The following is a 57,671-nucleotide window of genomic DNA, read 5'->3' on the forward strand; positions in this document are numbered from 1 at the left end:
AATAGCTATAGAAATATTTTTTAAAGAATCGATACTTTTATATTCCCAAGTGCTATCTTTTTTTACATAAAAACACATTTGCTGATAAGCCACAGGTTCTTTCGGAAAAATAAAGTCGGGAGCTTCAAGTTTAGCAGGAGCAAGTAAACCATTAATTTTTCCATCACGAACTTCTGACACCGCTAAAGCCCAATTATATTTTTGAAATTGCACATCAATTTCTTGACTTTTAAATGCATTTTCCACTATCTCAACTGATAGTCCAGGTTTTTCATCTGAGTCACACATCCAAGGGCACCATGGATTCCATGCGACATTAATAGATTCCGCTTTTAATTTATTGCTACAAAATAAAGTGATTATGAATAATGATAAATACAACTTAATCCGCATAAAATCCCCTATATATCTATTTAAGAAATCACTTTTAAAAATCAATATCAGTTAGATCGTATTTTTTCATTAATTTTTTTATATATGATGTCTTTTTTAATTTAATCATATTTTTATCAAATGTTTCTGAAATAAATTTACTTTTATTTTTATATTTTGGAGAAAAAGCAATATAAATTTTTTCTTTTTCCAAACAACCAACTTGTTTAAATTTATCTTTTTGCTTATTTTTATTTATATAATATATTGCTGATGTTCGATTAATTAATAGAGCTTCGAATTCATTTTTAGAAAGTTTTTCAAATCCTGTTAAATAAATATCTTCTGAGCTTATTACATTAATTTTTTTTGGATTATCAATATTATTATGAATATATTCCATTAATCCATTATAATTCGCCCATTGAGAAATACCCAAATGAATAGATTCTATAGAACTTTTGTCTTTATAACTCCATATTGAGTTTTTATTTACATAAAAACACATTTGCTGAAATCCTAAAGATTCATTAGGAAAGTAAAAACCTTCCGCTTCATCTTTTGATGGACTAAGTAAACCTAATGCATTTCCTTCTTTAACTTCGTGAATTGCTACTGGCCAAGAATAACGTTGAAATTCAATATTTAAATTTGATAATCGAAAAATTTCAGAAACTAATTCTGATAAAAATCCAGGTTTTTTAGATGTATTACACATCCATGGACAATTATAATCCCAAGCTATTTGAATAGGAGATGCATTAGCAAAAACATTTATTATAAGTAATATATATAAAATAAAAAAATAACGTATTCTCATAAAATTCCTAAACATAGAAATTCATTTATTTTGGATAAACTTATAATATGATATTTTATATTTATATTTAATTATTGTCAGGTTAGAAAAAATTTTTTTGACTATAAAATAAGTGACATCAATAAATTTTAATGTTTAAAATGACGGTTACCCGTGAACATCATAGAAATTCCATATTTGTCACATGCTTTTATAACTTCAGCATCTTGAACACTACCTCCTGGCTGAACAATATGCTTAATCCCACTTTGATTTATAAGTTCAATGCTATCTGGAAAAGGAAAAAACGCGTCACTCGCTAAAATAGCATTTGTTAAAGGAAGTCGAATCTTTTTTAAACACTGCTCTACGGCATCGACACGGTTTGTAAATCCACCCGCAATAGATAGAGACTGATATTCATTTGCTAAAACAATGGCGTTCGATCGAACATGTTTTACAACTGTCATTCCTAAAGTTAATGCTTTTATAATATCAGGCGAAGGTTTAACAGTTGTTGGAAATGTTACTTTGTTAAAATCTAAAACAATGTCATTTGAACTTTGCGCTAAAAAACCACCTTGGACATGAGTAAAAATGATTTTATTAGCTAAAGGCAATTCAGGATTAAAAGTAACTAAACGTAAATTTTTCTTTTTTTGAAGAATTTCGAGAGCTTTGGAATCGAAATTTGGTGCAATAACAACTTCTAAAAAAGTTTCTGATAATTTATTTGCCAACTCTTCCGTTACATTTTTTGTGACACAAACAATGCCGCCAAAAGGACTTACCGGATCAGACTCAAATGCTTTGACATATGCTTGAAATAGAGAATCTTTTGAAACGCCTACACCACAAGGTGTGTTGTGTTTTAAAATAACAGCAGCATAATCTTCTTTAAATTCAGTAGCCAAGCGAATTGCATGCTCAATATCTAAAACATTATTGTAACTTAATTCTTTGCCATGAAAACACTTCATATTTGCAATAGAGCATACTTTATTCTCTTTTTGTAAATCAGAAATACGGTAAAATGCTGCATTTTGATGAGGATTTTCACCATATCTTAACGATTGTTGTTTTGTTAAAGAAAGAGTTACGTTATCAGGAAGGGTTAAAATGGAATTTACGTTTTCCGTTCTAACGGGTCCAATTTTTGAAGATAATTCGTTTTCTAATTCAAATTTGTTTTCTAGCGTTGCAGAAATGATTTCGTCGTAAGAAGCCGTTTCTCTAAAAGCCTTAACTGCCAATTGTTTTCTTAGACTTAATGTCGTATTTCCCTGATTTTCAGAGACTACTTTCATAAAATATTCGTAATCAGCAGAGTCACATAAAACAGAAACAGAAGCATGATTTTTGGCAGCCGCCCTTAGTAAGCTAACACCACCTATATCAATATTTTCAACTAATTCTGTTGTTGTTGCCCCTTTTGCCAACGTCTTTTGAAATGGGTACAAATTACAGATAACAATATCAAAGGGTTTAATGTCATGATCTTTCATGTCTTTTGCATCAGAATCCAAAAGTTCTCTTCCCAAAATGCCACCAAAGACTTTTGGGTGTAATGTTTTCACACGGCCACCTAATATTTCAGGAAAATTTGTAATGGAATCAATGGTAGAACAGGAAAAACCTAAATTTATGATGGCATTGTATGTCGAAGACGTTCCTACAAGCTCACAATCCCATTTTGTTAAAAGCTCACAAAGTTCTTTTAACCCCGATTTATCAGACAAAGATAAAAGAGCTCTGCGTACCGGAATCAAATTTTTAACTTCAATAGAGGGGATATTTTGATGGCTCACGTGCGTCTCCAAAATAAGGGATTATTAATACTCTGAAATCACTATATTATTTTTAAATAAATCCTATTTCATGCCCTTTATAATAAAATGACATAAACAAGCAAATTGTTGATAACACTGGCCATACAAAAAATAAATATCTAAAATTAAGAATAGCTATTCCGATGTAAAAAGAGAATAAAATATTTATCAAGGGTAATTATATGAAGATAACGTTTTTAAAAAAATTTAATTTTAAAATTATACTCATTACTGTTTTCTTACTTAGTTTTACAAAAACAGCTGATGCTAATTCATGTAAAAGTTTAATTGATAATAAAATATTTATCTTTAACCTTAATCATTAAATTAATTTTCTAAATTAGATAAGATTTCGGAGTAAAGATGATTGAATCATTTAAAGATATATCTCTATTCAAAGATTTAAATGACAATCAATTAGAACGTCTTCAAGAAATTTGTTATGAATTAAAACTAAATATTGGAGAAATATTTATTCATGAAGGAAGACTAGAACAAAGATTTTTTATTATTATTGATGGCAGTGTAGAAATTATCAAAAAAAATGGAGATAGATTTTACCCTTTAGCAAAACTAAGTAAAGGTGAAATTGTTGGTGAAATGGTACTTTTTGAAAATGCGGCTCGCTCTGCAAGCGCAAAAGCAATAGAACCTTCAACCGTTTTATGTTTTGATCTTGAAAAAATTAAGAATGATCCAAACTACCTAGATATTTATGCTAAATTTACATCTTTTTTTGGTGAAAAAATCTCAAAAAGACTACGCTACACCAATGAAGTCACAGTTGAGGTTTTAAAAGAGCGTCTTGCTATTGGCAATTTTGCGGTTAATATTATAGCAATTACAACATTATATGCACTTAGTTTACAAATGCTTCAAAAGCTAAAAAGTTATATGTCTAATTCAACTTTAGTTACAATTATAGTTTTAATTATGTTTTGTTACTTTATAATTTCAATGATGCTTAAAAGTGGTTACCCATTAAAAACTTTTGGTATTACAATTGAAAACTGGAGAAAATTAGTCATTGAATCTATTTTATATACGATTCCTTTATTAGTGATTATAATGCTTCTTAAATATATTGTAATTACTTTTAATCCCAAACTTCATCACCTTCCTTTATTTGACCCCATGTCTATTTTTAAAACTTCTGCAGATATCAGCTTAAAAGTATATTTTGCGGCCTTGTTTGGATATATTATTTTTGTTCCCATTCAAGAACTTATTGTAAGAAGTGGCATTCAGTCTGCACTCCAAAAATTTCTAACAGGCTCTAAAACAAAAACTATGTGGTCTTCTATTATTCTCTCTAATATTCTTTTTGCTGGTGGACATTCACATATTAGTGCAGGATTTGCTTTGTCTGTTTTTATCCCTGGTATTTTTTGGGGATGGCTGTTTGCAAAACAAAATTCTCTTATTGGAGTCAGTGTTTCTCATATTTTAATTGGTGTTTGGGGAGCTTTTATAATCGGGTTCGAAAACATTTTTTAGTTATAAAAAATAAATTATTTTTTTTCTTTTCTATTTCTAATTACTTTAATAGGATTACCAGCACAAATAGTCCATTCCATAATATTTTTTGTTACGACAGATCCCATACCAATTACAGAATGATTTCCTATTTTAACATTATCAGCAATACAAACATTTGCACCAATCCAAACATCTTCACCAATTTCTATTCCATGAGATGTGACTGGCTGATCTTTTATGTTACGATTTGGATTCATACCATGATTAAATGCATAAATTTTTGTTCCACTCGCAATTCTTGAGTGCGATGAAATAGAAACACCTTTTACACCACCATCAATAGAAACTCCTGCATTAATACTTACACCATCTGCAATTGTTATTGGTCCATGCAAAAAAACATCCGAAGCAATTGTTACGTTATTTCCAATAATAATATCTCTTCCAGGCTCTGCAAAAATATTTGCGTTTGGGGAAATAAAACAATTGCTCCCAATTTTAACCGTTTCTAGCTCTTGTAAAGCAGATTGAATTTCATCTTGCCAAGCCTTTGCCCAAATTAAATGTTTTGGTTTTAATGAGTAATAAAGCCATGGCATATAACAAAGTCGCTTTTTATGTTGTTCAATAAACTTTTCCACTCATTTTACCTATAATGTTTTTAATTCTATTTTTTTATAACTGATCATGGTTCTGCGAGCATCAAATAAACTTTTATAACTTTCATATCGGATTCGAAGTTTTTCGGTTTCTGCTCGAGAATTTACAATTTTTTCTAGCAATTCGATATATTCCATATCTGCTTCTGCCAACCGCTTTAATCGTGCCTCGGGAATTTTTTCGCCTGTTAACTCAATACGATTCATGATTTTTGCACGAATAGATGTACGAAGAAGTTCTAGGCGCTCTGCCTCTTTTCTTTTTTCTACATATTCAAGGCCAATTTTATTTGCGAGTTGTATAATTTCTTCTAAGCCCATTTCTTTTATGGGAGTCACAGGCTGATTTGAAGAAAAGTTTTTTTGTATATTTTCGTCTGACAAAAGACCACCTTTAATAAAAAGCTTATTTTGATAACGTAACACTCATTTCTAACATACGAGCCAAAGCTTGTTTTGCAAGAGTACGATCAGGCTCCTGAACTGTAATTACATTTTTTGGCGTACCTGCTTTAATTTGCTCTAAAGCCCAAGTTAAATGAGGAAGATCAATACGATTCATTGTTCCACAAAGACACATAAAAGGATTTATACTTACTATGGTTTTATCTGGGTTTTCTTTGGCAATTCGATTTACTAAATTTAATTCGGTACCAACAGCCCACTTACTTCCAGCTGGACTCGCTGCAATTGTTTTTACAATAAAATCGGTAGAACCAGCACAATCGGATTTATCCACGACTTCCATGGAACATTCAGGATGCGAAATAATTTTAAATTCAGGATCTTTTGCACGAATGGTATCAATTTGTTTTGAACTAAACATCATGTGAACAGGACAGCACCCCTGCCATAACATGACTTTTGTATTTAAAATATTTTCTTTTTCCAAACCGCCATAAGGTTTTTTAGGGTTCCATAAATTCATAGATTCCAATGGAATTCCAAGCTTTTTCGCCGTATTTCTTCCTAAATGTTGATCTGGATAGAAAAAAAGTATTTTTCTTTCTTTCAAAGCCCAATCCACAATTTTTCCAGCATTCGAACTGGTGCAAATCACACCACCTTTTTTAGCAACAAAAGCTTTTAGTGCTGCAGTAGAATTTACATAAGTAACAGGCATAATACTTTCATGACCAACAACTTCAACCAGTTGTTCCCATGCCTCAATGACATCATCTGCATCAGCCATGTCAGCCATGTCGCAACCAGCACCTAAGTCCGGAAGTACAACAACTTGATTTCCTGTTTTTAATATATCTGCACCTTCAGCCATAAAATGAACGCCGCAAAAAACAATATAATCGGCTTCTGTTTGCTGCGCAGCGTATTGAGCTAATTGAAGTGAATCACCACGTACATCACTCAATTCCACAATTTCAGGGCGTTGATAATGATGTGCAAGCACAACAAGTTTTTTTCCAAAAAAACTTCTTACAGATTGAATACGTTCGCGCAATTCTTGCTCTGTTAATGATGGATAGGGAGCAGGAAGTGGTGTTTGGTAAGCAATAGCCATGGTTCAGAATCCTTAAAAAATAATCCTGCACAAATACAGGTCAACTCTTATGACTTGAGCATAACTTCTTCAACATCTCAAGTATTCTTTTTTTCTTTCCGTTTCCTTGATTGATAAAAATAAGGAAATATAGTTCACATACCTGCTAACGCATGAACGCTCAAATTACGAATGAAATTTTAGGAGGATCGCATGGCTCTTACTTCACAAATTAAAACAATTGCCGTCATAGGTGCGGGACAAATGGGAAGTGGCATTGCTCAAGTAGCTGCACAAGCTGGTTTTCAAGTAATAATATGTGACAACCGCAGTGAAGGGTTAAATAAAGCTGTCCAAGGAATTGAAAAAAGCCTCGCAAAATTATTTGAAAAGGGAAAAATAGACGAACATCCTCCAGCTATTTTAGGTAGAATTAAAAAGACAACTCAGTTATCTGACCTTGTTTCTGCTGATTTTATTATAGAAGCCATTCATGAAAATGAAGCTTTAAAAAAAGAAATATTTTCTCAACTTGATAAAATAATGCCCGCTCATGTTACCTTTGCAAGTAACACAAGCAGTTTACCAATTACACGACTTGCTTCTGCCACATTAAGACCTCAGCAATTTATTGGAATGCATTTTATGAATCCTGTTCCTATCATGGGACTTGTTGAAATCATTCGAGGCCATTCGACATCAAATGAAACATATGAAATTACAAAATTACTCTCTGAAAAAATGGGCAAAGTAACAGTTTGTTCTCAAGATTATCCTGGTTTTATTGTAAATCGTATTTTAATGCCTATGATTAATGAAGCGTTTTATACTCTCATGGAAGGCATTGCAAACGCAGAAGATATTGATGCTGGAATGAAACTTGGGACAAATCAACCTATGGGTCCACTTACTTTAGCCGATTTTATAGGCTTAGATACTTGTTACGCTATTATGAAAGTATTACACGATGGTTTGGGTGATAGTAAATACAGACCTTGTCCGTTACTTAAAAAATATGTAGACGCAGGACATTTTGGAAAAAAAACGGGGCAGGGTGTTTATAAGTATTAATGAATAAAGATATAAGAAAATAAAGTTAGCAAAAGATCTTTGGTAAAATATGATTCATTTAACAGAAAAAATAATGTATGATTTAATTCATAAATTTCAAAAAAATATAGCCTTTTTAATTTTTGAAAATACAGTTTATTATTCTGTAAATCATTTTATTCCAAAAACACCAATATCGGCAATTACCACTTTAATTCAAGGAATTCATCATTTTTATCCAGAAAAATCTTTTTTTATACTTCGAAAAAAAATTTATGCATCATATACTGCGACAGAAATGTGTCATGGTATGGTTAAAGTTACTGCCAAAAGATTTTTCACTCCACTCATTCCTAAAGATCATGACATCTCAATTTCTTTTAATTTTCAAGAAATCATTTATCCTATATCCGAAAATACGAAAATGAAATGGCCACAAATACCAGAGCATAAAAATTTAAAAAATATTGAATTTTTAAAATTAACAGAAACAATAGCAAATGATATTTCTTTGCAATCAGAACTCTATCTTTCCGATAGAAAAATTGCTGCTATTTTAGTTTCTAAAGATAATGAAATATTATCAATTGGAATAAATGAAAGCTCTAAAAACAAAGCGAAACACGCAGAAGTAAACTTAATTCAAAATTATTATACTAAATTTAATCAGCCGTTACCTGAGAACTGTCGGATCTTTACAACTTTAAAACCTTGCAAAATGTGTGCAGGAATGATTTGGCATTGCTCAAAAGATATTTCAACAGTAAAAGTATATTATTTAAATGATGATTTAGGTCCTTTTTCTAAAAATACAGTCTTAAATTGTGGTACCTTAGAGCGGCAAAGAGCTGCTCAAAATAGCATAGAATTATCTATGGTGATTGAAGAAAAATTATTTTAAATTCATATATTTAAATATTGTAATAAATAATCTAACTTGCATAAAATTTAAATAACTTATAAAAGAGTTTTTTATTTGAGTATTCTTCTTGCGCAACTGTAATTTTACGGAAACGGATTTTTATTTTGAATGATAGTAACTTGCAACAAATTATTCATCCCTCTTTATTAAAAAGAAAAATCATTCATTTTGATCTTGATGCTTTTTTTGCTGCTGTTGAAATAAGAGATAACCCTCGTTTAAAAGGACAACCTCTTATTATTGGTGGCATGCCCAATGAAAGAGGAGTTGTTGCCACAGCTTCTTATGAAGCACGAAAGTTTGGCATTCATTCTGCCATGTCTTCCGCTCAAGCAAAAAAACTTTGCCCTCAAGCTATTTTTTTAAAACCAAGATTCGATGCTTATTCTAGTGCATCTGCCGAAGTTTTTAAAATATTAACAAATTATTGCTCCATAATAGAGCCTATGTCTTTAGATGAAGCCTACTTAGACGTAACAAACATCTCTCACCAAACTTCGGCTACTAAAATTGCTGAAAATATAAGACACGAAATATTTCTTAAAACAAAATTAACCGCTTCAGCAGGAATTGCTCCTAATAAAATGATTGCAAAAATTGCTTCCGATCTAAATAAACCGAATGGATTTGCTGTTATTAAACCCCAATTTTGTTTTCCCTTTATGCAAACTCTTCCCCTAAAAAAAGTTCCCTTTATTGGTCCTGTTACTTCAAGAAAATTTGCAAGTCATAATTTGTTTACTTGTTCTGATGTATTTCGTATTGGTAAAAATTATATTATTGAAAATTTTGGTCCAAATGCCGAATGGGTTTATGACAAAGCTTGTGGCATTGATGAATCGGAAGTCATTACAACCCATGTAAGAAAATCATACGGTGAAGAAGAAACATTTATCAAAGACATTATAAATTATTCTGATAAAATAAATATGCTTAAAAAAATGGTTGCAAGTTTAAGCGAATATTTATTAAAGAAAAATATCTCATTTAAAACTGTAACAATTAAAATTAAATATTCAAATTTTACAGTGAAAACAAAATCAAAAAGTTTTCCCTTATATTTTTTTGAAAAAAATATTCTTGAGAAAATATCTTTACAATTATTAGAAGAAATGAATTGTGAAAAAGTACCATTGCGATTAATGGGTGTTTCGGTTTCAAATGTAATTAATAAAAAAGATTTGCAGCAAGAAACTTTGTTTGGGGATTATATTTAATTACCTTTTTAACTCTTCCATCCATTTATCTGACTCAATATAATATTGAACCGCCTTCGCATATCCACCTGATTTTTTCCAATCTGCAAAAAAAGAATTAAACTCTTTAAGGAGATCTTCATCTTGTTTCCTTATTCCAACAGCAAGATCTTCATAATTTAATTTTTCAGGAATAATATATAATTTTCCTTTATTTTCATTAGACGCCATAAAGGCATAAATCGTATCTTGAACAAAAGCATCGGCTCTTCCTTTTAAAACAGCCGTGAGCATATCGGCATTGGTATCAAATCTTAAAATTTTTGCATTTTTAAGAGATTTTTGTAATACAAAATCACCCGTATTCCCAGTTTTAACCGCTATTTTAACATTTTTTTGATCGAGGTCTGTTAGATTCTTATATTTTTTTTCATCTTTACTTAAAATAACAATTGAATTCCCACTTTTATAAATTATATCGCTAAAATGAATTACTTTTTTTCTTTCTTCTGTAATGGACATTCCACCAGTTATAAATTCACATTTTTTGGATAATAAAGCAGGAAAAACTCCTTCCCATCTCATATCAATCATAGACAATTGAACACCAAGTTTTTTTGAAAACTCTTCAAACATTTTAATATCAAAACCAACCCATTTTCCTTTTGAAGTTTTTACTTCAAAAGGGGCATAGCCTGCAGTTGTACAAACTCTAAGTTCACCATTTTCTTTAATTTCACTTAAAATATTTTTTTCTAATGCATTCAAATTAAACGATAACATCATAAAAATATAAAATATTATTTTTTTTATCATTATTTATTTTCACCTTTAACAATTGAAAAACAATTCTGATTTTCTTTTATTTAAAAATATCCTACATTGATTGAAAAATTAATCTTAATTTCTGAATATAATTTAGTTCTCCGATGAATAATTCACAAATTAAAAACAAAAGACAATTTGGATTCCTTATTTTTAACTCAATTTTTTTAAGTAAACAATTTATATTTAAAAATTTATCATTCTTTTTCTATTTTATAAAAAATGAACTTTCATTTTGTATGATGTAAAAAAAAAAGACAACTTCATCACTTATATATATTTCTACATAAGTGGTAAAGTTGTTTAATATATTAATATTATTGTTTTATATATTGTTTTTTATGTTTTTTTAAAAATATTCTCTATCGACTTCTGTATTAGACTTCTGATATAAATCTTTTGAACTATTCATTTCCCAAAATCTTAAAGAGGAAATAAATATTATAATATTAGGAGGTTATAATGAATTCTACTAACCATAGTTCAAAAAAGGTAACAAATTTTATGAAAGCAAGAGCAAAAAATATAATAGTTGCAGGGGTTTCCATCGCAGCACTATTTGGTGTTGCAAGTGCTGGCATGTTAATTTTATATCCAAACCAAGTAACAAACATAACGCAAAACTTAACCGCACAAGCATCAAATGGGTATTCTCTACCCTCAGCGGTTCCACCAACCCCAAATCCAGATTCTGCTTTTTTAAAGTCTTTTAAAAGAGTCTTTTCAGGAATAGCAAAGGAAAGCCGTCCGGCTCTCGTTTTTATTACTGCTGAAAAAAAAGTAACTGTTAGACAAAATGAAATGCCGTTTCCAGAAGATTTCTTTTTCCCATTTATGCCTCCTCAATTCAAAGGTCCAAACGGACAACAAAGAGAAAAAAGACAATCCGTTGAAACAGATGGCGGTTCTGGTTTTATTGTTGATTTAAAAAATGGTTATATCATTACAAATAACCATGTTATTGAAGGCGCTGATAAAATTACAGTAACAACCTATGATAATCGTAAATATAAAGCAAAAGTTGTTGGAACTGCTAAAAATGTAGATATTTCAGTACTTAAATTGGAAGACTTTAAACCTTCGAATGAATTGAAACAAGTTAGCTTAGCAAATTCAGATGAAGTTGAAGTTGGTGATTGGGCTATTGCACTTGGTGCGCCGTTTGAACTTCCACAAACATTAACAATGGGTGTTGTAAGTGCTGTACAAAGATCAAGCGATACCTTAGGAATCACGGGAGCAAATAGTTTTATCCAAACTGATGCAGCGATCAATCCTGGTAACTCTGGTGGACCTCTTGTTAACTTAGATGGTCAAGTTATTGGAATGAACACTGCTATTTATTCTAAAAATGGAACAAGTGTTGGAATTGGTTTTGCCATTCCTTCAAATACAATTCGCCTTGTTGCCGATTCCATCATTAATAATGGTAAATTTAGACAAGTTTATTTAGGTGTAGAAATGTATGACCTAAATAAATTCGGTCCTGCTGCCATGAAAGAAATGAAGATAGATCCAAATACCGAAGGCGCTCTAGTAATGAGGGCTGTTCCAAAAAGTCCAGCAGCCATTGCGGGATTAAAGCCTTATGATATTATTCAAAGCGTTAATAATAAGGCTGTTAAATCAAGCATAGATATTCAACGCCAAATTATTTTCTTAAAACCAGGAACTGAAATTAAGCTTGGAATCTTACGCGAAGGCAAAACAATCCAATTAACTGCAAAAGTAGCGGAATTACCAGGTAAAACTGATCAAAATGAAATAAATTCAGACGATGATGCAAACGATTCAAAACAAGAAAAAACACAGGCATCTAATTATGGATTAATGTTATCAAATAAATCGACTGGTGATAAAGGTGTTTTAATTGCTGGTGTTCAAAATGGAAGCCCTGCTGCACAATCTGGATTAAGAAAAGGCGATGTGATACTTAAAGTAAATAAACAGTCTGTATCTTCTCCTAAAGATGTAGAAGAGATACTAAAGAAATCTAAGAAGTCTGGTGAAAACTCACCAATATTCTTACTCGTTGCCAGAGACGATGGTTCTAGTTTAGCTGTAATCCTTCCTCCAAATAGTTAAGGTTACAACACTTTAAAGGAAATAAATTTGGTTTTTGTAAGGCAAGATGAGCAATTAAGAATAATCGGAATTCACCTTGCAGGAACGAATACAAAAAAATCTGCGGTAGTAAGAACATCTGTTTTACTATCGCGGATTCTTTCTGGTCTACCTAAAAGCAATGAACATAATATTTTTAAAGAAACAATAAATTCTTACTTTCCAAAATTACCTGTTGAACCTAACGAAACAGGGCATCAATGGAGAAATTGCCTCTCTCCCTTATTTTGGGAAGCGTTCACTCCAGATATCGGAGCTACTTCTTACCAAGATTCAGATAAAAGATTAATTCAATCCATTAGCGACCATGGTGGAGCAAATATTTTTTGTATAGATGCCCCACTTACATTACCACCATGTGTAACTTGTACGTTAATTTGTCCTGGAACTATGGATTGTCCTACGAATGCAGTTTCTCTTATGCGAAAAGAATGGGAACTTAGTAAAAAAACATTTAAAAAAGTTCGTATCCCTCAACCCTATGTAGACCGCTATTTTGAAATTTTTGCACGAAATCATTTCGAAAAAAATCTTCTTTCAAGTGGTCTAGAGTTTGAAGCTGTTCTTTCTAGTGGCAAAGCTCCTTTAACAGCAAGATCAATTCGAATAGCTCGTGAATTACAGTCACTTTATCCTCATGCACTCATTTTAGAAACAAATTCACAAGCAAGTACTGTTGGATGGGGCTCAATATGTGGTGTAGAAAATGCTCGATTTGATTCCTATAAAAGCATTTCTCTTGGCGCAAAACAACGCCATGGAATCATAAAAAATCTTGAAAAATTTCGTTATGCTGTACGAAGTGCAGGAATACATGAATCTCTTTTAAAAGAAATTCCAAATGATCTTGAAGTCTTTTTAGCTGCTATGTCTGCACAAAGCGCTTGGGGATTACTTGCAGGTTTGATAGTAATAAATTCTGAATTTCTTACACTCGATGTACATTCTCCTTTTAGAGGATGGCCTTGTATTCCAAAAGGAATTATTACAAATGCAGGAACCCAAATATCTGAATAAAATAAGTGGCTGGATACTTACGGACGGAAAGTGGCATCCCACAGAAGAATGGTGGCATATTAATGCCATATATGATTTAAAAGAAGAAGGTTACCCAATTTTACAATCTAAAGAAACAAAAGAAATTTTAAAAGAAGGTGATGAATCTAAAATTCGAGATCATTTAGCGGCTCTTGGATTTATTAAAATATCGCGTAGCCAAATAGATGGAATTAAATTAAACATCACACAATTAGTTACTTTACAAAATTTATTAAGTCTTTGTAACCCGGATGATGAAATTGGAATACTTGGAAGTAATGGCGTTTTAAAATTTATTCGTATTTCAAGAATAATGAAATTAAAAAATCCAAACGCCCTTTTTGACTAAATATATTATATCAATTTTTTTCATTAAGTTTTACTAATTTTAAATGATTTTCTACTAATCCAATATTTTTCTTAATCAAATAAAAATCTTTTATTAAAATAAATGACTTATTATTAATATTTATAAACAAATCATTATTTATTTTTACTTTTTTATATTTTGGATTATTTAAATCGGAAATATCAATTTCTTTAAATTCATCATTTATTTTATTTGCATTAAAAAGATTAAAGGAATGATTTAAAATTTTAAATGTTTTAAATTCACTGTTCGTAATATTAAAGACAAATGACTCTATGAATTCATTTTCTTTATTATCAAAATGATTTTGTATCATATTTAAAATTGTACTATCAATTGTTAAATAATCTCCAACCTGAATTTCTAAATGCCTATATTTTGAAGAGTCAAACCATTTATCAATAATAACTATAAATTCGTTATTTTTATCGTCAAAAATAGACATTTTTAAATGATTTTCAATACCTCTTTTTTCTGATATTTTATCAAATTTTAAAGATGTTATTTTATTACTTTGATCATTAATTAAAATAAAATCATTTTCTTCATTTATATCTTCATTTTCAATTTTTAAAAAATATTTATTGTTTTCTGAATCTTTATTCATATTGATAAGATACATATCTGATTGAGTTCCCCCATTCAGAATAGGGTATTTAGAAATATCCTTATTATCAATTTTTTTATTTAAATAAATTGATAATAAATCTTTTCCAGCTTTTCCATGTAAAATATCGTATCCGCCATTACCAGAAATACTATTATCTTCTTTATTTCCCATAATTTTTTCTGATTTATCTGATCCAATTATATTATTAAATTTATATTCAATTGAAGATATATCATTCATATTAATAAATTCATTTTTTATTTTCAAAGTATTAATTGGCACTAATTGATTTGAATTTATATCATCAGAGTAAAGAGAGTTTTGACTAGAAATAAAAATATTTCCTTTCAAATCGGAGATATAAATATGCTGATAATATTCACCATTAAAATAATTATTTATTTTTATTGATTCTACAAAGACATTATTTTCAATATAACCTAAAATTAAATGAGAACCTTCTTTTTTAGAAAATAAATTTTTAATATCTGTCATAATAGCATCTAAATTTTCTGAAGGATTTAGATTGAAAAGCGGATCATCATTATCAATTATTTTAATATTATTTTTTTCGATGTCGCTTTGTAAAACAACATAAATATCCTTTCCTGAACCACCTTTTAAGAAATCACTACCTTTACCAGGATATATAATGTCGTTTCCTTCGTGTCCGTATATTTCATCATTTCCTAAGAGTCCATATATTATATTGTCTTTTTCATCTCCGTGAATAATATCATTTAAAGGTGAGCCAATTACATTTTCAATATTTTTAAAAACTGGAAAATCTTGAGAAGTAAATTTTTCATTAAGAGAAATATTTAATTTACCATTATGATCTGGTTTAAAATTATTAAATGTTATCGTATCAATTCCTGCTTTACCATCAATAATTCCATTTGATTTGAAATTTTTATTTTTACCTTTAACCACATCAAAAAATTCAAAAATATCTTCTTTTTCACCACCCATTATATGAACAAGATAAGAAGATGGATGGATATTAAATAAATTAATTGAAGAAGGATCGCCTATAATAGAATGAATCATATCTCCATGCTTGCCTTGATCACCAAACCCAACAAAATATAAATTTGCTTTTCTAATTTCTGGAATTTGACTTGAATTTGAATTTGCAAAGATTTCTTTCATAGAAAATGTTTTATTAACAGAAGGGCAAGGAATAGTATCATTGCCATATCTTGTAAATAGACCTCCCTCTTTAGCTTTAATTACTGTATTTTTTAATTGTAAATGTTGAGAATATTGATTTATAGCATTGCTATGCAATTGCTGTAAATTTATTTTTTCATTTTGAGATGTTTCAACAGGGGTATAAATATTATTTGTTAAACACAAATGCATCTCAGATTCCAATTTTTCACCTGGCGTAGATGTTGGATAATCAAATTCACCATCATAATTATGAAAACCACCTGAGACTTCGTAATCTGTATAAGGTAAAAATACTTTTATTTCAGGATAAATAATTTTATTAAAAAAGAACAATCCACTTGCATTTGGATTTGCTAAAAATTTATTATTATTCGATTCTAAAATGCCTGGAATAATTTTATTATGAAATGAATACTCAAGCTCACTTACATTATATTTCGGATCAAACTCTTTTTTATATGCTCCAAAAAAATCAAAAATAGAATTCATCACAACTTCGGTTTCATTAAAACCAAGCTCTCTTAAACGCTGTGAAGTTCTTACAGAATTATAAGTTCCTTGAGCAAACATAATTGAAAATGCAATGGATGTACCTATAGGTCCTACCTTTGCTGAAATTGGTAATAAGATAGCAGTTGCTAAAGATGTTGTACCTGTTGCAATTGAAAAAGAACCATTTACAAGTAAATCTTGTTTTATTCTTATATCATCAACTAAATTCGATTTTTTTATTAAATCATCACCCTTATAAATATCAATAGCTGCTGCAGCAAAATTTATTACAACCTGCAATGAGCCTAGATTATGAAATGTCTTAGGATGTTTTGACCAATACGATTTCATTCCTATATTTCTAATTAAATCTAATGCTAAATCAGTTTGATTAAATACAAAACTGGAGGAATCAATAACAGCATTTTTAACATCACCACTTTCAATTGAATCTTTAATTTGATTTAATGTATTAGGCATTAAAACAAAATTCATAAATACATTATATTTATTTGCAAAGGATGAAAATTTTTTAATTCCACTATAAGTATAATTTGAGAATTTCTTAAAATTAGATTGTTTTGAATTTAAATTTGAGTTGAAATTATTTATATTATTAAATTGATCAACTTGATCTTTCGCACCTACTACTAATGGTCTTAATGACTCTGTTTTAAAAATATTTTTTGCAATTCCATTATAAGCTAAATGAAAAACATCCCTTGTTTCTCTACCAAACGCATTTTTAAATTTATTAACCTTATTTAGAAATTGATTATCAATATAATTAGAATTGTTAAAATCAAAAACAAGCCTAGAAAATTCGTCGACCATTTTTTTATTTGTTGTATCTAAATTTTCATAATTATTTATATCATCAATAAACTTTTCTCTATCAAATACGTATATTTTTTTAGTTTTTTGAGAAAAAAACAATGGTTTCTTAAACATATCAGACTTTATTATTTTTTCTGGAAAATAGTATGCAAAAATACCGGGCATTGGATTTGGAATATTCCAAGGTTGTTTGTCTGTTTTTACTGAAATTACTTTTAAATATCTTTCTGATATTTTCTGTTTAATGCTCGCATCTTTCTCTCTAAAACCAAAATAACCATTACGTAAAATAATTTTTTTAACTATTCTTCTATCAAATTCTGCAGAAATATCAAATTGATCAAAAAAACTAAATATATTTTTTATTTTAACAAGATCATTTGTGTCTTTTGATAAGTTCAAAAAAATATTTTCTGAACTTACAGAAGAAGGATCATAATTATTATTTTGGATTTTTAAATGTATCTCTTTTAAATGAGTTGAAACAAACGTTATAAAAGAAATAGAATCATTGCTATTTAATAATAATTGTTTTGCTTTATTTATAAAGTCTAAATTTTTAGTAAATATTTCAGAGTTTGCTTTCGGAAATATTTCTTCTAATGTATTTAGATAAATTTCTTTATAATAAAGTTCTTTAGATTTATTTAATGATACATTTTTTTTACCCCAATCATTCTTAAGACTACTTACAATCTCATTTGAATCCATATTTGGATTTTGCATCAAATAATCATATATTTTTTGCCAAACTCGAATTTGTGTTTTTTTTCTGGAAAGGTCTACAAGTTGTTCATATCTATCTATTAACTTTTCTGTATAGGTAATCGATTCAGCGGAGTCTGATTCACCATCAGAAATTTTAGCTTCTAAAGATTTTTCAGCAGGATCATCAAAATTAAAATGATTTTCAATATAATGATCGGCCGCTTGTGAAGTTGTTACACCTAAAATGGTAGCACCAGCTCCTAATATTGCTGTATTTGGCTCGTTTCCTAATAATGGACTAGAAATAAACATCAAAGCTTGACCTGCTGTAATTAAAGTATCTCCAGCAGAACGTGTTAAAATCCAATTTCTGTTACTTTTATAAAAAACTTCAATTATTTTTTTAGTACCTAATATTTTTTGTTTTGATTTTGAATCTAAGTTAGATTTTTCGACTTCATTCCAATAATTACTATTTCTAAATTCTTCTAACCAAGCATTTAGGCTTTTTACTTCCTTTATATTTTCTTTAAATTGAGAAAGGCCAGCAATAACCATTTGCGCTTGTCCAGCAGCTAACAAAACATTTCCAAATGTTCCTATTGTTCCTGCAATATCTTTAAAAGAATCTATTTTTAATAAATCACCACTATAATTCTTTGCTTTCAATTCGATCAACTCAGTTAATGTTTTTCCTTCTAAAGCAAGCATTCCATAATACATGTATGCTAAACCACTTTTAATATTTGGTAAAATTGTATATGATTCAAAATACTTTGATAATGAATCATTCAAACTATTTTGGAATTTATATAAGTCATTAATATTTGATATAACAACTTCTCTCTCAGTATGCGGAAGCTTTGAAATAGTATCTAAGGCATTTAATTTTTCAAACGTTTTTTTAAATTTATTTAAATTAGGATGCTTTAAAGTATTTTGATTTGAAAAATTTCTATTTTGCTTTTCAATCATGAAAGCCAATTCTTTAAATAAATTATTTAGATCATTTGGCTTTTGAATTTTATTTGTCTTAAAAAATTCATTTATTTTATTTAAAAATTCTAATTTAAAATTTGAATTCTCTGCAGATATTTTAGTTAAATTTTCAATACTAGAATCATTGACAGAACTTTGATTAATAGAGTCATTTAAGTTTGATTTTAAATTTAAATCTAACTCAATATTCTTAATAATCTCTTTTCTAATATTTTGTATATTCTCTACACTCTCAGAATATTCTTGTCCTACATCTTTAAATTCTTGATTTGCTCCTTCATATCCAATAAACACAGCCCCACCAAATAACATATATATTTGAGATTTTAATGTTAATTCAATATATTTAGGCAAACCAGAGTTTTCTAATGCAAAAGCGAGATCATCAGCACCATCAATTACAAGTGCTCTACTTTTTATATCTGTTTTTAAACTTAAAACATTATTATGTGAATCACGTCCTCTCATTTTTCTCAGTAAAAATTTAACTGTTTTCGCCTTCTTCATAATAAAAGAATTGCCATTATAAACAGTTTTAATATCATCAATATTTTTATAAATATCAATTTTTCCCGTTGATAAATCTGTAACTTTTATTTTATTACGAGACTTATATTCTAATTTAATATTAAAATCATTTTCAAGCTGAAGAATATCATCAGATTTTTTTGTAATAATTTCTTCATTTAATTTATTTTCTAATTCTTCTAAAGATTTTTTTGAAATATTTATATCGTGAATTTTTTGATCAACATAAATTGTTGCATAAAGATCCCAGTAGTCATTCGCTGGGTCTTTCTTAATTTCAATATTATATTCATCATACATAATATGAAAATCTATTATTTTTTTTTGTTCTAATTCTATTTGATTAAAATCTTTCAAATTATCTTCTTCATTATATTTTAATAAATCTTCAGCAAAGTCATTTGAGCTTCTTAATGAATTTATATTTGAATCTTTTATTGGATCATTGCTATTTTTTTCATTTTTGTGACATCCTACATTTAGTAAAATTAAAGACAAAAATGAAACAGAAATAATATTATTTATTGGAAAAAGCTTCATGAAAGTTCCTTTTAATAACAAAAAATACTTCAAATTCAAGAAAATATGAAGAATTCATTTTTTATGAAAGCTATATTAATGGAGTAAATATAAATTAATTTTTTATAGATAATGAAATCCATTATCAAAAAAAACTTCTATACTTTAAATTTTTCAAAAACAATGGATTTACTAATTCATAAAAATTTTTTATAAAAGTAAGATATATTAAAAATATTTAACTAATATAGATAACCAAAAATTATTTTTTAATTGAAATTGCCTCTAATATAGGACAATCAGGATGATCATTTCCTTGACAATGATCAACTAAATTTTCTAATGAATTTTTCATCATCTTTAATTCTGCTATTTTGTGATTTAATTTTTCAATATGAGCCATAGCAAGTTTTTTTACATCAAAACTTGATCGTTTTTTATTACGCCATAAATTTAAAAGCTTTTTGATTTCTTCCAATGAAAATCCTAGTTCTCTAGCCTGCTTTATAAAAATTAAATTATGAATGTCTATTTCATTATATAAGCGATACCCAGAATCAGAGCGTTTTACCTTAACTAGAACTCCAATAGTTTCATAGTGCCGAATCATTTTTGAATGAATACCAGATATTTTAGAAGCTTCACCAATATTAAAATGCTTTTCACTTTTATTGTTAAAAATATTTTTCATTGTTTAATAAACTCTTGTGCTGAATTTTTAATTTCGATTTCCATGTTCTTAATAATAATGCATTTCCTATAACACTGACACTACTAAAAGCCATTGCAAGCCCAGCGAGCATAGGATTTAAAAGCCCAGCAGCCGCAAGAGGAATTCCTATAATATTGTAAATAAAAGCCCAGAAAAGGTTTTGTTTTATTTTGTTATATGTTTTTCTAGATATATCTATACTATCAAATATTAATTTTGGATCATTATTCATTAATGCAATACCAGAAGCTTGAATGGCAGCATCCGTGCCTGATCCCATAGAAATTCCGATATCAGCCACTGCTAAAGCAGGTGCGTCATTTATGCCATCTCCAACCATTGCTACTTTAGTGTTATGAGATTTCAATTCATTTATGATTTGAGCTTTTTCATTTGGTAAAATATTAGAAAAAACTTGATCAATATTAAGCTGTTTTGCTATGAAATTTGCACTACCTTTATTATCACCACTAATCATTACTGTTTTAATTCCAATCGATTTTAGTGAGTCTATTGTTAATTTAGCATTTTCTTTAATTGTATCTCTAAAAAAGTAGATGCTTCTTAAAATATAATTTTCATTATTTTTTTCAATTAAATAAGAAACACTCGCACCTTCATTTGATAACTTATCTACCTCAAGTAAATATTCACTATCTAAATGTATATTAAAATCATTTAAAAAACGATTACTTCCTAAATAATATTCTTTATTTTGAATTAATGCAAAAACACCTTTTCCATGAATAGACTGAATTTTTTCTATTTTTAAGGGAATTACATTATGTTCTTTTCCAAATTGCAGAATGGATTTTGCTAATGGATGCTCACTTCCTGATTGAATTGAAACTACTATTTTTAAATTTTCAATATCATCACTATGAAGAGAAATCACTTTTATAAGTTTTGGTTTTCCGATTGTTAAAGTTCCCGTTTTATCAAAGGCTACTATTTTAACAGAATGTGCAACTTCAAGAGATTCAGCATCTTTTATTAATATTCCTTGTTTTGCAGCCATACCAGTTCCAACCATTATGGATGTTGGAGTTGCTAAGCCTAAAGCACATGGACATGCTATAACCAATACAGCAATTGCTTTAAATATAGAATCTTCCCAATTTCCTGTAAGTAAACCCGAAATTAAAAAAGTTAATAATCCAATAATAACTACAATTGGAACAAATATAGAACTTACTTTATCAACAAGCTTTTGAATAGGTGCTTTTTTTGCTTGCGCATCTTCTACAAGTCGAATAATTTTTGAAAGCAAAGTTTCTTTACCAACTGCAAGTGTAGTTACTTTAATAAATCCACTTCCATTCATACTTCCTGCAGTTACTAAATCGCCGATGGATTTTTCAATTGGTAAACTTTCTCCTGTTATTAAAGATTCATCAACTTGGCTTTCCCCTTCAATTATTTTTCCATCAATTGGAATTTTTTCACCTGGTTTTACGTAAACAATATCGCCTATAATAACTTCAGATGTTAATATATAAATTTCTTGTTGATTTCGATATACTAAGGCTTTTTCCGGCCTAAGAGAATTCAAAGACTCAAGAGCTGATGTTGTCCGCTTTTTTGCTCTAACTTCTAACCACTTTCCAAACAAGACAAGCGTAATAATAACAGCAGAACTTTCAAAATAAATATGGGCTTGTCCATTTATTATTAAATCTGAATGAAATATGAATTGATATAAACTCATCCCATATGCTGCAGAAGTACCAATAGATACTAATAAGTCCATATTAGAACTTTTTGATAATAAAGCTTTTAAAGCAGATATATAAAATCTTTTTCCAAAATAAAATTGGATAATTGTGGCTAAAATCAGTTGAAGCCAAATATTTAATTCATAATGAATAGAGAACAACATTAATACCATAGGAATTAAAAGCGGCAAAGTAATTAACATTGCCACAACCAATTTCAATGTTTCGTTGTTTAATATATTAGATTTTTCATATTTTTTTTTTACATTTATTTCATCAATATTATCTTCAATTAATTGAGCTTTATAACCCAAATTATCTATTGTAGATAAAATCTCGTCTAGAGTAATGCTATTATTATACTTAACTTTGGCTTTTTCTGTGGCTAAATTAACAGAAGCTTCCAAGACTCCAGATTTTGCTTTCAATGCTTTTTCTACATGATTTACACAAGAAGCACAGCTCATTCCGCTTATAGAAATACTCATTTCTTTCGCATTTTCATAAGAAATAAGTGGATCTCTTGAGTTTTTATTCAACTTTATCAATGCATTAAAAAACATAGGGCCCCCCTTTGAATCCTAAAAGGAAAGCATACACCTTCCCATCATGGGAAGGTCAAGACCTTTTTTAAAATTAATTTATATTTTTTTAATATGAATCAAATTTAAGAACTTTGTTTTTAAATTTGATTCATATTATAATTAAAAATAACGATTAAATAAAAATACCTTTCGTTTTATAAGTGTTTATAAGAAAAACACAAATATTAAGCTATTCATTAATTTATTTATAAAATTATAAAAAAAAGTTGACTAATATTCTTTTTTATAATAACTGTGAATTGAAATCATCCTAGTAGATCTTTTTTAAAATAATATAAATAATAGTAACTTCTATATTTATATTAATAATTTACAATTTAATATTTATTATAATTTTCTCTGCCCTAATTATTTTTTAAAATTTGATACTTCTATAAAAAGTTAGGAAATATTATGACAAAAAAAATCTTTAAAGGTGTTATACTTTCATGCCTAATTTCTTCTTGCGGTGTTGTAGATAAGAAAAATAATGAAAAACAAATTGATGATGCAAATATAATCAATTATAGCTCTTTAGATAATCATCAAATTGAATCTCATTCCAGTATTATCGGAAAAGGATTCAGCTCAATTGATAAAACGATAAAAAATAGTTGCCTTGAAAATACATATCACGAATTCATACCTAATGGAAAATCACAGGTATCATTTTTTAATAATTTATCCTCACAGGATTTAAATGAAAAATTAAATATAAATACGAACGGAAAAATTCATGGACCACAAGGTGAAGTCTCAATTGATTCAAGTTATCTACAAATGTTGGATACAAATGATTCAAGTTCTACAGTAACTCTAATTGCAAATGTTACAAATGGAAAAAATATTTTAAAGAAAACTGATTCGTCTATACCTGGTTATAAAATAAATGATTTTTATAAATCTATTTTTGATAAAACAAAGTCTGAATTTATAAAAGTATGTGGAGATGAAATTATTGAATCTCAAAAACTATCTGCTTTTCTTGTCATAACTGCAAGGATGGATTTTAAAAATAAAGCATCAAAGGATGCTTTTGAATCAACAATAGGAGCAAATAAAAACATATTTGAAGAAATTGGTGCTAATAATTCAACATCATTCAGTAATATTGATGATAAAATTAAAAAATCTATAAAAATAACAATTTCAGGAACGCAACTTGGTGGAGATTTTAAGCAATTGCAATCAATTCTTAAAAAAAATGTTTGTAACTTAAATCAAATAGAGCAATGTAATCAAATTTTTGAAACAATTAACAATTATTTTTCAAATGAATTTTTAACACAATTAGACTCAAATAACGAAAGTGTATGGGTAACGTCCGAAATTAAATCTACTCCATATTCAAAAATATTAATATTAAATGAAAAAGGGGAGTATTATAGTGATCATTTTAATTTTGGTCTAGACTATACTAAATTTTCAAAAAATCTTTCTAATATTAAAGAAACGAGTTCTAGTATCTATACTAAAGTAAAATTAGTATTAGAGCATGAACAATCAAAACATTTATCGCAAAATGAGTTAAACTATTACAACCAAAATTTAAATAATGCTCAAAATAATGTCAAAACTATTGACGAATATTTTTCTGATTGCAATAGCTCACATAATCTTCATAATTGCATTTCAAAATATAATACTTTTTCAAGCGATTATTTTTCTCCAATAGATGAATCATTAAAAAACTTATCTATTGGTGAGCATGTAGCAACTTATAACTCGGGCATAGAAATGTTTGCAATTAATAATGCATCATTCATAAAAAAAGATATTGACAATCATATTTTTAAAAACGATAAAAAATTACGCTTTATTTTATTAGACAAAGATAATTATGAAATAAATGATGAAACAATGGAGTTACATTGCCGTAAGGATTATAAGTCAAAAATTAAAAATGTTAATATTGGAATTTGGTTATCAAATTTTATAAATCAATGGCCAACTGTTTACACGCTAATAGACAAGGCAATTAATGATGAATATCAAACTTTAGATGTTATTTGGAATAGAAAAGATTCAGATATTACTGCTTCACAAATAATAGAACATTGTGGACAAAATAATAAATTATTTTCTCTTACTGAATTTAATTCAAATATTAAAAAAGTGGTCATTTGGGAGAATGACTTATGAAAATATTTTATTTCTTAAACCTTATCTTTTTATGTATAATTTATATTAATAAATCTTACTCATATTCTTATGATTTTAAGGATAACCAAGAAATCTCTTCAGGAAAAAGACATACTTGTAGCTTAAAAATGGGGGAGGTTTTTTGCTGGGGAGATAATTTAAACTATCAATTAGGTAGCCTTGGCAACGATTCAAATATTCCTAGAAGAGTTCCTAATATTATAGATGCAATTCATATCTCAGCTGGAGGACAACATAGCTGCGCCGTAAAAAAAACGGGAACTGTTCAGTGCTGGGGAAATAATTCTTTTGGACAAACCGGAGAATCTATTCAAGCAACTAATGTAAAAATAAGCTCTTGGAGAGAAATAGCAAATTTTAAAAATATCAAATCTGTATCTTTAGGAGAAAATCACTCGTGCGCCTTAAATAACTCGGGTGAAGTTTTTTGTTGGGGAGATAATAGTGAAGGTCAATTAGCCTCAAACACAATTGAAGAATCTAGTATACCAATTCAAATACCTCACCTTTCTAAAATTACAATGATCTCATCTGGCAATAATCACACCTGTGCTTTGCATTTAAAAGGTGAAGTTTTTTGTTGGGGAGATAACCGCAGTGGCCAAATTGGAAATAAAAGAATTCAAAATAAAGTATCTGTTAATTTAGTTCAAAATTTAAAAAATGTACGAGAAATATCTGCAGGTGGTTCAACTACCTGTGCTACAACAAAAGATAATTTTGTATTTTGTTGGGGAGACAATAGTTTTTCTCAAGTCGGAATAGAAAATTCACTTGAAAATAAAAATGCAAAAATATTAATGCCAACTAAAATGGAAACTCTTCAAGACGTATTAATGGTAAGTGTTGGAGAAAATCATGCTTGTGCTTTAATAAATAATGGAACAATTGACTGTTGGGGAAGCAATTCAAACAATAATTTTCAATTAGGAAAAATAACAAAAAGTTCCGTTCATCCAACACCAATTGAAGTTCCAAATATGCTTGATATGAAATTTGTATCGTCTGGAGGGCTACATTCTTGTGGATTAAAATCTAATGGTTCTATTTATTGTTGGGGTAATAATTATCAAGGACAACTTGGCAACGGTAATTTTTCAAATTCAAACGGAAGACCTAATAAAGTAACTCTCACATCTACAGATTCTAAAATTCCAAATCAATTTTTTCTTTCATGTTACTTTTATGATTTAAATAATACAGATAGCGAAAGTGGTGCAGATAAAATTTTATATGAAAATTCTAATTTTTCATTTTATTGGGGTATTGATAATGATTCTGATGCTTCAAAATATTTAACATTAAATGGACACACTGAAGACGGATTTTTTTTAGAAACAAAGTTAACTTATGAAAATGCGATTGAAAGTTGCAATCGGGTAATCTATTTAAAAAATCAATCTTCTAAAAAAAATAATGTTTTTAAACTTTATGATTTTAAAGCTTCATTTCAAGAAAATATACAAATAAAGGAATATCCAATATTATTCACAAATCCAACTAAAAAAAATATTATAAAACGACTTGTGATATTTGGAGATAGCTTATCTGATAATGGAAATTTAAAAGAATTTACTCATTATTTACCTGGAGAACCTTACTTTAAAGGTAGGTTTAGCAATGGATTAGTATGGGGGGATTATTTTAGTTTTATGACAGAATTGCCAATATTAAATTTTGCTTATGGAGGAGCAAAAAGTAGTTCTGATATTAATTTACCCGTATATAAGTTTGTTTCTTATTTAAAATCTGGTGTACGTAATTTAATCACAGGAGGAATGACAAATTACATTAATAGTTATATCAAGCATTATTTAAATTGAAATTCATTCAATAGTAGTCAAATCATACAATCTCCAGAAGAAACTCTTTATATTATTTGGATTGGTGGTAATGATTATTTAGAGAGTATGAACAGTCAAAAAGAATTTACAAAATTAATTGATAATGATTCCTATCAATTTAGTGAAAATATAGTAAATAATATAATGAATAGTATTACAAAACTACAAAAATCTAGTGCGAAAAATTTTTTAGTAATGAGCTTGCCTGATATTGGTATGACACCTGAAGCTATATTAAATAATAACTACAACTTTACATCAGGAAAATTCAAAAAAAAGGAGGATATTTATTATAGATTGTCAGAAATTTCTCAGATACATAATTCTATACTTAAACAAAAAATTGAAGCTCTAAATGCTTATTCGCAAAGATCTCATATTTATTATTTTGATATAAATCCTTTATTATTAAAATTTATAAATCAAAAAAATTTCATTGATGACACTCCATTTAATTACAATCTAACTTATATAAATAGTAATTTTTCATTCCAAGGTTTTGAAAAAAATACAATTCAAATGCCATGTTATAAAGGTGATTTTAAAAGAAACCCAATATGGGGGCAATTTAAATCAAATAAAAATTTATTTTGTATAGAAAAAAAAGATTTAAATTTTACGAAAAGTTTATTTTGGGATAGTGTCCATCCAACAAGCTATACACATTGCTTACTTTCATATGCTGTCCATATGCATTTAGGCAATTTAAACTTAATTAATAAACCAAAACATTCTTTGTTTGATCATAGAAATTTTTGTGAAGCAGGATTTTATGAAAGAAAAGTATATAACTAGGAAAAAATGGCGGGATGGACGGGACTTGAACCCGCGACCTCCGGCGTGACAGGCCAGCGTTGTAACCAACTCTACTACCACCCCACTCATAAGAGCTCCTGTATGCCATAAGGAAAACTTGAATGCAAGCAGGAGAACAAAAAATATCTAAACTCTTTAAAGAATGTTCATAACATGCTAATTTTTAATAAATTTAGTTATTAAAAATTTAAAAAGGATTTGTATGAAAGATATTAAAAATTATATTTTAAGTTATAAAATTAAATATGAGCAAAATCCATTAATATTGTTTTTAAATAATAGCTCATTAGATCCATATAAACGCCTTAGTTTAGCTCCATGTCTTGCTCATTTTGCAATGAGTTTTTCAGACTTAAATAAATTTATTTACAGAAATTTAGAGCAAAAAGATATGTTCCAAGAAATAATTAATGAACACACTTTTGAAGACGAACGACACGCAACCTTATTTATAAAAGATATGAAACAACTTGAATACAACACTCCAAATCTATTTGTTGATACTCTTCAGTTTCTTTGGGGTTCAGACACAATTAAAGTAAGACAAACTACATTCGATCTGATTTCTTTACTTAGCAATAGAAGTTCATTTGAAAAATACGTTATTTTGGAATCTATAGAAAACAATGGCCATATTATTTTTAAAGCTCTTTCCTATGCAGCAGAAGAGTTATCCCTTATTACTGGAAAAAATTATATCTATTTTGGCATGCATCATTTAAATTTAGAAACAGGACATGCTTTAGGAAAAAAAGTTGAATTCTATTCTGAAAAAATTGAAAATTATAGACCGACTTTATCTCAAAAAGAAACTGCATTATATTTAGTAGATTGTGTTTATGATATTTTTAATTTATTTTGGAATAATCTTTATGATTATTCAAATAAATCAACATAATTTAAATTCATTTAATATTAAAAATTATTTTATCCATTTTATTTAAATCAAACCATTTGAAGAATTTATAAAAATTTGATATTTTATAAAAAATATGATAAGTCTAGTTTTAATGTAATATTACAGACTGTGTTTTTTGCAAAAAATAATTTTCTAAAAAATAAATAATAATGGAGTTTTCTAAATGAAAATTAAAATATTTATTCATATAATTTTATTTTTTACCGCTTTTAATAATATTTTCATTACTAACCATAAATTGTACGCTAACGAAACAGAACGAAAAATTCCAAAATTTGTTTATCGCTCTTCACCCTCAAAACCAGAAGATAAATTTAAAAATGGTTTTGTTAGAGATAGATCCCTAAGCACAGACTTAGGTTCACACATATCAGGTGACTCTGGAGATACAACAGCTTTTATTAGCACGACTTCAAACCAAGATTATGCAAGACAATTTGCAACTTCTTATGCCATGGGCTGGTGGTATGTTCGAGAGTTTTTTGTTTATGAGATCATTCCTCAAAGTAACTTTGTAGACTTAGCAGAAACTTATAGTAGAACTTTGACAAATTCTACTACTTCAACAGAATTAAGAACAGCTTTAGAAAACTCGCACGATACTTTTACCAGAGAAAGTGAATATTCTGCCTTATATGAAATTCGCCCCGAAACGATCATATCTGCGACTAGATTTGAATTTGATTCGGTTTCAAGACAATTTTTACAGCGAGAAACAATTGAAAATAATGTAACAAGGATAGATCGAAACAATCCTCAAATTGAACCTTCTCTCCATGAAAATAATTTTCCATTAGGTACTTTCAGAAGTATGCAAATTCAATTTGATCATGTTTCAAGTGGATTTGCTTGCTATGTAGCACCTTCAAGCTCGAGTATGAGAAAAAAAAGAAACACGGGAAACTCAAATTATATTTGCCCAATATCAGGGAAAAATGTTTTCGAAGAAGTTGAATCACCCGATAATATTCTTTCTGATAATAAATTTAAACTTCAAATTAAAGTATTTAATGATAAATTATATTGTTTAACTCCCAAAAATGGAGATTATATTTATATAGACTATTGTGAAAATTCTAGTCAATGGAATTATACCGATTTTGGTCAAATTATTACTTTAATAAATGACGGGAAAAATGATCAATATTACTGTTTAACAGCCCCTATAAATGACAATAACTATAACTATATTAAAATAAAAATATGCGATCTAAATTTAAAAGAGCAAAAATGGAACCTTATACCTCATGATAATTCTAATTATTTAATCACATCATTCGATAATAAATATTTAAATTCTTATAATAATTATTATTTATATCTTGATAATAATTTTGACTCTTCAAAAACAATTCAAGTTTTAAATTATAACGAAATAAAAAAATCGAGACCAATGATTCAGTTTTCACTAGATACTTCTGTAAATGGAAAATACTCTATTTATCTTTCTTCAGGAAAAAGTATGTATATAGGATCTCCCTCAAAAATTCTTAATTATTATAATGCCCATAATAATATCTTATTTTCAAATTATGGCTATGATAATATAGAATCACAAGTTTGCTACTATTCCTCACTTATTAAGAAGGGAGGATCTTCATCGGATTGGGTAAATGCTGAATATTGCTCATCAAATAAATTCCAAAATAAAGAATTTGTCTGGATATTAAATAAAAATAGTTTTTTCAATTACTTTATTACTGATATTGGCGAAAATGCCTTAAGATTTGATAATATTATATTATCATCAAATCGATATTATGCTTATACAGCATATACTTATTGGCATGATAATAGCAGTTTTTTAAATAAATTTAAATTTAGCCTACCTGAAAAAACTTATGCAAATTATTACTCTAAAGGAAAAAATTTATCTCAAAAAGAAAGACTAAAAAATGCTTATAATGGAATAAAAAAATATTATTATAAATATCACTTTGAATAATAGAAATTTAAAAATTAAAATTCTTGAATCTAGCAATTATTTTAAATATCTTTTTTAATATCCTAATGAAGTTTTGGATTATCTTATTGAGATACTCCATTACTATCGTAGACGAAGTCTCGGCATTCCAAATGGTGTTATAACAACAGCAAAAAACCAAATTACAGGTCCTCCAATAGTGCCCATATTTGTTTCAATAACGCCTGCTGTTACCATTGCAAATAAAAATGTTAGGTCTGCAATTCCAATAATAAATACACCTAAAAAATAGGCGAACCAGGACGCCTTTTTCCAAATAAGGAATGCGATGGCTAATCCAAGAACACCATAGCCTCCAACATCTATACAGAAATTAAGTATCAGTTGACGCTGAGCAAAGGCAGTCACCGCATCTGTCGTATATTGAAATGCAGCTTTTGGCACTAGATTCCCTCCAATAAGCATATTCCACATATTTTTTTCATCACCTATTAAATACTGATGAATGCCTTCCGCACCAACCCAAACGTGCAACACACCCCACAAAACAAACAAAGTTGCACCAATTTTAGCAGCAATGCCTATTTTTAATTCCCGCTTTCCATTTCCGACTTTCATAAAAGCTCCTTCAATACTATAATTATTATAAACTTATAGGAATCTTTTTTAACTCACCTTAATTTTATAGAAAGTGTTCGACTTTATAAGGGGCTACATCATATATTATAAATAGATTATTAATTTTTTTGATTTGTATATTTTCTAATTCATATTTTATAATCTTTGAAATTATTTATTCAATATTTTTATGCAATGAAGATTTTTTAAAAATAGTTGCTTTCAAGACGCTCTTTACATGTCTCAATCACGCCTTTATAAAGATCTCCCATAGAGGAGAGCTTATGGATCCCATCATGAACAATTTTTTTATTTATTTTCGATCTCTCAGCAACCATGTGCTGAAATGCTGTTTGAAAATCTTGTGCTCTCATGACTTTTAATGAGTTTTCAGCATTGAAATGATCATTAGATAGACGATCCTCTATTCTTTTTATTGCTTCTGAATAACTTTGATCCATCTTCATCCATACATCAATAGTTATTTCTCCTTTTTTTAGAGAATCTGTAAGTCCTGCCTGTAAAGTTTTCATATTCAAAAGGTTATTTGCATCAATAAGTGTTTTTTGAAAAGATGCTTCATTTTTAACGTCTTCAATACTTTCTATAATACGGTAATAAATCGCTGTTGATGTGACAGCCTCTGTTCCAAAAGTATCTTCATCTTTAATATTGGCTGAACTAGCATATAAAAAAGCATACATACCTGGGGATAAGCGGTTCATTGAGAAGGAAAGACTAGAAGAAGATGTTGCCGAAGACTTTGCCGCTTGTGCAACAGTATTAACAACATCAACATAAGCATCAATTGCTTCTGGAGAGGTTGCTGGTGATTTTACAGACGGATCTTTCACCTTTTCAAGAGCCTTTAAAGTAGAAACAACAACACTAGCTATCTTGTCCAAGCTAAATTCACTCACATACTCTGTTTTGATATCAGAGTTATAACCAATCTCTCTTGCATCTGAAATTTTTGAATCTTTTAAATGCTGATCCATTTGTTGATAGAATAAGGCTTTATTCTTTTCTTCTTGAGATTTAAGCATATTTTGAAGTTTATCAATTTGTTCTTTTGCTTTAACTGTTTTATCTGCAACAGACTGTACTGACCCAGAAGAGCATGTCATATTTCTTTTCCTTTATGTAAAATTTTTTCTAACTAATTGTATTTAATAATAAATTTAAAATCAAGGCGGTTGGATATCTTTTAAAAATTGCTATAATTTAGATCACCACTAAAAAACATATCTCATTTAAAATAAATACTTTCTTCTATTCCATTTAAAGAAAATCATAAAATTCAAATTAATCTAGAATATTAATTTTAGTCACTATAAATCCAAGTTTGAAAGTAATTTAATATTGACTACCAAAAAAAATAAAATTTTTAAATTGATTTTTTATAATATATATTTATAATGAGCAGTAATATCGATATTAATTCAATAATTTAAATTAAAAATTTTAAATATCAATTTATTTATATATATTTAAAAGGGATTATTATGAAATTAATTAAATCTTTATTTTTAACGATGATTTGTTTTTATAATACTTTTGTATATGCTTCATTGGGATCGTATTTATTTTGTGCAAGTCAAAAAAATCCAAATGATTGGAAATGGGCGCCCGCTTTGCCAAATGGTTTATTAAATTATGCTCAAGAAATTGTTAAATCTGATGATAGAGGAACCTGGATAGTAGGATCTGGGAAAACTTCAATGTATTTTCATTCAATATTAGATATGGATTACATATTTGAAAATGTGAATGATGCAAAATTATTTTGTGATTCTTTAGCAAATGTTTGTAAAAAGGAACATGGAGAAAATTACAAATGGGTAGGTGCATCAGGTTATGCGGTGGCTCCTAATTCTTGGTCTTACATTTTAGTTCATTATACAATAAGACCTGGAGTGAGATCTCGAGCAGTTTGTCCTAATTGGACTTATCAAAGCTTTCCAAATAAAGGTGTTTTAGGAGATTCACGGGATTTTTTTATGGATTAAAAATTTATAAAAAAATGAATTCCTCTTGCAACCCAATCACCCCAAGAACAATTATTTTGCATTATATATCTCCATGCATTAATGAATTATAAATTAAGATTTTTTATATTTATATTTTTTATTTTAAAAATAATTGAGGTTAAAATGAAAAAGAGATTAATTGTATTTATTGTATTATCTGGAATTATTACAGTTATAAATAGGTTTCCATGTCATTGGGTAAATCCTAAACGATGCACTATACATGAACTTCCTAAAGAAGAATCTTCTTATATCATTCGCTATAATGCATCTAAATTAAGTTTTAAAGTTTAATTTTTTTAAGATTTAATGAAACATTTTAATATTAATATTTTAAGTACTAATATCACCACTATTTATTTTAATAAATACATCTTCTAAACCTGGTGATTCTGTAAATATATCTGAAATTCTCATTCCAATTTTTTGAGCTACAGAATTCATGACATTAACAGAATCTAAAAAAGAATTCATACTACCGTGTACATAAGGCAAAGATAGTTTTAAATTTCCTGTACTATGGGAAACCTGTTTAACAGGCTCTATTAATATAGAAAGACCATTTAAATAAGAGGAATGATCTTGCATCCATTGATAGACATTAGAAACTTCAATTAAACAAGAGATTTTATGTTTTCCACCAAGAGCTAAAAGTTCTTTATTTTCTTTTAAAGTAACAATTTCGCCACTCTTAACAATGGCGATTCGACTACAAAATTCTTCTGCCTCTTGAAGATAATGTGTGGTTAAAATAATTGTCATTCCTTGTTTATGAAGACCTTCAATAAATTCCCACATGCTTTTTCGTAACTGAATATCAACTCCAGCCGTTGGCTCATCTAATACTAAAATTTTAGGTTTATGAACCAGCGCTCTAGCAATCATCATACGCCGCTTCATACCGCCGCTTAATTCGCGGGTTGTTTTTTTAATATGTTCCGTTAGCATTAATTTTTCTAATAAAAAATCGATCCATTCTTTATCAGGTTTAAAACCTGAAAGTTTACTTTGAATATGAAGCATTGTTGGCAAATTAAAAAAAGTATCCGCAATCAATTCTTGTTGAACAACTCCTAATAATCTTTTTGTTTGTGATGTATTTTCGTTAACACTCAATCCTTCTACAATCACATCTCCTGTTGTGGGTTTATTTATGCCAGCAAGGAGACTTAATATAGTAGTTTTACCTGCTCCATTATGACCTAATAAACCAAAACACTCTCCTTTTTTTATAGAAAGGTTTAATGGTTTTAATGCTTCAAATTGTCCACCTTTAGGAAGCTTATATATTTTACTTGCATTTTTAAATTCAATCGCAATTGCATTCATTAATTTTAAGCCCTCAAACCAAAGCCAGATTTTAAAACTTTAACAGAAAAAATAGAGGTTAAAATAAAAAATAAAATAGAAACAGAAAACGAAACAAGAGGTGAAGTATCAGAAATTCCCAATACAGAATAACGAAACATGCTCACAATATAAAATATAGGATTTAAAAATCTTATAAATTGGATCCATTCTGGAAAAGAACTAAATGAAAAAAAGACTCCTGAGAAAAAGACAAGCGGCTGAACTACGAAAGACATAATAACACCAACTTGATCCCAACTTTTACAGACGGCTCCCGCTGCTATCCCAATGCTTCCAAAAATTCCAGTTGCAAGAATAATAGCAAATATTAATAAAAAAGGGTTAAAAGAAACAAAACTCCAAGAACAAATAAAGCCCGATATTAAAACAGCTAAAGAAACAATAATGGCTCTAATAACAGCTCCAAAAATATAAGCAAGCCACATTGCTAGTGGAGAAAGTGGAGCCATTAACACGTCTACTATAGTGCCGCTCCATTTTGCTATCATAATACTGCTCATTGGATTTTGAAGCCCCGCATTCACAACTTCCATTGCCATAATACCTGGAATTAAAAATACGACATATTCAAAACCATGAGTCAATGCTTGATTATTTGGAGAAGATATTAATTTACCAAGCGCAATACCAAATAGTCCAAAATAAATTAAGGCACTCCCAAAAGGAGCTAATATGGTTTGTGCAGGCACAGCAAAAAATCTTCTAACTTCTCTTTCAAAAACTCCAAAACCTGGCAACCAAGATTTTCCAACAGCTTCTCTTTTTAGATATTCCTGAATATCCATTTACACCTCAACTTTTATAAGTTTTCAACTTTAATACTAGAATGACCATTTCCTAATTTTTCTACAATAATGCGAGCGCCAATAGATTCTTTTAAGGATTCCACATGGCTGATAATTCCAACTTGTGTTCCGTTAGAATATAAAGATTCTAAGGCACCCATTGCCACCTGCAAAGTTTCAGGATCCAAAGTGCCAAAACCCTCATCTAATAAAATGGTTTCAATAGGCATTCTTACGCTTCGATAATCTGCCAGTGCTAAAGCTAGGGCTAAAGAAACTAAAAATGTTTCTCCCCCAGAAAGAGTTTTAAATGATCTTAATTCATTTGCATGATAACTATCTTTTATAGCAAAAGCGAGTCTTGGTTTATTTTCGGTGTCGATAGCGGGTGCTAAAGAATATCTTTTTTCAAATCTTGACAAATGATAATTTGCTTTAGAAATAAGTTCTTCTAAATTTAATATTTGCGCAAATTTTTTAAATTGATCTCCATTATTAATCCCAATAATTTGATGCAAACGTTGCCAAATTGAATACTCATGCTGAATCTCTTTAAGCTCTTCATAAAATTTTGTACTTTGATTTTTATTTTCGTCATTACTAATAATTTTCTGACTTATATTTGATTTATTTTCTTTTAAATTATCAATTAAAAACAATAATTCTTTCTTATTGTTCTGCAAAAAATCATAATTATTATTAAATTTATCATCAGTATTTGTATCTTGATGCTTTTTTAAGTCTAACTCTCTTTGATTTTTTAACTCCGTTGTTGAAATTTTTATTTTCTCAAGTTCAGTATAAATAATGTGAAATTTTTTGTAATCATCTTCATTTAAATTATATTTTATAATCTCATCTTTATTATGAGCACCTAATTTAATAAATTCATTTTTTAAGAAATCATGGATTAAAAACAAACTATCATTCATTTGATTTTCTTGACTTATTATATTTTCAAGTTGATTTTTTAATACAACATAATTTTTTTCTTTTTCATTAAATATTTTTTGCTCTTGAGTAAGTTTTATATATTTAGCATTGACAGCATCATTCAGTTCATTTTCGAATTTTTCTGGATCTTCCCCATTTAATACAGAACTTATATCTAAATCTAATGTATTTAATTTTTTATCTATAAAAACGAATTCTTGTTTTAAGTTTTGAATTATTTTTTCATTTAATAATACATCTTTATCTGCCTCAACTAATTTATGTGAAATTTCTGACTTTTCACTTTCAATCATACGATATTTATCAAAATACTTTTTCTCATCAAACACAATATTTTCTAGCAAAATATTGTCATATTGAATTAATTTTTTAAATGCATCTAAATCAAAATTTGGATCTAAATATTTTAAGACATCACTCAATTCCTGAATATATCTTAGATAATTACTCTCATTATTTTTATTTTCAATATATTGTTCTTTAATTTGATTATAGCTTTCAAAGTTTTCACTTATTTTTTTTATATCTAAATCTGTAAATTTTAAATTATCTTCATTATTTTTTTCAAGTTCTCTTAACACATTATAAAATTGATCACTATTTTTAATTATTTGAGAACAATTTTTTTCACGAAACATATCAATTAGAGTATTTTTTTTATCTTCAATTCCTTTTTTTAAGGAGTTTATTTGTGAGTTCATATTTTTAATATCTTGAGTAAAAATAAATACATTTTTTTCTATTTGATTTAAAGTTGTCAAAGAATTATGATAAGATTCTTCTTTAAAGATAAGCTGAGAAGTTAAAAATTGATGTTTTTCAAGTATCTCTAAATCAGAATTTTTAAAAGCAGCCTCTTTAAAATAAGGGTGATCTAAACTTCCACATAATGGACAATTTTCACCTAAATTTAAATGTTTTCTTTGCTCTGCTAATCCGATTCTCCAGGATAGATCAGAAACTTGACTTTTAATAATAGATATTTCATTAAGCTCGTAATCAAAGGTATTTTTTGTAAATGAATAATTTTCATTTTCTTTTAAAATATTTTTTTCTAATTCTTCATGTTTTTTTTCTAAATCAGTTAATTCAATTTCTTTTTTTTGAAGTTCTTCAAGATAAAAAGAAATTTTACTCATAGATGATTTTTCTAAATTAAATAGATCTCTTTTTTTTCTCAAACTAATAAGTTTTTCCTGGGGGTTATCAAATGGAATAGATAATGATATGACTTCTTTTTTTAAAAAATCAAACTTATTTTTAACCTCATTAGAAGATTTTAAAAATAAATTATAATTTAAAAACATATTATTTAAATCTTTTTTTACTACATTACACAATTCGGTTTGATTTGTTTTAATTTGGAGATATTTTTTTTCAAGAATATTTTTTAAATGAATTATATTTTCATTTTCTTTGGAAACTTGTTCTATTTTATTTTTTTTATCTTCTAATTCTAATAAAAGATTATTTTTCTGAAAGCGAAGTTCTTTGCCTTTATAAATTTCGGGTTTTTTAGTATCTAAAATATTTTTAGCAGAATCATAAGATTCTTGATAATGCTTTATATTATTAGAAATAAAAGTAATATGCGTTTTAAGAATATTTAAATTTTCTTGATTTTTTTCTTTATCTAATTTTAATTTTAATAAATCACAATTTAACATTTCTTCTTTAATTATATATTGAATAGCATTTTTAAATTTATGATATTGTTCTATATTAAAAATAATTTCGATATTTTCTTTATATTTATTCTCATAATTTTTAAATGCAATTAAAGATTCATTAAATTTTTCCTCGAGATATTTCTTTTTATCTAACCATTCTATATTTTTATTTAAAATTTCTATATTTTTTTCAGAAGAAATAATTTTTTCATTAAGTTCTATATTTTCATTTATAAGTTTTGTTTCTTCTTCTAAAGATAATATTTGAATTCCATTAAACTTCAGTGTTGCCTGATTTAATTTTTCTTCATAACTTTTCTTTTTTTCTGAAGCTTTTTTACCAATATCTTTATAAATTTCAGTATTAGTTAAACGCTCTAATATTGCGGCTCTTTCCTCTTCATTTGCTTTTAAAAAAGCTGCGAATTCACCCTGAGCTAACAAGACCATTCTTTTAAAATCATCTACTGTTAAATTCTCTAAAACTCTATTAAAATGTGGTTCAAAAAATTTAGGTCGATGATCACTTACAATTTGTTCCCATTCATTAAATTCAGGAATATATTTTTCTAATATTCTTCTTGGGTCCTTAAAATTTCCATCAGGCTTTTTATAAGCTCTTTCACATTGCCATGTAGCACGATATTTTTGTAATTTTCCGTTTTCAAGTTTAGTAAATGTCAATTGAGAAAATGCATAAGCAGTTCCTCTTGACATGACTTGTCTGCAATCATTTTCAGAATCTTTATCCGTCTTACTTTTAATTAAACGCGGGGTTTGACCAAATAAAGAGAGCGACATAGCATCCATTAAAGTCGATTTTCCTGCTCCCGTAGAACCCATAATTAAAAAAAGAGGAGAGCCTAATAAATCTTTTTCAAAATCGACACTATGATGTCCATACAACGAATTTAAATTTTCAAGTTCAATTTTTAATAATTTCAAAATAAAAGCCCTTAATTGATTAAATAGTATTTTAAATATTTTCTTCGTTAAGTAAACTACGAAATGCTTTTAATAAATCATTATCAACAATTTGATTTTGACTTTCACACATTTTAATAAATACCTGTTCTGTAGTTAAATCTTTTAAAGAAACAACCTCAGTGTATTCTTTTTTAGAGTCATTATTTAAAATTGGTATTTGTCTGATATAAGCTATTAGTGGTGTATTTTGAAAAAATAAATGATTTAAATTTTTTCGAATTTCAAGGTCAATTCCTGGAATATATGTATTAACAGAAATCTGAATGGCAAGTAAGGGAGGCTTTGCGGTCTTCCAACTTAAATTTTTTAAGATATTAGATATTTCTTCTAAGTTTCCTTTTATTTCTATAATATTTCTTAATATGGGAACTTCTATTTTTTGAATGAGTGGCTTATGATTTTTTTCAGATTGAAAGGTAACAATTTGAACATAACGAGCCGTTTTAGATTCTTTGATTGATAATGGTATTGGTGACCCACAATAATATGCATTTGAATTTTCAACATGATAAGCTCTGTGAATATGTCCAAGAGCCACATATGAAAATCGAGGATCAAAGATATCATTTGGCAAACCACCTAGTGTACCAACCATATGAACCTCTAGTGGAGCATCATCACTTTCACAACCAACACAAGCTAAATGCCCTGTTGCCATAATAGGTGCATTTTTTGCTAAAATTTCAGCTTCTTCTGCTAAATTAAAATAAAATTCTGTTATTTTTTGTTTAAAGTTACTTTGAATTTCTTTTTCAGATTGAAAAGAAGTTCGAACTCCTAATTTATACTCATGAATATAAGGAACAACAGCAATTACAAGTTCTACTTCATTATTTATATTATAAATAGGACAAAGGTAACGCGATAATTGATTTGTATTGGTGTTAAGACCTCCAACAATAAAAACATCAAGTAACTTTAATAATTCTGACGGCGCATCAAGCCGTGAAGGAGAATCATGATTTCCTCCTAAAACAATTACCTTTTTAACTTGAGTTTGCTTTGAAACTTGAAATAAAAATTGATAATATATTTTTTGAGCCTCAGCAGAGGGTTGCGGCTGATCAAAAACATCGCCTGCAATAATTAAAATATCAATTTGCTCTTCTTTAAGTGTATCAATTAACCAATTTATAAAAAACTGATGATCTTCTTCTCTTGAAATTCCTTCAAATGATACCCCTAAATGCCAGTCTGATGTATGAAGAATTTTCATGATTTTTACCAAAGATAAATAAAATATTTATTATTTAGCAGATTTGATTTCTTGAGCTTTTTTTCTTAAATCTTCAGGTTTTGCACCTTTAAATACATAGAACTTATCTGATTCAGGATCGTCTTCCAAGATATCTGCTAATTCTTCATAACACACAGCAGCTCTTTTTTTTGCCTCTTCTTTTAAATCATCATATTGAGAATAATTTTTTAATATTCCAAGATATCTGGAAAGAGAAGCAGAATAAAGGTCTTTTCTCCAGTAAAAACGTGCCACAAATAATTCATGTTCAGCAAGTCTTCTAGTTAATATTTTAATTCTTTCATTTGATTCCGCATTATATTCTCCACTTGGGTAAGTTTTAACATAATACTGATAACGTGAAATTGCTTTTTTTGCAGAAGCTTGTTCTCTATCAATTTCTTCGGAGGCTTGCGAGTCATATGAATTTGCTATGCGGTAGTATGCAAAAGAAACATTTTTATCAATTGGGTTTTTTCGAGCAAAATCTTCATAAGCAGCAATAGCTTCGGGAAATTTTCCAGATAAATAATATGCATTTGCCTGCATTAAATCGGCTTCAGGATTATTTTTTGAGTAAGGATAACGAGCCTTATATTCATCTACATTTGCAATTACATCAGACCAATTTTTATCATTAAATTCATTACGGATTCTGGCAATACCATCATCTTGAGATAACTCAGAAATAGGCGTCGAACGACAAGAAACGATTCCTAATACAAGAAATAAACTAATGAAAACAACAAATAACTTTTGACTTTTCATAATCTTACAATTCTCTTTAAAATGTTTAAGATGAACTATTTTGGTTGTTCCTCAACAAGTTCAACAAGCACACCACCGGTAGAATGAGGATGAACAAATACAATACGCATATTATGTGCTCCATACCTTGGCTTTTCATCAATAAGCTTAATATTGTTTTTTTTCAAATGATCAATCCAAATGTCTAAATTATCTACCTCTAAAGCGATATGTTGAATACCCGAACCTTTTGTTTCCAAAAATTTCGCGATAGGGCTATCAGTACTCGTAGGAGACAAAAGCTCTAATCTTGAATTCTCACAGCGCACAAATTCCACAGCTACTTTTTGTTCTTCTACAGTTTCACCTCCCTCATGATTTAAACCTAGAATCGAAGTGAAAAAATTTTTAGATTGATTTAAATCTTTTGGAACGATACCAAGATGATTGATTCTTTTAATTTTCATTTGAAAGACCTTAATTGTTTTTTATATTTTTCTCAAATATTCCATTTGCAATAGACATAGCTGTTGTCATTCCCCTAAAAAGAGAATCAATTTCATTTTGAGAAATTTTTTCAACATCTTCTTTGAATTTTAATTCAGCCATCATAAGTACATTTTGCAAAACTTCTTTTCTTAATCTTAAGTAACGTAACTCTTTTCCAATAGAATTTTTATTTTCATATTCATGATGAAGAAAAACGTTTTGAATGACCTCTGAAATTCCTTCTCTTGCAGAAGCCGAAGTTTTTAAAACAGGTGGAACCCAAGCTTCTTCCTGAGTCGGATGGGTATTTTCTTTAATTTCTTGAATCATGCGAGAAGGATCTGCTAAATCACATTTATTAATGACATATATTGTTGCTAGTTGTAAAATTCCTGCTTTCATTAATTGTATTTCATCACCACTATTTGGCATTAAAACAAGAAGAGTGGTATCTGCAATATTTGTTATTTCACTTTCGCTTTGTCCTATTCCAACGGTTTCAACTAAAATATAATCAAAATCTAAAACAGTCGCTAACCGAATGGCACTTCGCGTCGCTCTGGCAACACCTCCTAAAGCACCACGAGATCCCATAGAACGAATATAAACCATGGGATCGCGAAAATGATCTTGCATTCGAATACGATCCCCTAAAATAGCGCCACCAGATAATGTAGAAGAAGGATCAACTGCAAATACAGCAACCGTTTTTCCTTGTTCCCTTAATTCTTTAACAAATAAATTTGTTAAGGTAGATTTTCCCGCTCCTGGCAATCCAGTAATTCCAATAACTCTTGTTTTTGTTACGTTATCATCGGTACGAATTCCAGGATGAGATAACAATTTAGTAGCAAGCAATGGGTCATTTTCTACAAAACTAATTGCTTTACTTAGCGCTCTCATTCTTGAATGCCATAGGTCTACATTTTCTAAACAAGTTTTACCGGAAAGATAATTTACAAGAGATTCAAGATCTATGGACTGCTTTATCTTCATTATTTTAACCTTGCACTTCAGGAGTAATACTAAATAATAAGTCACCAGCAGCAACACTTACTCCAGGATTTATTTTTACATTAGTAACTAGTCCATCACATTCAGCAACAATTCTATTTTCCATTTTCATAGCTTCAATAATAATTAATGTGTCACCTTCTTTAATTTTGGTATTATTTTTTACTAAAATAGAAATAATTTTTCCTGTCATGGGAGACTTAATATCACCACCACCTAAATTCGCAGCGGATTGTCTTGGCTTTACTGGCCGCACAATATTTGCAGTTACATGATTTTGAGAAACAAGGCCATTACACTCTATTCCAAGACGATAAATCTCATTTTTTTTGCTTATAAATGTTTCGTTAAATCGTACTACTTTATTTTCAATTAAAAAACTTCTACCATCTGCAAGTAAACAGGCTTTTACTTCTTTTAGAATATTTTTTTGATCTGTTAAGTAAACAGGAAATAGTTCTCCCTTAGAAAGATGATTTAAATCTACTGTTGAGGGAATTTCTACTTGATAATTTTTGGAATCCTTGTTTTTTTGAACATTAATCTTCATTTAACAAACTCCTTTTGCTTATCTTTTTGTGCTTTCCAAACGATAAGCTCTTGCCCAAGATTCAGGTTGCTGAAATTCAGCAGTAGATGTAGCTTCTAATTTTGATTTTTTTTCCATGATTTTAATAGCAACGACAATAGCTTCTTGTTCCGTTAAATCTTTTCTTGTTTTTTCGGAGTCTTCTAATAAATGCTCATTTTCTTCAATAAAACGAGTGGTATATTTTCCTTCACGAAAAGCAGGAAATTCGATTAATGCTTGATGAAAAGGAATTGTTGTCTGAATTCCTTCTATATAAAATTCACTTAAAGCTCTAGCCATTTTGTTTAAAGCATCATTTCTAGAAGTCCCATGAACGATTAATTTTGCAATCATTGAATCATAAAATTCAGGAATTTTATATTTAGAATAAATATGTGAATCTACTCGAATTCCAGGCCCCGAAGGAAATTCTAATTCTTTAATTACACCAGGATCTGGTCTAAAACCATTATATGGATCTTCAGAGTTAATTCGAGCTTCAAAAGCCCAACCACGAATGGATAAATCTTTTTGAGTAAATGGTAATTTTTCACCCATTGCTACTTTAAGTTGTGTTTGTAATAAGTCTACACCAGTAATCACTTCCGTAACTGGATGTTCTACCTGAATGCGCGTATTCATTTCCATAAAATAAAATTTAGTTGGGGATTCTAAAATAAATTCAACAGTACCTGCATTTACATAACCTACACTTTGTGCTGCTCTTACTGCAATTTCTCCCATTTTATGGCGAGTTTCTTCACTAATGTAACTAGAAGGAGCTTCTTCAATTAATTTTTGATGCCTTCTTTGAATTGTGCAATCACGTTCAAATAAATGAACCGTATTTCCATGAGAATCAGCCATAACTTGAAATTCAACATGTCTTGGATGTTCAATGTATCTTTCACAAAAAACATCTGCATTACCAAAGTAACTTAATGCTTCTCTTTGACAGGACTCAAATGCATTTGCAAGTTCGGAGTCCGCCCGAACAACACGCATTCCTCTACCGCCACCACCAGCAGCTGCTTTTAAAATCATGGGATATCCAACTTGATGAACGATATCCTGGAGATCTTTTAGGTCTTTTAAGGGTTCATTTTTACCTGGACTACAAGGAACACCGGCTTCTGTTACTTTACGCTTTGCCAGAGTTTTATCACCCATTGAGTGAATCGCATTTGGTGAGGGACCAACCCAAACAATGCCCGCTTTTAATACTTCATTTGCAAACTCAGCACTTTCAGACAAAAAACCAAATCCGGGATGAATGGCTTCTGCGCCAAGCTCTTTTGCTGCTTTAATTATATTGCCAATATTTAAATAACTTTCATTGCTTGGTCCACCCCCAATACATAAAGCGGCATCAGCCATAGCAACATGCCTTGAATGCAGATCTGCAGTTGAATATACAGCTAAGGGAGAAAGTCCAAGGTCACGGCAAGCACGAATGATGCGCACACCAATTTCGCCACGATTTGCAATTAATACTTTTTTAAAAGGCTTATGAATAAGAGGTAAGAATTGATCTTGTATCATTAGGATTATCCCATCGCAAAAAAGAAATTGAATTTAATTATTTTTTATAGCGGAATGTTACCATGTTTCCTTTTTGGCAAAGATTTTCTTTTATTTTTATTTACAATTAAAGCAGTAATTAACAACTTACGAGTTAATTTTGGTTCAATGACATCATCAATAAATCCTTTTTGCGCTGTTACGTAAGGATTTGCAAATGTATCTCTATAATTCTGAATTAATTCTTTTCTTTTATTTTCAGGATTAGGTGAATTTGCAATTTCATTTTTGAAAATAATATTACAAGCGCCTTCTGGACCCATCACAGCTATTTCAGCACTTGGCCAAGCTATATTGTAATCAGCGCCAATATGTTTTGAGTTCATAACATCATAAGCGCCGCCATATGCTTTACGAGTGATTACGGTAAATCTAGGAACGGTTGCTTCACAAAATGCATAAAGTAACTTAGCACCATGTTTAATAATGCCACGCCACTCTTGTTCTGTTCCTGGTAAGAATCCTGGAACATCTGTAAAAACAATTAAAGGAATATTAAAGGCATCACAAAAACGAACAAACCTTGCTGCTTTAATACTTGCATTTATATCTAAAACACCTGCTAAATTCATAGGATCATTTGCTACAATACCAACTGAATTTCCATTAAGCCTAGCAAATCCAATAATCATATTTTTTGCATAATTGGGTTGTAACTCTAAAAAAGAATCTAAATCGCATACACGTTTAATTATTTCTCGCATATTATATGGCTGATTCGGATTATCTGGAATAATTGAATTTAATTCTATATCTGTTCTATCTGCGGAATCTGTACAAGGTAACGAAGGAGGAGTCTCTAAGTTATTTTGCGGAATGTAAGAAAGTAATTTTTTAATAAATGAAATAGTTTCATATTCATCCGCGCACGAAGCATCGGCAACTCCACTTTTTACATGATGGGTGTCCGCACCACCTAAAGATTCAAAATCTACGTCCTCTCCTGTTACCGTTTTAATGACATCGGGTCCCGTAATAAACATATGGGAAGTACTTTGCGTCATAATGATAAAATCGGTGATTGCAGGAGAATAAACCGCGCCACCTGCACAGGGTCCTAAAATTGCACTAATTTGTGGAATAACACCGCTAGCTAAAGTATTGCGATAAAAAATATCCGCATAACCACCAAGACTCGAGACACCCTCTTGGATTCTTGCTCCACCGCTATCATTTAATCCAATAATTGGTGTTCCATTTTGAATAGCAAGATCCATCACTTTACAGATTTTTTTGGCATGCATTTCTCCTAAAGATCCACCAAAAATAGTGAAATCTTGAGCAAAAATATAAACCGTCCTTCCTGCGATACATCCGTAACCTGTAATGACGCCATCACCTAAAAATTTTTGTTTTTCCATCCCAAATTGATTGCAATTGTGAGTAACAAAAGTATCTAATTCTACAAATGAATTTGGATCTAATAATTCTTGAATGCGCTCACGAGCTGTCATTTTCCCCTTTTCGTGATGAGAATCAACTCGTTTTTGACCTCCACCTTCAAATGCTTTCCAACGCTCTTCCTTAAGTTTATGAATTGCTTTTTCAGTGCTAATTGTCATTTCGTTTATCCTTCAAGTATTTTTTTAATTTCTATAATGACATCTTGAACGGTTGTACCAGGAGTGAAAATGGCTCTAACTCCAAGGGACTTTAAATAAGGAATATCTGAGTTGGGGATAACGCCCCCACCAAATACAGGAATGTCACCGCCTCCCTTACTTTTTAGAGCCTCTATAAGCTTAGGAAATAAAGTATTATGAGCTCCTGACAACAAAGATAATCCAACAATATCAACGTCTTCTTGAATAGCTGTCTGTGCTACATCTTCTGTCGATTGGCGGACACCAGTATAAATAACTTCCATACCTGCATCTCGAAGAGCTTTGGCAATATATTTTGCTCCTCTATCGTGGCCATCTAAACCACACTTTGCGATGAGAACTCTTGGAATCTTAGAAAACGAAATCCCTCCCAGAACATGAGAACCTGAGTTTAATTCATCACTTGCATAAAATGTGGGAAAGAATTTTGTTGAAGGATAAAAGGTTTTTATCATAAATTAAAATTCCCTGTATTAAAAACGCAAAAGCAGATTACAAGGGGCTAGTGTAGTTATTGCAATTATTTTTGCAACATTTTGAAAAGGAGACTTGCATTGAAGGATAATAAAAGCTAATTGATTGCTGTTTTGAATAAGTCTCGCCTAAATAGGATGTCAAAAAATGTGGCACAAACACGCTTATAAACTGCACTCTTTAGACTATAAAGTTAGAGAAGCTAAGGGAATCATTAGCAATGGGGAAAGAGGCTATAGACAACCTTATGTAATTGGTGTTTGCGGTGGATCAGGAAGCGGTAAAACGACTTTTTGCAAACAGCTTGTAAAATATCTTGGACCTGAGCTTGTTCTGCATATTAGCCAAGACGCCTACTACAAAGATTTAAGCCATTTATCTTTTGATCAAAGAGAAAAAGTAAATTTTGATCACCCAGACATTATAGAGTTTCCTCTACTCGTGTCCCATCTTGATGAATTGTCTCTTGGAAAAAATGTGACTCTTCCTCTTTATGACTTTTCAAAACATAGCCGCATGATAGGAAATCAATTTGCTACTCCAAAGCCAATTGTCATTTTAGAAGGGGTGCTTCTTTTTTCTGATAATGATACAGAAAAAAGAATAAATCACAAAGTTTTTATTGATGCTTCTGAAAAAGTTAGATTTGAAAGAAGATTAAAACGAGATGTTCGCGAAAGAGGAAGAACTCCTGAGTCCGTACATAATCAATTTAATTCAACAGTAAGTCCAATGCATAATATTTATGTAGAACCTGGAAAATCAAAAGCGGATCAAGTGGTTTCTGGTGAGCAATCTTTTGAGCATGTAATTGAAGATCTTTCCGTAAAAATTATTAAAGAAATATTGGTTTTATAATTTTTCATTACCTGTTTAAATCTAAAAAATTATAATAATTAAATTAAAATAATATTTTTGAAAACTAGCACACAATATCTGAAGACAAATTTGTCTTGAAAGATAGTTTTTATAATCACTTTTCTTGAAAAGTATTTACCTACCATTTAATCTATTTATGAAGAGGATAAAAACACACCCAATAACATGTGTTTTTATTACTGAATTTAATATTTCGTTTATCATAATCATTTGTTATAATTATTTTATAAACAACACAGATATTCATTATAAAGGAGAAATGAGTGGAATACTTATTGAATAAATTATATTCTGATCCAATATTTTCAATAAAAAATTTAACTACTTTTCAACTTAATTATTTTTATGATTATTTTAAATGCGAGTGCTTATTTGAAGATCAGACTTCAAGTCAAGAATGTTTCGATGACAAAGAAATCGCTTTTAGAATTTATAAAAACATTAAAATCGAATTAAAACAAAGAGTTAAATTAGGAGTTGATTATCGAAATTTACATTAAGTACATTTCAAAAATTATGTTAACTAAAAAATATGTATTCATACTTTAAATTAACATATTTATTGTAAATTAAAATAACTCAACTTAATAAAAACATATTAATCTAATATTGAATTTAAAAAAAAAATATGTTAATTATTCCTTCAAATTACAGAAGGATGCTCTTAATTTTATAAAATCCAAATTATGATTAAATAAACAGCTTTCCTTAAAAATAATAAATCAGCATTGCAAATTTAATTTATTAGATATTAAAAAAAAGATGACAAAAATTTTATAATATACTAAAATAATTTTAAATGTTTTAAATTTTTATCAATTTAAAACATCTATTTTAAATAATTTAATATTATAATCATAAATTTCAATTAAAGGGAATAAATGAAATTAAATCATGTTTTAAAAAAAACGCGAGCAAAATATGGGAGTACTTTCGCTTTCCTTATTTTAAATTTTATAAATACAAATTCCGCTCAAGCTGAATCTAGTTATGTTAGCCCCCCTGAGAAAGAAACCTTAATTATAAATATTTCAGATTCACCTAAAATTCCTTGGGACACGATAAAAGCCGGAGTTCACACTGCAGAAACTTTTTCTGCAGCTGTTCATGGAAGCATTACCCCCATGTTTGAACTAGGCTCTAAAAATATTTCAAATGAAAGGGTTTTACTAGATAAATATTCTTGCGAACAATTTATCTGTAATGCAACTTTAAAAAAAGGTATTATTTTTCAAAATAACAGAGAAGTGAACGCATATGATTTAGAGTTTTCTTTAATTAGACAACTTTTGTCAAAAGATGGAAGCAATTTTGCTAAATCAATTTTAGATGATATTGTTGGAATAGATAATATTGATAAAGAAAATATAAAATACATAACATATAATAAATTAAGTTATCCTATAAATGTTTTAGAAGGAATAAAAGTTATTGATAATTATAATATCCAATTTAAACTCAAAAGAGAAAACAAGGTATTTTTCAAACGAATTTCTGATGGAAGATTACCTATTGTTCCAATCGAAGAACTCGAAAATGATTTTTTAAAATGGAAAAAATATCCTGTAGGTTTTGGACCTTATAAAGTAACTGGAGCCGATTTTAAAAATTTTGAGTTTTATTTACAAAAAGTTTCTGAAGAAGACAATATTCCAAAATACGTAAAATTAATCTATGGTTCAGAAAAGGGGGGTGATATTAAAATATTACTCTCTGAACCTAAGAGAGTTCCCAATGAAGATGATAAAGTAATTATTTTTGCTAATGTTCATAATAATGCAGGTTTTTTATATAATTATCAAACAAAATTAGCAAGAAATAAAAATTTTAGAAAAGCAATTTCATTAGCACTTGATAGAAATAAAATAGCAGAAGCATCTGCCTTTAAAGAATTGCAAGCTGAAGATCAAATGCTACCAAATAGCAGTTGGCAACAAGAATATCGCAGTGAAATTAAAATTCAAACACAAAATGTAAAAGAAGCAAAACGCTTATTAAATTTAGTACCGCATCATTTATGGAAAAATAAAGTATTTCAAGTGCCAACTTATTGGGGATATAGCGATAATGTAAATACCCTTCCTTATGTTATAGAAATAAAAAAGCAATTAAAAGAAATTGGAATTGAAACTAATTTCCTAGATACTGACAATGCATATGATAAATTTACAGAAGGAGATACCAACGTTCTTTATTTCACGGGGTTTGGATTTTCATACAAAGATCCAAACAGAAATTTTGGACACTTTCGAAAAGGCTCCTATTTTACTTATGAAAGCCCAAATGATCCAAAATTTGAAGAGCTATATCAATTATCTACAAAATATGTTAAAGAAACAACAAAATATACAAAACTTTTAAGTCAATATTTTACTGAAAATAATGTAATGACAATTATTTTTAATCAAAGAATGTCTCTTTCCTTTAATTCTAAAAAAATTATTAGCTTAGGGAATCAATATAATGGAATACGTCTAGCTATTTGGGAAATAAAATTAAAAGAAGATTAATTTATATTTAATAAATTAAACGAATATAAAAGGAATATCTAAATGAATTTAAATTTTATAAAAAATCGAAAACTTCTCATTGGACCAATTATAGGAATAGGTGCTTTTTTAACGTATATTTATATAAACCCAAATATAAATAATTTAAAAGCAAATGAATATCCAGACTCTTATTCAGATAATGCCACTTTAACTATAAATATGGCTGAAATTCCACAAGTTCCATGGAATACAGAAAAAGCTGCTGTCCATGTAGCTGAAACCTTTACAGCAGCTGTCCATGGAAGCCTCGCTCCCATTCATGGTCACGGATCTAATGACAACTCAAACCAAAATACTCTGCTTGAAAATTTTTCTTGTATAGAAGAATTAACATGTCAAGCAAAATTAAAAAAAGGAATTTATTTTCACAACAATCGTGAAGTAAATGCTTATGACATTGAATTTTCTTTAACAAAACAATTGATCGCTCAAAAAGGCGCAAATTATGCGGAAGCTATTTTGGATGATATTGTTGGTATAAATAATGTTAACAGAGAAAATATAAAAATAGTAAAAGAAGGAAATAATGAATATCCATCTGGAGCTGTTGAAGGAATTGTTGTTAAAAATAAATATTTAATTGAATTTAAACTAAAACGCAAAAACGATTACTTTTTTTACCGCATTTCCGATGGCAAAATTCCAATTGTTCCTATTGAAGAATTTGAACCGAATTATGTCGATTGGAAAAAATACCCTGTGGGTTTTGGTAAATATAAAGTAACAGATGCTGATTTAGAAAAATATGTCTTTCATTTGGAAAAAGCGGATTTAAATGAAAAAATTCCAAAAAAAATAGAGCTTATGTTTAGCTCCGATAAAGTTGGCGATATAAAAATGTTACTTGGCGGCCCTAATAGAGGCAACGAAGAATACGAACACCGGCTTGTTTTTTCAAATGTTTATTCTAATGGGGGTTTTTTATATAACTACCAAACGGAACTCGGGCAAAATGAAAACTTTCGCAAAGCAATTTCCGTTGCATTAGATCGTAATAAAATTGCCAGAGCCTCCTTTTTTAATGAACTCACTCCTGAAGACCAACTTATTCCAAACTCAGCTTACTTTAAAGAATTTAGGGCAAATAGACCCATTCAACAACAAAATATTGCGGAAGCAAAACGTCTTTTAAATTTAGTACCCCATCATTTATGGAAAAATAAAATATTTCAAGTGCCAACATATTGGGAAGATGTTGTAGAAATTAATACTTTACCTTACATCACAGAAATTAAAAGCCAACTTGCAGAGATTGGAATACATACTAACTTTTTAAATACAAATATCAATTATGAAAAATTTAAAGACAATGATCCTTATGTATTATGGTTTACTGGATTTGGTTTTGCCAATAGCGACCCAATTAAAAACTTTGCTTATTTTAGGAAAGGATCATACTTTAAAAATGAGCACCCATATGATCCTGAATACGAAGAGTTGTATCAAAAATCGGCTAGCGATTTATCACTCGATCCTCTGGCAACTCAAATATTAAGTGAATATTTTACACAAAAAAATATTATGACCGTTATTTTAAATCAAAGGATGTCACTTTCTTATGATCCCCGAAAAGTAATAAGTTTAGGAAGCCAGTACAATGGCATTCGTTTTGCTATTTGGGAAATAAAAATTAGAAATTAATTTAAAAATAGACTCATATGAAAATCAAATTTAAAAAGTTTTTACTTATATTATATTTTCCAGCTATTTCTTTTTTTATTTATATTTTTTATTTATTTTTTAATGCAAATAAAAAAAATGAAAATTTAAACATAATAAATGAAAATGAAATATTAACAATAAACATGGCAGAACTTCCTGTTATCCCTTGGAACTCAGAACAGGCCGCGGGACATATTATTGAAACATTTACTGCGGCAGTTCATGGAAGCCTTGCGCCTATTTATATTCATGGTTCAATAGATAACACAAATCAAAATACCTTACTTGAAAGTTATTCTTGTAAAGAATTAACTTGTTTTGCAAAATTAAAAAAAGGGGTATATTTTCATAATAATAGAGAAGTCACGGCATATGATCTTGAGTTCTCATTAATTAAACAATTAATTGCTCAAAAAGACTCAAATTATGCTGAGACAATTTTAGATGACATTGTAGGGATTAACAATGTAAAAAACGAGAAAGTAAAAATTATAAAATTCAATAATATTGAGTATCCTTCCAAGTTAGTTGAAGGAATTCAAGTTAAAAATAAATACAATATTGAATTCAAATTAAAAAGAAAAAACAATTACTTTTTTTACCGAATTATCGATGGAAAAATTCCAATTGTTCCCATTGAAGAATTAAAAGAAGATTACATCAATTGGAAAAAGTATCCTGTAGGTTTTGGCAAATACAAAGTAACTGATGTCGATTTTAATAATTATATTTTTTATTTAGAAAGAGTAAATTTATCGGAAAAAATACCTAAAAAAGTTCGGCTGATATTTAGCTCGAATGAAACTGGAGACATTAAATTATTATTAGGAAAACCAAATATTGGAAATGAACAAAATGAGCACAGACTTATTTTTCCAAATGTTTATTCAAATGCTGGTTTTTTATATAATTTTCAAACAGAGCTCGGCAAAAATGAAAATTTCCGCAAAGCAATTTCACTTGCACTTGATAGAGATAAAATAGCAAGATCTTCTTATTTTAATGAACTTTCAGCTGAAGATCAATTTATTCCTAATTCAGGTTATTTTAAAGAGTTCCGTGCAGATATCCCTATTCAAGAACAAAATATCAAAGAAACAAAACGTCTTTTAAATTTAATACCTCACAACTTATGGAAAAATAAAATATTTCAGGTTCCTACGTATTGGGAAGATGCAAAAGAAATAAATACTCTACCTTATATTAAAGAGATCCAAACACAACTTGCCAATGTAGGAATACAAACCATTTTTCTTAACACCAATAATGATTACGATAAATTTGGAGACAATGATCCTAATGTATTTTGGTTTACAGGTTTTAGTTTTGCTACTAGCGATCCCAATAAAAACTTTGCCCACTTTAAATCAGGAAGCTATTTTAAGCATGAGCATCATTTTGATCCCATTTATGAATTATTATATGAAGAGTCTGCAAACAAAATATACAACAATCCAAACTCTGTAAAAATGTTAAGTAAATATTTTACACAAAAAAATATTATGACTATTATATTTAATTTACGCATGACCCTCTCATATAACCCTCAAAAAGTAATAAGTTTAGGCAACCAATACAATGGTATTCGTTTTGCTATTTGGGAAGTAAAAATTAGAAGTCAAATTTAAAAACCATAACCATATTTTCAAAATTACATATTATTATAAAATCGATGACAAAAATATCTAAATATATTAAATGAAAATAATAAGATTTTGATTGTGAATCTTATCATACAACTATTTAGTAAAGCCTTGCTAGTGTTATAAAGGAATTTAATTCATGATAAATTCAAATAAAAGATCATTTTTATTCAAAATAATTTATTTTATATCAGGATTTTTTTCTTCCTTAATAGCAATAAAAATTGAAAAAAATAGCAATGCTTCTAATAAAAAAATATTAAATGAAAAAGAAGTTTTGACTTTAAATTTATCAGAAATACCTCAAATTCCTTGGAATAATTTTGAAGCATCCATTCATGTTTTAGAAACATTTAATTTTGCAGTTCATGGAAAACTATTTTTAAATTCAAATTTAGATAATGAAATTGTTATTTTTAAAAAAATACATTATATAAATAATTTTATTAATATAACATTAAATGAAAATATTTATTTTCATAATAATCGAAATGTAAATGCCTACGATATTGAATTTTCCTTATACAGATATTTACTAAATAATAAAAATGACACCACTCTTTCCATATTACAAAACATTGTTGGCGTTGAAAATAGAAGCTATCAAAATATCAAATATATTCTAATTGATCACATTAATTATCCCTCAAATTATATTTTAGGGATTAAAGTAATCGACAAATATAACCTTATTTTTGAACTTAAACATAATAATTTAAATTTTTTAGAGCAAATTTCAGACTCAAAACTACCAATTGTTCCTATCGAAGAGTTAAAAGAAAATTATATTGAATGGAAAAAATTTCCCGTTGGTTTTGGTAAATATAAAATGATTGATGCCGATTTTAAAAATCATGAATTTATTTTAGAAAAAGTTCAATATGAAAAATATAAGCCAAAATACATAAAATTTTTATTTAGCTCTAATCATAACTCAGACATTAATATTTTATTTAGTGAAACAAATAATATAAATTATAAACATATTATTTTTAAAGATATTTATGCTAATGCTGGGTTTCTTTATAACTATCAGACAGAACTAGGTCAAAATGAAAATTTTAGAACAGCCATTTCACTTGCTATAGATAGAAATAAAATTGCTTCAAAAGCTTTATTTAATGAAATCATACCAGAAGATCAAATGTTACCAGAGCAAGAACCATTTAAAAAATACCGCTCAGAAACTCCAATCCAACACAAAGACATTCAAAAAGCTAGAGATCTTCTATCATTAGTACCAAGTCATTTGTGGCAAAATAAAATTTTTGAAGTCCCTACATTTTGCGATACAAAAGATATAAATTCACTTTCTTATATGCAAGAAATAAAAAAACAACTTGCAGAAATAGGTATTCATATTAATTTTTTAGAGACAAATATAAAATATGATAAATTTAAAAAAAATGATAAAAATATTCTTTGGTTTACAGGGTTTTCGTTTTCTCATCGGAACCCTCTAAAAAACTTTGCCTATTTTAAACGTGGATCCTATTTTAGCTATGAATATCCTAAGGATCCACAATATGAATTATTATATCAAAAAAGTTACCATGATATTCATAATTCAATAGAAAATATAAAAAAACTGAGCCAATATTTTACAGAAAAAAATTTAATGACTATTATTTATAACCATTGCATAACAGCATCTATTAACACCAAAAAAATAGCTTATATTGGAAAACAAAAAAATGGCATTCAATTTCAAGTTTCGGAAATTAAATTTCATATTTAGCTTGAATAAATATAATTATACATGTTTTAAAATTATTTGGTAATCTATTGTATTGATTAAAAAATATATTTTATTATTCGTGACAGTTTTCTACAAATAGTATAAAAAATTTAAACTTAGAATATTAATATTCTAAACAATAGAACACAGTCTACGAAATTATAAGGATTTTTATGAAAAATACGATATATTTTTTATTTAAAAAATATAAATGGGTATTTTTAATATTACCTTTATTTTATTTTTTTTATATAATTTTTAATAACAATCCTAAAAACCAGTCTTCTTCAAAAAATATATTGAATGACTCTTTAATTATTAATATGGGAGAAGTTCCTCAAACTCCATGGGATCTTGATCAAGCTGCAATTCAAGTTGTAGAAACATTTACTTCAGCAGTCCATGGTTGTCTAACTTCAGTATATAAACTAGGCTCTATAGACAATTCTAATCAAAATGTATTATTTGAAAAATACTTTTGTGAAGGAAAAACTTGTTATGCAACCTTAAAAAAGGGAGTTCGTTTTCATAATAATAGAGAAGTAAACGCTTATGATGTTGAATTTTCGCTTATAAAACAACTACTAATTCATAAAAAAAATAGTTTCACAAAAACAATTTTAAATGATATTGAAGGCATAGAAAGTTTAAACAAAAAAAATATCAAACATTTATCTATTAATAATATTCAATATCCATCACAATATTTAAGAGGGATTAAAGTAATTGATTTTTATAATTTAAAATTTATTTTAAAAAGTAGTAGCGAAAATTTTTTTCATAAAATTTCGGAAGGAAGACTTCCTATTGTTCCCATAGAAGAATTAAAAAATGATTATGTCTCTTGGAAAAAATACCCTGTGGGTTTTGGCAAATATAAAGTAATACATGCAAATTTAAAAGACTACGAATTTCATTTAGAAAAAGTTTTAAAAGAAGAACTCATTCCAAAAAGTGTAAAAATTGTTTTTAGTTCTAAAAATATTGGTGATATAAAAATGCAACTTGCTAACTCGCAAAGAAAGTTATCGGAATATGAACAAATACTAACTTTTTATGATGTTTATTCCAATGGAGGGTTTCTTTATAATTATCAAACGGAATTAGGCCAAAACGAAAACTTTCGAAAAGCTATTTCACTTGCCTTAGATAGAGAAAAAATAGCAAAAAAATCATTATTTAATGAAATTTATGCTGAAGACCAATTGCTTCCAAGTTCTGGCTGGCAAAGTACTTATCGAGCAAAAATTCCAATTCAAAAACAAAATATACCTGAAGCAAAAAAACTTTTGGAAAAAGTTCCAAAGGAATTGTGGCAAAATAAACTATTGCTAATTCCAACGTATTGGGATGATGTTAAAGACATTAATTCAATTCCTTACATAACTGAAATAAAAGACCAATTAGCCCAAATAGGTCTCCATGTAAAATTTTTAGATACTGACGTTGAATATGACAAATTTAGCAAGGGAGATAAAAATATTCTTTGGTTCACAGGATTTGGAATAAGTTTTGTTAATTTTGATCCAAATAAAAATTTTTCTCACTTTAGAAAAGGATCCTACTTTACTTACGAGCACCCTGATGATCCTGAATTTGAAAGGCTTTTTCAAAACTCTATAAATCATTTTACAGACTCTCCGGAAGAGACTCAAAAATTAAGCGCTTACTTTACTGAAAAAAATATTATGACAGTTATTATGAATCAAAGAATGACACTATCATACGATTCTCGAAAAATTATTAGCTTAGGAAACCAATATAATGGCATTCGTCTCGCAATTTGGGAGATTAAATTAAAGGAGTAAAATAAATTTTTTTTTTAAAATGATTAATAAAAAAATATCCATAACCATTTTATCTTTTTATTAATCATATTGATGACATGATAACATAAATGATTTAAGGATAATGAAATAAGGTTTTTGGAAATCATTATTCTCAGTCCATTTACTTTATTTAAAAAGAAAGTCAATTTTTTAAAATTGACTAAAATCAATGTTTTATATAGAAATAAAATGAATTACCATGGTTGATATTGAAAAATTAAAATATAAGAAAAAATTTCCTATTTATTTTGGTTTTCTATTTATAATTACATTTATTCTTGTTATCATAAATAATAGGATAACAAGCAATAAGTACGAAGACTCAAATCAATTTCCAGATAGCCAAACAATCACATTAAATCTTTCAGACCAACCTCAAATACCGTGGAATTATATAAATGTTTCTTCTTATGTTGTTGAAACATTTTCTGCTGCTGTACATGGCAGTTTAATTTCTTTTAATGGAACGTTTAAAGAATCAGCTGATAAAAATGCGCTCTTTGAAAGATTTTTTTGTGATGGAAATATT

Annotated in this window: 45 protein-coding genes and 1 tRNA gene (2 of these 46 cut by a window edge); 22 read left to right on the forward strand and 24 right to left on the reverse strand. The window is 28.5% G+C overall.

The annotated features are described in order from the left end of the window. The 3 genes from GCL60_RS14340 to purH form a co-directional block, all read right to left on the reverse strand. Positions 1-393 carry the 5' portion of a substrate-binding periplasmic protein gene (locus tag GCL60_RS14340; protein WP_153421366.1) on the reverse strand. The gene continues 381 nt to the left of window position 1, outside the view, so only the first 393 of its 774 coding nucleotides appear in the window; the start codon lies at positions 391-393; its stop codon lies beyond the left edge, outside the window. 34 nt (positions 394-427) lie between these two features. Then, positions 428-1,192 carry a substrate-binding periplasmic protein gene (locus tag GCL60_RS14345; protein WP_161998229.1) on the reverse strand — a complete coding sequence of 255 codons (765 nt, stop codon included), beginning with the start codon at positions 1,190-1,192 and terminating at the stop codon, positions 428-430. A 128-nt stretch (positions 1,193-1,320) separates the two neighbouring features. After that, on the reverse strand, positions 1,321-2,979 hold the full coding sequence (gene purH / locus GCL60_RS14350) for a bifunctional phosphoribosylaminoimidazolecarboxamide formyltransferase/IMP cyclohydrolase (RefSeq protein ID WP_161998230.1): 1,659 nt from the start codon (positions 2,977-2,979) through the stop codon (positions 1,321-1,323). A 384-nt stretch (positions 2,980-3,363) separates the two neighbouring features. Here purH and GCL60_RS14355 point away from each other — a divergent pair, with 384 nt between their 5' ends. Continuing rightward, entirely contained in the window at positions 3,364-4,497 is a 1,134-nt protein-coding gene (locus GCL60_RS14355; RefSeq protein WP_153421369.1) for a cyclic nucleotide-binding domain-containing protein, read from the forward strand. Between the two features lie 14 nt (positions 4,498-4,511). Here the strand turns inward: GCL60_RS14355 and GCL60_RS14360 are convergent, their stop codons facing one another. The 3 genes from GCL60_RS14360 to nadA are packed head-to-tail and all read right to left on the reverse strand — an operon-like array spanning position 4,512 to position 6,657. Continuing rightward, positions 4,512-5,078 (reverse strand): acyltransferase, encoded by a 567-nt coding sequence (locus GCL60_RS14360; protein ID WP_153421570.1) that lies wholly within the window; start codon positions 5,076-5,078, stop codon positions 4,512-4,514. A 51-nt stretch (positions 5,079-5,129) separates the two neighbouring features. Beyond that, on the reverse strand, positions 5,130-5,522 hold the full coding sequence (locus GCL60_RS14365) for a hypothetical protein (RefSeq protein WP_153421370.1): 393 nt from the start codon (positions 5,520-5,522) through the stop codon (positions 5,130-5,132). 22 nt (positions 5,523-5,544) lie between these two features. Continuing rightward, positions 5,545-6,657, reverse strand: coding sequence for a quinolinate synthase NadA (gene nadA / locus GCL60_RS14370; RefSeq protein ID WP_153421371.1), 1,113 nt, complete (start codon positions 6,655-6,657; stop codon positions 5,545-5,547). A 192-nt stretch (positions 6,658-6,849) separates the two neighbouring features. On the opposite strand from nadA, the gene GCL60_RS14375 reads away from it, so the two are divergent. From GCL60_RS14375 to dinB, 3 genes are all read left to right on the forward strand, one after another. Beyond that, complete coding sequence (locus GCL60_RS14375) at positions 6,850-7,707, forward strand: 3-hydroxybutyryl-CoA dehydrogenase (protein WP_153421372.1); 858 nt, start codon at positions 6,850-6,852, stop codon at positions 7,705-7,707. Between the two features lie 49 nt (positions 7,708-7,756). After that, on the forward strand, positions 7,757-8,587 hold the full coding sequence (locus GCL60_RS14380; protein WP_153421373.1) for a Bd3614 family nucleic acid deaminase: 831 nt from the start codon (positions 7,757-7,759) through the stop codon (positions 8,585-8,587). A 125-nt stretch (positions 8,588-8,712) separates the two neighbouring features. Next, a complete protein-coding gene (gene dinB / locus GCL60_RS14385) occupies positions 8,713-9,825 on the forward strand; it encodes a DNA polymerase IV (RefSeq protein WP_161998231.1) in 1,113 nt (370 codons plus the stop codon). Here dinB and GCL60_RS14390 read toward each other — a convergent pair whose 3' ends face one another. Beyond that, complete coding sequence (locus GCL60_RS14390; protein ID WP_153421375.1) at positions 9,826-10,620, reverse strand: transporter substrate-binding domain-containing protein; 795 nt, start codon at positions 10,618-10,620, stop codon at positions 9,826-9,828. Positions 10,621-11,091: 471 nt separating this feature from the next. On the opposite strand from GCL60_RS14390, the gene GCL60_RS14395 reads away from it, so the two are divergent. Genes GCL60_RS14395 through GCL60_RS14405 form a run of 3 tightly spaced genes read left to right on the forward strand, consistent with a single transcriptional unit; the run spans position 11,092 to position 14,140 of the window. Next, positions 11,092-12,714: a Do family serine endopeptidase gene (locus tag GCL60_RS14395; protein ID WP_153421376.1), complete on the forward strand. Its 1,623-nt coding sequence runs from the start codon at positions 11,092-11,094 to the stop codon at positions 12,712-12,714. Between the two features lie 27 nt (positions 12,715-12,741). Then, positions 12,742-13,770, forward strand: coding sequence for a hypothetical protein (locus tag GCL60_RS14400; protein ID WP_153421377.1), 1,029 nt, complete (start codon positions 12,742-12,744; stop codon positions 13,768-13,770). After that, positions 13,745-14,140 (forward strand): hypothetical protein, encoded by a 396-nt coding sequence (locus GCL60_RS14405; RefSeq protein WP_153421378.1) that lies wholly within the window; start codon positions 13,745-13,747, stop codon positions 14,138-14,140. The genes GCL60_RS14400 and GCL60_RS14405 overlap by 26 nt, the downstream gene beginning before the upstream one ends. Before the next feature lie 10 nt (positions 14,141-14,150). Here GCL60_RS14405 and GCL60_RS14410 read toward each other — a convergent pair whose 3' ends face one another. The 3 genes from GCL60_RS14410 to GCL60_RS14420 all read right to left on the reverse strand — a co-directional run bounded on the left by GCL60_RS14410 (position 14,151) and on the right by GCL60_RS14420 (position 23,020). Next, complete coding sequence (locus GCL60_RS14410; protein ID WP_153421379.1) at positions 14,151-20,051, reverse strand: calcium-binding protein; 5,901 nt, start codon at positions 20,049-20,051, stop codon at positions 14,151-14,153. 241 nt (positions 20,052-20,292) lie between these two features. Further along, on the reverse strand, positions 20,293-20,721 hold the full coding sequence (cueR, locus tag GCL60_RS14415; protein WP_153421380.1) for a Cu(I)-responsive transcriptional regulator: 429 nt from the start codon (positions 20,719-20,721) through the stop codon (positions 20,293-20,295). After that, positions 20,705-23,020 carry a heavy metal translocating P-type ATPase gene (locus tag GCL60_RS14420; protein ID WP_202614037.1) on the reverse strand — a complete coding sequence of 772 codons (2,316 nt, stop codon included), beginning with the start codon at positions 23,018-23,020 and terminating at the stop codon, positions 20,705-20,707. The genes cueR and GCL60_RS14420 overlap by 17 nt, the downstream gene beginning before the upstream one ends. A 435-nt stretch (positions 23,021-23,455) precedes the next feature. On the opposite strand from GCL60_RS14420, the gene GCL60_RS14425 reads away from it, so the two are divergent. Genes GCL60_RS14425 through GCL60_RS14435 form a run of 3 tightly spaced genes read left to right on the forward strand, consistent with a single transcriptional unit; the run spans position 23,456 to position 27,843 of the window. Continuing rightward, positions 23,456-25,183 (forward strand): hypothetical protein, encoded by a 1,728-nt coding sequence (locus tag GCL60_RS14425; protein WP_153421381.1) that lies wholly within the window; start codon positions 23,456-23,458, stop codon positions 25,181-25,183. Beyond that, complete coding sequence (locus GCL60_RS14430; RefSeq protein ID WP_153421382.1) at positions 25,180-27,027, forward strand: RCC1 domain-containing protein; 1,848 nt, start codon at positions 25,180-25,182, stop codon at positions 27,025-27,027. The genes GCL60_RS14425 and GCL60_RS14430 overlap by 4 nt, the downstream gene beginning before the upstream one ends. 54 nt (positions 27,028-27,081) lie before the next feature. Continuing rightward, positions 27,082-27,843 carry an SGNH/GDSL hydrolase family protein gene (locus GCL60_RS14435; protein ID WP_272914832.1) on the forward strand — a complete coding sequence of 254 codons (762 nt, stop codon included), beginning with the start codon at positions 27,082-27,084 and terminating at the stop codon, positions 27,841-27,843. A gap of 7 nt (positions 27,844-27,850) precedes the next feature. Here the strand turns inward: GCL60_RS14435 and GCL60_RS14440 are convergent. Beyond that, positions 27,851-27,927: transfer RNA gene (locus GCL60_RS14440), tRNA-Asp, on the reverse strand. Between the two features lie 139 nt (positions 27,928-28,066). Between GCL60_RS14440 and GCL60_RS14445 the strand changes: the two genes are divergently transcribed. After that, complete coding sequence (locus GCL60_RS14445) at positions 28,067-28,762, forward strand: hypothetical protein (protein ID WP_153421384.1); 696 nt, start codon at positions 28,067-28,069, stop codon at positions 28,760-28,762. A 184-nt stretch (positions 28,763-28,946) separates the two neighbouring features. Then, the gene (locus GCL60_RS14450; protein ID WP_153421385.1) at positions 28,947-30,728 is read left to right on the forward strand and encodes a hypothetical protein; all 1,782 of its coding nucleotides are present in this window, start codon (positions 28,947-28,949) and stop codon (positions 30,726-30,728) included. 102 nt (positions 30,729-30,830) lie between these two features. On the opposite strand, the gene GCL60_RS14455 is transcribed toward GCL60_RS14450, so the two are convergent. After that, positions 30,831-31,325 (reverse strand): hypothetical protein, encoded by a 495-nt coding sequence (locus tag GCL60_RS14455; protein WP_153421386.1) that lies wholly within the window; start codon positions 31,323-31,325, stop codon positions 30,831-30,833. Between the two features lie 206 nt (positions 31,326-31,531). Beyond that, positions 31,532-32,452, reverse strand: coding sequence for a hypothetical protein (locus GCL60_RS14460; protein WP_153421387.1), 921 nt, complete (start codon positions 32,450-32,452; stop codon positions 31,532-31,534). Between the two features lie 378 nt (positions 32,453-32,830). On the opposite strand from GCL60_RS14460, the gene GCL60_RS14465 reads away from it, so the two are divergent. Both GCL60_RS14465 and GCL60_RS14470 read left to right on the forward strand, forming a co-directional pair. Continuing rightward, complete coding sequence (locus GCL60_RS14465; RefSeq protein WP_153421388.1) at positions 32,831-33,334, forward strand: hypothetical protein; 504 nt, start codon at positions 32,831-32,833, stop codon at positions 33,332-33,334. 144 nt (positions 33,335-33,478) lie between these two features. Next, entirely contained in the window at positions 33,479-33,649 is a 171-nt protein-coding gene (locus tag GCL60_RS14470; protein ID WP_153421389.1) for a hypothetical protein, read from the forward strand. A gap of 39 nt (positions 33,650-33,688) precedes the next feature. Here GCL60_RS14470 and GCL60_RS14475 read toward each other — a convergent pair whose 3' ends face one another. The 11 genes from GCL60_RS14475 to GCL60_RS14525 are packed head-to-tail and all read right to left on the reverse strand — an operon-like array spanning position 33,689 to position 46,730. Continuing rightward, on the reverse strand, positions 33,689-34,684 hold the full coding sequence (locus GCL60_RS14475) for an ABC transporter ATP-binding protein (RefSeq protein ID WP_153421390.1): 996 nt from the start codon (positions 34,682-34,684) through the stop codon (positions 33,689-33,691). A 5-nt stretch (positions 34,685-34,689) separates the two neighbouring features. Beyond that, positions 34,690-35,511, reverse strand: a complete 822-nt coding sequence (locus tag GCL60_RS14480; protein ID WP_153421391.1) for an ABC transporter permease — start codon at positions 35,509-35,511, stop codon at positions 34,690-34,692. A 14-nt stretch (positions 35,512-35,525) separates the two neighbouring features. Next, positions 35,526-39,080: an AAA family ATPase gene (locus tag GCL60_RS14485; RefSeq protein WP_153421392.1), complete on the reverse strand. Its 3,555-nt coding sequence runs from the start codon at positions 39,078-39,080 to the stop codon at positions 35,526-35,528. A gap of 31 nt (positions 39,081-39,111) precedes the next feature. Further along, entirely contained in the window at positions 39,112-40,338 is a 1,227-nt protein-coding gene (gene sbcD / locus GCL60_RS14490) for an exonuclease subunit SbcD (protein ID WP_153421393.1), read from the reverse strand. 30 nt (positions 40,339-40,368) lie between these two features. Beyond that, on the reverse strand, positions 40,369-41,127 hold the full coding sequence (gene bamD / locus GCL60_RS14495; protein ID WP_153421394.1) for an outer membrane protein assembly factor BamD: 759 nt from the start codon (positions 41,125-41,127) through the stop codon (positions 40,369-40,371). A gap of 35 nt (positions 41,128-41,162) precedes the next feature. Next, positions 41,163-41,573, reverse strand: a complete 411-nt coding sequence (gene mce, locus GCL60_RS14500) for a methylmalonyl-CoA epimerase (RefSeq protein WP_153421395.1) — start codon at positions 41,571-41,573, stop codon at positions 41,163-41,165. Positions 41,574-41,583: 10 nt separating this feature from the next. Beyond that, a complete protein-coding gene (gene meaB, locus GCL60_RS14505; RefSeq protein ID WP_153421396.1) occupies positions 41,584-42,591 on the reverse strand; it encodes a methylmalonyl Co-A mutase-associated GTPase MeaB in 1,008 nt (335 codons plus the stop codon). Positions 42,592-42,595: 4 nt separating this feature from the next. Then, positions 42,596-43,159 carry an acyl-CoA carboxylase biotin carboxyl carrier protein subunit gene (locus tag GCL60_RS14510; protein ID WP_153421397.1) on the reverse strand — a complete coding sequence of 188 codons (564 nt, stop codon included), beginning with the start codon at positions 43,157-43,159 and terminating at the stop codon, positions 42,596-42,598. 18 nt (positions 43,160-43,177) lie between these two features. Beyond that, positions 43,178-44,722 (reverse strand): acetyl-CoA carboxylase biotin carboxylase subunit, encoded by a 1,545-nt coding sequence (accC, locus tag GCL60_RS14515; protein WP_153421398.1) that lies wholly within the window; start codon positions 44,720-44,722, stop codon positions 43,178-43,180. A 44-nt stretch (positions 44,723-44,766) separates the two neighbouring features. Then, entirely contained in the window at positions 44,767-46,323 is a 1,557-nt protein-coding gene (locus GCL60_RS14520; RefSeq protein ID WP_153421399.1) for an acyl-CoA carboxylase subunit beta, read from the reverse strand. Positions 46,324-46,328: 5 nt separating this feature from the next. Further along, entirely contained in the window at positions 46,329-46,730 is a 402-nt protein-coding gene (locus GCL60_RS14525) for a cobalamin B12-binding domain-containing protein (protein WP_153421572.1), read from the reverse strand. Positions 46,731-46,986: 256 nt separating this feature from the next. Here GCL60_RS14525 and udk point away from each other — a divergent pair, with 256 nt between their 5' ends. From udk to GCL60_RS14565, 8 genes are all read left to right on the forward strand, one after another. Continuing rightward, positions 46,987-47,697, forward strand: a complete 711-nt coding sequence (udk, locus tag GCL60_RS14530) for a uridine kinase (RefSeq protein WP_153421400.1) — start codon at positions 46,987-46,989, stop codon at positions 47,695-47,697. Positions 47,698-47,981: 284 nt separating this feature from the next. Then, complete coding sequence (locus GCL60_RS14535) at positions 47,982-48,218, forward strand: hypothetical protein (RefSeq protein ID WP_153421401.1); 237 nt, start codon at positions 47,982-47,984, stop codon at positions 48,216-48,218. Positions 48,219-48,599: 381 nt separating this feature from the next. Further along, entirely contained in the window at positions 48,600-50,228 is a 1,629-nt protein-coding gene (locus GCL60_RS14540) for an ABC transporter substrate-binding protein (protein WP_153421402.1), read from the forward strand. A gap of 42 nt (positions 50,229-50,270) precedes the next feature. Then, the gene (locus tag GCL60_RS14545; protein ID WP_153421403.1) at positions 50,271-51,911 is read left to right on the forward strand and encodes an ABC transporter substrate-binding protein; all 1,641 of its coding nucleotides are present in this window, start codon (positions 50,271-50,273) and stop codon (positions 51,909-51,911) included. Positions 51,912-51,928: 17 nt separating this feature from the next. Continuing rightward, positions 51,929-53,560, forward strand: coding sequence for an ABC transporter substrate-binding protein (locus tag GCL60_RS14550; protein WP_153421404.1), 1,632 nt, complete (start codon positions 51,929-51,931; stop codon positions 53,558-53,560). A gap of 154 nt (positions 53,561-53,714) precedes the next feature. Further along, on the forward strand, positions 53,715-55,313 hold the full coding sequence (locus GCL60_RS14555; RefSeq protein ID WP_153421405.1) for an ABC transporter substrate-binding protein: 1,599 nt from the start codon (positions 53,715-53,717) through the stop codon (positions 55,311-55,313). A gap of 173 nt (positions 55,314-55,486) precedes the next feature. Then, positions 55,487-57,121: an ABC transporter substrate-binding protein gene (locus GCL60_RS14560; protein ID WP_153421406.1), complete on the forward strand. Its 1,635-nt coding sequence runs from the start codon at positions 55,487-55,489 to the stop codon at positions 57,119-57,121. 220 nt (positions 57,122-57,341) lie between these two features. Continuing rightward, positions 57,342-57,671, forward strand: the start of a protein-coding gene (locus GCL60_RS14565; protein ID WP_153421407.1) for an ABC transporter substrate-binding protein. Its footprint extends 1,305 nt past the window's final position; the window shows 330 of its 1,635 coding nt (coding positions 1-330); its start codon is at positions 57,342-57,344; its stop codon lies off the right edge, out of view.

The sequence above is a fragment of the Silvanigrella paludirubra genome, from assembly GCF_009208775.1.
Lineage (GTDB): Bacteria > Bdellovibrionota_B > Oligoflexia > Silvanigrellales > Silvanigrellaceae > Silvanigrella > Silvanigrella paludirubra.

What these genes read in the sequence shown, in the direction of transcription:
- GCL60_RS14465 (WP_153421388.1), top strand. Translation starts at nt 32,831, where the DNA reads ATGAAATTAATTAAATCTTTATTTTTAACGATGATTTGTTTTTATAAT.
- udk (WP_153421400.1), top strand. Translation starts at nt 46,987, where the DNA reads ATGTGGCACAAACACGCTTATAAACTGCACTCTTTAGACTATAAAGTT.
- cueR (WP_153421380.1), bottom strand. Translation starts at nt 20,721, where the DNA reads ATGAAAAATATTTTTAACAATAAAAGTGAAAAGCATTTTAATATTGGT.
- bamD (WP_153421394.1), bottom strand. Translation starts at nt 41,127, where the DNA reads ATGAAAAGTCAAAAGTTATTTGTTGTTTTCATTAGTTTATTTCTTGTA.
- GCL60_RS14430 (WP_153421382.1), top strand. Translation starts at nt 25,180, where the DNA reads ATGAAAATATTTTATTTCTTAAACCTTATCTTTTTATGTATAATTTAT.
- accC (WP_153421398.1), bottom strand. Translation starts at nt 44,722, where the DNA reads ATGATACAAGATCAATTCTTACCTCTTATTCATAAGCCTTTTAAAAAA.
- GCL60_RS14460 (WP_153421387.1), bottom strand. Translation starts at nt 32,452, where the DNA reads ATGACATGCTCTTCTGGGTCAGTACAGTCTGTTGCAGATAAAACAGTT.
- GCL60_RS14395 (WP_153421376.1), top strand. Translation starts at nt 11,092, where the DNA reads ATGAATTCTACTAACCATAGTTCAAAAAAGGTAACAAATTTTATGAAA.
- GCL60_RS14355 (WP_153421369.1), top strand. Translation starts at nt 3,364, where the DNA reads ATGATTGAATCATTTAAAGATATATCTCTATTCAAAGATTTAAATGAC.
- GCL60_RS14345 (WP_161998229.1), bottom strand. Translation starts at nt 1,192, where the DNA reads ATGAGAATACGTTATTTTTTTATTTTATATATATTACTTATAATAAAT.
- GCL60_RS14390 (WP_153421375.1), bottom strand. Translation starts at nt 10,620, where the DNA reads ATGATAAAAAAAATAATATTTTATATTTTTATGATGTTATCGTTTAAT.
- GCL60_RS14560 (WP_153421406.1), top strand. Translation starts at nt 55,487, where the DNA reads ATGAAAAATACGATATATTTTTTATTTAAAAAATATAAATGGGTATTT.
- GCL60_RS14470 (WP_153421389.1), top strand. Translation starts at nt 33,479, where the DNA reads ATGAAAAAGAGATTAATTGTATTTATTGTATTATCTGGAATTATTACA.
- GCL60_RS14405 (WP_153421378.1), top strand. Translation starts at nt 13,745, where the DNA reads ATGCAGGAACCCAAATATCTGAATAAAATAAGTGGCTGGATACTTACG.
- sbcD (WP_153421393.1), bottom strand. Translation starts at nt 40,338, where the DNA reads ATGAAAATTCTTCATACATCAGACTGGCATTTAGGGGTATCATTTGAA.
- GCL60_RS14520 (WP_153421399.1), bottom strand. Translation starts at nt 46,323, where the DNA reads ATGACAATTAGCACTGAAAAAGCAATTCATAAACTTAAGGAAGAGCGT.
- GCL60_RS14510 (WP_153421397.1), bottom strand. Translation starts at nt 43,159, where the DNA reads ATGAAGATTAATGTTCAAAAAAACAAGGATTCCAAAAATTATCAAGTA.
- GCL60_RS14540 (WP_153421402.1), top strand. Translation starts at nt 48,600, where the DNA reads ATGAAATTAAATCATGTTTTAAAAAAAACGCGAGCAAAATATGGGAGT.
- GCL60_RS14545 (WP_153421403.1), top strand. Translation starts at nt 50,271, where the DNA reads ATGAATTTAAATTTTATAAAAAATCGAAAACTTCTCATTGGACCAATT.
- GCL60_RS14475 (WP_153421390.1), bottom strand. Translation starts at nt 34,684, where the DNA reads ATGAATGCAATTGCGATTGAATTTAAAAATGCAAGTAAAATATATAAG.
- GCL60_RS14380 (WP_153421373.1), top strand. Translation starts at nt 7,757, where the DNA reads ATGATTCATTTAACAGAAAAAATAATGTATGATTTAATTCATAAATTT.
- GCL60_RS14410 (WP_153421379.1), bottom strand. Translation starts at nt 20,051, where the DNA reads ATGAAGCTTTTTCCAATAAATAATATTATTTCTGTTTCATTTTTGTCT.
- GCL60_RS14445 (WP_153421384.1), top strand. Translation starts at nt 28,067, where the DNA reads ATGAAAGATATTAAAAATTATATTTTAAGTTATAAAATTAAATATGAG.
- GCL60_RS14375 (WP_153421372.1), top strand. Translation starts at nt 6,850, where the DNA reads ATGGCTCTTACTTCACAAATTAAAACAATTGCCGTCATAGGTGCGGGA.
- GCL60_RS14420 (WP_202614037.1), bottom strand. Translation starts at nt 23,020, where the DNA reads ATGTTTTTTAATGCATTGATAAAGTTGAATAAAAACTCAAGAGATCCA.
- GCL60_RS14480 (WP_153421391.1), bottom strand. Translation starts at nt 35,511, where the DNA reads ATGGATATTCAGGAATATCTAAAAAGAGAAGCTGTTGGAAAATCTTGG.
- GCL60_RS14550 (WP_153421404.1), top strand. Translation starts at nt 51,929, where the DNA reads ATGAAAATCAAATTTAAAAAGTTTTTACTTATATTATATTTTCCAGCT.
- nadA (WP_153421371.1), bottom strand. Translation starts at nt 6,657, where the DNA reads ATGGCTATTGCTTACCAAACACCACTTCCTGCTCCCTATCCATCATTA.
- meaB (WP_153421396.1), bottom strand. Translation starts at nt 42,591, where the DNA reads ATGAAGATAAAGCAGTCCATAGATCTTGAATCTCTTGTAAATTATCTT.
- GCL60_RS14555 (WP_153421405.1), top strand. Translation starts at nt 53,715, where the DNA reads ATGATAAATTCAAATAAAAGATCATTTTTATTCAAAATAATTTATTTT.
- GCL60_RS14360 (WP_153421570.1), bottom strand. Translation starts at nt 5,078, where the DNA reads ATGCCATGGCTTTATTACTCATTAAAACCAAAACATTTAATTTGGGCA.
- mce (WP_153421395.1), bottom strand. Translation starts at nt 41,573, where the DNA reads ATGAAAATTAAAAGAATCAATCATCTTGGTATCGTTCCAAAAGATTTA.
- GCL60_RS14450 (WP_153421385.1), top strand. Translation starts at nt 28,947, where the DNA reads ATGAAAATTAAAATATTTATTCATATAATTTTATTTTTTACCGCTTTT.
- GCL60_RS14425 (WP_153421381.1), top strand. Translation starts at nt 23,456, where the DNA reads ATGACAAAAAAAATCTTTAAAGGTGTTATACTTTCATGCCTAATTTCT.
- GCL60_RS14455 (WP_153421386.1), bottom strand. Translation starts at nt 31,325, where the DNA reads ATGAAAGTCGGAAATGGAAAGCGGGAATTAAAAATAGGCATTGCTGCT.